This window comes from Streptomyces sp. NPDC012835 (assembly GCF_042900885.1).
Lineage (GTDB): Bacteria > Actinomycetota > Actinomycetes > Streptomycetales > Streptomycetaceae > Streptomyces.
In genome coordinates, this window is sequence record NZ_JBIBBW010000009.1 from 284,106 (window position 1) to 330,094 (window position 45,989).

Below are 45,989 nucleotides of genomic sequence, written 5' to 3' on the forward strand. Positions count from 1 at the left end.
CAGCGCGGCGAGCGCGCCCGCGTCCCACGCCTCGTCGTCCCCGCCCGCCGACGCCTCGGCCGGCTTGGTGCCGCCGGCGGCCAGGACGGTGGTGACGATGGCGTCGACCCCGCCCAGCGCCTCCAGCAGCTCGGGCTCGGGGGAACGCAGCGACGACACGAAGATCGGGACGGCGCGGCCGTTCGCCGCGTCGATGGCGTCGCACAGGACGTCCACGAAGGCGGTGTTCCCGCTGAGGTGGTGGGCGCGGTAGTAGAGGACCGCGACGAGGGGGCGCTCGGCCCCGAGATCCGACGCCCCGGCCTTGCGGTGGGTCCGGCCCCAGGTCGGCGACGCGGCCGGCGGCTCGAAGCCGTGGCCGCTGAGCAGCACGGTGTCGGAGAGGAAGCGGGCGAGCTGCCCGAGGTTCTCCGGGCCGCCGTGCGCGAGATACGCGTGTGCCTCGGCGGCGATTCCGATGGGGACGGTCGACGCCTCCATCAGCTGCGCGTCGGGGGCCTGCTCACCGGTGAGGACGACGACGGGCCTGGGGCCCGCGAGAAGCTGGTCGATCCCGTCCTGCCAGGCGCGCAGCCCGCCGAGGAGCCGTACGACGACGAGGTCGACGCCCTCCAGCAGCGCGGGCAGCTCGTCGAGCGTGAGCCGGGCGGGGTTGGCGTACCGGTACGGGACCGGGCCGCCCGCCGCGCGGGCGCTGAGCAGATCGGTGTCGGACGTCGACAGGAGCAGAAGCATGCGGCGTCTGGCCTTCCTCGGGGTCCGCGCCCCGGGCGGGGTGAGTGGACGGCGGGAGTTCCTGACTCGTCCGGCGTCGCGTCGCGTCGCGCTGCGCTACGGCTGCGCGCTGCGCCACGTCGCCGGGCTCACAGTGGCGGGACCGCGCCGGGTTCGCACCGGGCTTCCTCCCCAAGACGCCGTCGCTGGCGATGGCGGCGGGCCGTGGAACCCGCCGTCTGCATAGTAAGTGCTGAGGTCACGGGCAGGGAGGGCGCCTGTCGTGGAGAGCGGAACGGCAGGTGGGACGGGAGGGCTACGTGGGTATGCTCGCGGCCATGCCGCCCACCCCGCCAACACCCGCGAACCGGGACGAAGCCCCCGACCGGGCCGCCGGCACGGCTGCCGCCCCGGCCGCCGCGCGTACGGCGGCCGCGCCCGTGCGCGAGCGCGGGGACGCCTGCCCGGGGGCGCTGCGGCTGCACGCGGCGGACGACGGCCGGCTGGCCCGACTGCGGCTGCCCGCCGGATATCTGACGTACCGTCAGGCGCAGGCCCTGGCGACGGCGGCCGAGCGGCTGGGCGACGGCCACCTGGACATCACGTCCCGGGGGAACGTCCAGCTGCGGGGGCTGGCCGCCGACTGCGGCGGCGAGCTGGCGGAGCTGCTGCACGAGGCGGGCCTGCTGCCCTCGCAGGAGCATGAGCGGGTACGGAACATCGTGGCGTCGCCGCTGTCGGGCGTGGACGAAGTCCCCCCGGCGGACGTCTTCTTGTGGGCCCGCGAGCTGGACGCGCTGCTGTGCGCGAGCCCGGCGGCGACCGCCCTCTCGGGCCGCTTCCTGTTCGCGCTGGACGACGGCCGGGGCGATGTCGCGGGCCTCGGCGCGGATGTGACGTTGCTCGCACGACGGGACGGCACGGCGACCGTCCATACCGGCACATACCGCCCTGGGTTCTCGGTCGCCGCCGCCGACGCCCCGCGCGCCGCGCTGCTGGCGGCGGAGACATTCCTCACGGTGGCGACGGCGAGCGGCTCGGGCGCGTGGCGGGTGGCGGAGCTGCCCGCCGAACACGGCCGGGCGCTGTCCGGGGCGGTGGCGGCGCGGCTGGCGGAGGCGGGGATCGGAGCGGGCATCGCGACGGAGGCGGGGTACGGGCCGGAGGCCGCGCACAGCCGCGCCGAACCGCCCGCCGAACCTCCCGCCCCCGGCCTCGTGCACTCCCCCGACGGGACGGCGGCGGTGTCCGTGTACCCGCCGCTGGGACGGCTGAGCGCGGCACAGTGGCGACAGCTGCTTCCCGTGACCGGTACGGCGATACGGCTGACGCCCTGGCGCGGCGTGATCGTCCCCGGTCTCGACCCGGCCGCCGCGAGCCGCCTCCTCGACCGCCTCCGTACCGCCGGACTGATCACCGCCCCCGACTCCCCCTGGCACGGCGTCGGCGCCTGCACGGGCCGGCCCGGGTGCGCGAAGGCGCTGGCCGACGTACGGTCCGACGCCGCCGAGACCCTGCGGGCGGTGCGCCGCGACGCGCTCCCCGTCTACTGGTCGGGGTGCGCGCGGCGCTGCGGCCATCCGCAGGGTGACCACGTGAACGTGATCGCGACGGCCGGGGGCGACTACACCGTCTCCGTCACCGGGCCCGTACCCGTACCCGCGTCGGAACTCGCCGCGACAGTGGCGGCGGCACGCACCCCCAGAGCCGCGACGACGACAGCGACCGCAACGACAGCAGTGACGAGATGAGCGAGACCGGAGTGTCCACAGTGTTCGACTACGAGAAGGACGGCGCGGAGATATACCGCCAGTCCTTCGCCACCATCCGCGCCGAGGCGGACCTCGCCGGGCTGCCCGCCGACGTCTCCCAGGTGGCGGTGCGGATGATCCACGCCTGCGGCATGGTCGATCTCGTCCGCGATCTCGCCTTCACGCCCACCGTGGTGGCCCGCGCCCGCGAGGCGCTGCGCGCGGGCGCACCGATCCTGTGCGACGTCTCGATGGTCGCCAGCGGCGTCACCCGCAAGCGGCTGCCGGCCGGCAACGACGTCGTGTGCACCCTCTCCGACCCCGCCGTCCCCGCGCTCGCCGCCGAGATGGGCACCACGCGCAGCGCGGCCGCCATGGAGCTGTGGCGGGACCGGCTGGAGGGCTCCGTCGTGGCCGTCGGCAACGCGCCGACCTCCCTCTTCCGGCTGCTGGAGATGATCGAGGCGGGCGCCCCGCGCCCGGCGGCCGTCATCGGCGTACCGGTCGGCTTCATCGGCGCGGCCGAGTCCAAGGACGCGCTGGCCGCGCACCCCTCGGGGCTGGAACACCTGGTCGTACGGGGGCGGCGCGGCGGCAGCGCCATCGCGGCGGCGGCCATCAACGCGATCGCGAGTGAAGTGGAATGACCGAGAACAGCAGCAGCGCCGGCAGCGACAACGGGCCCGGCGCGGACGGCACAGCGCGCACGGACGGTACGACGAGCACGGACGGCACGGCACGCACGGACGGCACGACGCGTACGGACGGCACGGCACGCACACACGGCACGAGGCGTACGGACGGCACGGACCGCCCGTACGGCGAGTCCGGTGTCGGCCGCCTGTACGGGGTCGGCCTCGGCCCCGGCGATCCGTCCCTCATGACCGTACGGGCCGTCCAGGTCATCGCCGAAGCCGATGTGATCGCGTACCACAGCGCCCGCCACGGCCGTTCCATCGCGCGCTCCATAGCGGCCGGGCATCTGCGCGCGGACCACATCGAGGAGCCGCTGGTCTACCCGGTCACCACCGGTACGACCGACCACCCCGGCGGCTACCAGGGCGCGATGGACGAGTTCTACGCCGAGTCCGCCGCCCGGCTCGCCGCGCATCTCGACGCCGGGCGTACGGTCGCGGTGCTCGCCGAGGGCGATCCGCTCTTCTACGGCTCGTACATGCACATGCACAAGCGGCTCGCCGACCGCTATCCGACCGAGGTCGTCCCCGGTGTGACCTCGGTGAGCGCCGCCGCCGCGCGGCTCGGCGCCCCGCTGGTCGAGGGCGAGGAGGTGCTGACGATCCTGCCCGGCACGCTGCCCGAGGAGGAGCTGACGGCCCGGCTGGCGTCCACGGACTCGGCCGTCGTGATGAAGCTCGGCCGCACCTTCCCGACCGTGCGGCGGGCGATCGACCGGGCGGGGCGGCTGGCGGACGCGCGCTACGTCGAGCGCGCCACGATGAGCGGCGAGCGGACGGGCGCGCTGGCCGACACGGACCCGGATTCCGTGCCGTACTTCTCGGTGGCGGTGCTGCCGAGCCGGGTGGACGCGAAGCCCCCGGCCGGGCCGGACAGCGGGACGGGCGAGGTGGTGGTGGTCGGTACGGGCCCGGCCGGGCCGCTGTGGCTGACGCCCGAGACACGCGGCGCGCTGGCCGCCGCGCAGGACCTGGTGGGCTACACCACCTATCTGGACCGGGTGCCGGTCCGGCCCGGCCAGGAGCGGCACGGTTCGGACAACAAGGTGGAGTCCGAGCGCGCCGAGTTCGCCCTGGACCTGGCCCGGCGCGGCCGGCGCGTGGCCGTCGTCTCGGGCGGCGACCCGGGCGTCTTCGCCATGGCCACGGCGGTGCTGGAGGTGGCGTCGGCCGACCCGTACCGGGAGATCCCCGTACGGGTCCTCCCGGGCGTGACCGCCGCCAACGCGGCGGCCGCGCGGGCCGGGGCCCCGCTGGGCCACGACTACGCCGTGTTCTCCCTCTCCGACCGGCTCAAGCCGTGGGAGGTCATCGCGGAACGGCTGCACGCGGCTGCGGGCGCCGATCTGGTGCTGGCCCTCTACAACCCGGGCTCCGGCAGCCGCACCTGGCAGGTCGGCAAGGCCCGCGAACTGCTGCTGGAGCACCGCGCCCCGGACACCCCGGTGGTCGTCGCGCGCGATGTGGGCGGCGCGGGTGAGCGGGTACGGATCGTACGGCTGGCGGAGCTGGACCCGGCCGAGGTCGACATGCGGACGATCCTGATCGTCGGCTCCTCGCAGACGGTGACGGTACGACGGGGCGGCGAGGAGGGCGGGGGCGAGGAGATCGTCTGGACGCCGCGCCGCTACCCGGAGAGCGGCTCCGCCGAGAAGTGAGCCAGCCACTCCACCGCGTCCTCGACGGTCCCGGCGACGGCCACCCCCTCCGGCACGGGCGGCCGTCGCACGACCACGACCGGAATGCCCGCCTCGCGGGCCGCGGTGAGCTTGGGCGCGGTGGCCGCGCCGCCGCTGTCCTTGGTCACGACGACGTCGACGCGATGACGGCGCAGGATCTCGCGCTCCCCTTCGAGGGTGAAGGGCCCCTTGTCCAGCAGGACTTCCGTCCGAGCGGGACAGGGCGGCTCCGGGGCGTCCACGGACCGTACGAGGAACCAGGGCTCGTCGAGGTGCGCGAAGGCGGCCAGCCCCATGCGCCCGGTGGTGAGGAAGACCCTGCGGGCGCCGAGCGCGCGCAGCGCCCCGGCGGCCTCCTCCAGGGAGCCGACCGTACGCCAGTCGTCGCCGGCGACCGGCTCCCAGGAGGGCCGGCGCAGCGCGAGCAGCGGAACACCGGCGGAGGCGGCGGCGCGGGCCGCGTTCCGGCTGATCGTCGCGGCGAAGGGGTGGGTGGCGTCGACGAGGGCGTCCACGCGGTGCTCGCGCAGCCAGCGCTCCAGCCCGTCGGCGCCCCCGAACCCACCGACGCGCACCTCCCCGGGCGGCGGCACGGGCCGGGCGACGCGGCCCGCGAGGGACGTGGTGACGCGGAAGCGGGTGGGGCGGGCACGCCCGTGAAGGGTCTCGGCCAGTCGGCGCGACTCGGTGGTCCCCCCGAGGATCAGCAGGTGGGGCGGCTGTGCACGGGTCACAGGGAGGTCTCTCATGGCTGAAGGGGAACGGGTCACGGGCGCGCGGGACGCGGGCGGACAGGGTACGGGCGGACGCGTCGAGGGCGGACGCGGCACGGGCGGACAGGGTACGGGCGGACGCGACGCCCAACTCAAGCACACGGGTCTGCGCCACGGCTGGACGACCGGTGCGTGCGCGACGGCCGCGACGACAGCCGCCTACACAGCCCTGCTGACGGCGGAATTCCCCGATCCGGTGACCATTGAGCTGCCCAAGGGCCAGACGCCGTCCTTCGCGCTGGCGACGGAGGAACTCTCCGCCGGATCCGCCACGGCGGCCGTCGTGAAGGACGCGGGCGACGACCCCGATGTCACTCACGGCGCCCTGATCCGCGTCACCGTCCGCCCGCTGCCGCCGGGCACGGGCGTGGTCTTCCGCGCGGGCGCCGGCGTGGGTACGGTGACCCGGCCCGGCCTGCCCCTGGAGGTCGGCGAACCGGCCATCAACCCCGTACCCCGCGAGCTGATGCGCACCCACGTGGCCCGGGTCGCGGCCCGGCACGGCGGTACGGGCGACGTCGAGATCACCGTCTCCGTCGACCACGGCGAGGAGATCGCCCGCTCCACCTGGAACCCCCGCCTCGGCATCCTCGGCGGGCTGTCGATCCTCGGCACGACGGGCGTCGTCGTCCCGTACTCCTGCTCCGCGTGGATCGACTCCATCCGCCGGGGTGTGGACGTGGCCCGCGCGGCGGGCCGTACCCATGTGGCGGGCTGCACCGGCTCGACGTCCGAGAAGACGGTCCAGACGATCCACGACCTCCCCGAGGACGCGCTGCTGGACATGGGCGACTTCGCGGGCGCGGTGCTGAAGTACCTGCGCCGGCACCCGGTCGACCGGCTCACCATCTGCGGCGGCTTCGCCAAACTCTCCAAACTCGCGGCGGGCCATCTGGACCTGCACTCGGCGCGCTCCCAGGTCGACAAGGGCTTCCTGGCGGCCCTGGCGACGGAAGCGGGCGCGCCCCCGGCTCTCGCCGCTCAGGTCGCCGTGGCCAACACGGGCCTGGAGGCGCTGCGCCTGTGCGAGTCCCAGGCGGTGCGGCTGGGCGACGCGGTAGCGGCAAGGGCCCGCGACGAGGCGCTGGCGGTGCTGCGGGGGGCGCCGGTGGAGGTGGACGTGATCTGCGTCGACAGGGCGGGGGCGGTGGTGGGGCGGGGGTGAGGAACGTCAGTGGAACCAGACCCCCCGTGACCCCACGCGCCGCCCACGCCCACCGCGCGGCCCGCGCCCACCGCGCCCGCCGCGCCGCCCGCACCCGCCCTCACCGAATCCGGCATTCGGCCCGGCCCGGCCCGGACCCGCACAAGCCTCAGCGCCCCTGACCGCCGCCACACCCGTCGTCCCCGCCCCGGTCCCGCTCCGCCGAGTACAGGTGGCTGTCACGGAACTGCTCCGCGCCCAGCGTGCGGCCCACCATGATCACCGCCGTGCGGACCACGCCCGCTTCCTTCACCCGGTCCGCGATGTCGGAGAGCGTGCCGCGCAGGACGAGTTCGTCGGGGCGGCTGGCCATCACCACGACAGCCGCCGGGCAGTCGGCGCCGTAGTGCGGGAGGAGTTCGGCGACCACCCGGTCCACGTAACGGGCCGCCAGGTGCAGCACCAGCAGCGCGCCGCTCCTGCCGAGCGTGGCCAGGTCCTCCCCCGGCGGCATCGGGGTGGCCTGCTGGGCGACGCGGGTGAGGATCACCGTCTGGCCGACCGTCGGTACGGTCAGCTCACGCTTGAGCGCGGCGGCCGCCGCCGCGAACGCGGGCACCCCCGGGACCACCTCGTACGGAACGCCCGCCGCGTCCAGCCGCCGCATCTGCTCGGCGACGGCGCTGAAGACCGACGGGTCGCCGGAGTGGAGGCGGGCGACGTCGTGGCCCGCCCTGTGCGCGGCCACCAGCTCCGCCGTGATGCCGTCCAGATCCATCCGCGCGGTGTCGATCAGGCGCGCGTCCGGCGGGCATTCGGCCAGCAGCTCGCGCGGGACGAGACTGCCCGCGTACAGACAGACCCCGCACTCCGCCAGCCGTCGCGCACCGCGCACCGTGATCAGGTCGGCGGCGCCGGGGCCGGCGCCGATGAAGTACACCGTCATCGTTCTTCTCCTGAGAAAGCTGCGGAAGAGGCGGTCTTCGTCACGGCCCACTGCGTCACCGGCATCGCCTGCCGCCATCCGGTGAACCCGCCCACCGGCACCGCGTGCGCCACGGCCAGCCGTACGAGGTCCCCGCCGAAACGGCGGTACCACTCGGCCAGCAGCGCCTCGGACTCCAGCGTCACCGTATTGGCCACCAGCCGCCCGGACGCCGGCAGCGCCTCCCAGCAGGCGTCCAGCAGGCCGGGCACGGTGAGTCCGCCGCCGATGAACACCGCGTCGGGGACCGGAAGTTCCGCCAGCGCGGCGGGCGCGGAGCCGGTGACGACCCGCAGTCCTGGCACACCGAGCGCCCGCGCGTTGCGGCCGATGCGCTCGGCGCGCGCCGGATCACGTTCCACGGACACCGCACGGCAGGAGCGGTGCGTACGCAGCCACTCCACCGCGATCGAGCCGGACCCGCCGCCCACGTCCCAGAGCAGCTCCCCGGGCGCGGGCGCCAGCGCGCCCAGCGTCGCGGCGCGCACATGGCGCTTGGTGAGCTGGCCGTCGTGCTCGTAGGCGTCGTCCGGCAGTCCGGGTACGGCGCCGAGGCGCCGCGCGCCCGGCGCCCGCAGGCAGTCGAGGGCCACGATGTTCAACGGGTCGCCGGCGGGCTCCGCCCACTCCTCGGCGCGGCCTTCCACACACCGTTCGCGGTCAGCGCCGAGCTGTTCGAGCACGCGCAGACGACTGGGCCCGTACCCCCGCTCGCGCAGCAACCGCGCCACTTCGGCCGGTGTGCCCGCCCCCGCGCTGAGGACCAGCACCCGGCGCCCGTCGTGCAGCGCGGCGGCCAGCGTCTCGGTGGGGCGGCCGACGAGGGTGACGACCTCGGTGTCCTCCACCGGCCAGCCGAGCCGTGCGCAGGCGTACGAGACCGACGAAGGATGCGGCAGCACCCGCAGCGCCCCGCCGCCCACCACGGCGGAGCCCGCTTCCCCGGAGCCCGCGGCCCCGGAGCCCACGGCCCCGGAGCCCGCTTGCCCGCAGCCCACCGACTCGGTGCCCGCCGCTCCGGTGCCCAGCACCTCGGCGAGGGCCCGCCCGATCCCGTAGAACATCGGGTCCCCGCTGGCCAGCACGGCGATCCGCCGTCCCGCGTGAGCGGCCAGCAGCCCGGGAACGGCCGGGCGCAACGGTGACGGCCACGCCACGCGCTCGCCTCCGCACTCGGCGGGGAGCAGCGCCAGCTGACGCGGGCCGCCGATGACCACCTCGGCCGAACGCAACGCCTCCCGGGCCGGGGTGGCCAGCCCGCTCCAACCGTCGGCGCCGATGCCGACAACGGTCACCGGCGGCGCGGAAGACGGTACGGCGGACGGCGCAGTCGGCGGCACAGCGGAAGCCGCGGGGGCCGCGGGGACCTCGTGGGGCGGGACACTCACTTCCGTACACCTCTGAGCTGGGAGAAGACCGACCCCGAACTCTACTGGCCGCCGTCTCGCCCGCCCCTCGCCCACTGCCGCCTCGCCCGCCCGCCGCCGCGCGATGTGGCCGGGGTCGGCAACCGACCCCGGCCACAAGCGCGAACGGGCGAACGAGCGAACGAGCCAACAGGCGACGGCTCAGCGGGACGACCCGGCGACCTCCGACGCGACGCCGGCCGCGTCTTCCCCGCTCGCCGCCCGGCCGGGCCGCCCCGGCCGGAGCGCCCCGTCGGCAAGCGCGCCGAAGATCAGCCCGAAGGCCGTCCACAGCACCGCCTGCACGGCGATCGACGACAGCCTGAACTCCCAGAGCAGCGCCGCGGGGAAGGTCTCCGGGATGGCGTCGGTGTTGGCCGGAAGCACCAGACAGGCCACAGCCACGGCCACGACATAGCCGCCACCGGCGGCGAGCGACGCGTTCCAGTTGCCCAGCCTCGGCGCGAGCCGTTTCCCGACGATGATCGCGGCGACCGCCAGCAGGACACTCAAGAGGATCATCAAGAAGTACAGCGCGGTGCGTCTGCCGATGGTGTCCGGATCACCGACCGCCGGCGGGTTCGCCGGATACTTCAGGAACGGCACCAGACAGACCGTGACAAAAGCGGCCCCGGCGATCATCGCCGCTGTGGCCCTCGGCCCGAACCGGCCGACCCGGCCCAGGCTCACGGCGAGGACCAGCGAGGCGATTCCGCCCACGGCCACCCCGTACACCAGCACCCCGGTGGCCAGTCCGAACGTCGACTGCACCGGCCTGCTGACCAGCTCCTCCTCCCCGTCCCCGTGATCGTGTGCGTGTGCCTGTTCCTGCGGCTGGGCAGCGGCTGAATCCTCGTCCCCGCCGCCGTGCTGATGCGCCGGCGCGGAGTTGGCCTCCTCCTGCGCGATCGAGTCCCGTACGGAGGGCTCGCCCGCGAAATAGGCCAGCGCGAACGCGAAGAGTCCGGCCAGCACGCCCGCGATCATGCCGTGGACCAGGAGGTTTCTGACGGTGGAGGCATGCATGCGCGTGATCTCCGTCGTCGGTGTCAGTGGCAGGGGAAGCCGAGGAGGTGACGGCCGTCATGCACCCACTCGTGCACCCCCGCCCCCGAGAACACCGACGTCGCGCCCTGTTCCGCGCCGACGAAGTAGAGCAGGACCAGCATCAGGGTGCCCACGAAAACGGCCCACGGCAGCACGGCCCGCAGCGGAAGCGGGGTCACCGGGGTATCGGCGGCGGGAGAAACGACCGGGTGCGTTATGGACTGAGCCATGGCACAACCTCCTTGGGGAACTCGCGTCCCATCGAGTGGAGCCCGTACGACGGCCATCGGGTCTGACTCACCGCGCTCCCCTCGCGCGACGCGCGAGCGGATCCCGGCATACAGTGGCGCGACCGTGCCGGACTCTCACCGGACTTCCGTCTCGCCGTCGTGGATATCGACGTGAAGGTACCGCGAACCGGCAGGTGGGCCAAGAGGCCCTCTCGCATCCCCGGCCCCGAAGGGGTTGGCTTCGGCGCATGACCACAGCACACACGGCGCACCTGACGACGCGAGTCCTGCTCATCTCCCCCGCCATGAGCACCGCCCTGCGCGAAGCCCGCTTCCCCGGTCCGACCGGGGACGACGATCTGGACGCCACCGGTCTGCGCCAGGCCGAGGCCGTACGGGAGGACTTCCCGCGCGCAGCCGTCGTGCGCGTCTCCCCCACGCGCCGCTGCCGCAGCACCGCTCAGGCGCTCGGGCTGACCGCCGGCCCGCTGACAGGGCAGGCACGGAAAGGCGACCCGGCACCCGACGCACACGAACCGGTCGGCCACCTACCGGTCGGCCACCTACCGGACAGCTCGGCACCGGACGGCCCGGCTTTGGACAGCTCGACCTCGGACGGCCCGGCTTTGGACAGCTCGACCTCGGACGGCCCGGCGTCGGACGGCCTCGCACCGTGCGCCATGGGCCACTGGCAGGGCAGGACCCTGGACGAAGTGGCCGCAGCCGACCCTCAGTCGGTGGCCGCCTGGCTCTCCGACCCGGCCGCGGCGCCGCACGGCGGCGAGTCCCTGCTCGACTTCCACGTACGTGTCGCCGCGTGGCTGGAGGCAAGCGCCACCGACGAAGGGGCCTCCAGGGAATCCGGGCACTCGGCGGGCTCGGGCCGGCGCGTCATCGCCGTGGCGGAACCGGACGTCATCCGCGCCGCCGTGGTCCACGCCATCGGCGCGCCCCCGTCGGCGTTCTGGCGGATCGACGTACGCCCGCTGTCCGCCACCGAACTCAGCGGGCGGAACGGCCGCTGGAATCTCCTCAGCGGCCGTCCACTGCACACCTGATCCACTGAACGTCTGATCTGAGCTGCACACCTGATCCGACTGCACACCTGTCTGACCGCGCACCTGATCCGACTTGCACATCTGATCCATCGGTCCACCACACCCGAGGCGACCTCGCGTGCCCGCCCCGGCCGCCGCGAGGCGGCCAGGCAGCTGGGCCGCGAGCCCCCGAGAGTCAGCCCCGGCCCTTCACCCGGTCCAGCGCGGCGACACCCACCGCGGCGAGCCCGATCTGAATGATCAGCTCGATCCAGTCGAAGCCCTTGGTGTCCGCGACCCCGAACGCGGCCGCGACAGCCGTACCGATCAAAGCCGCGACGACGCCGACCAGAATGGTCAGCAGCACGCCGATGCGCTGCCGCCCGGGCACCACGAGCCGACCCAGCACACCGATGACGATGCCGACCAGAACGGCCGTGATGATGCTGGAGATCTCCATGTCCCCTCCTCCTTGCGCAACCGCTACGGACAGTGGTGCATGCCAAGACGTCTGCCCGCCCCGCACCGGTCCAGTCCCCCGTTGCGAGAGTTCGCCAAACCGGTTTAGTCGACGCCCACCGAGGCACGCCGACGATTCCGGCGGGGGTCCCGTCCGGTGAGCGCCAGTCGCTCACCGCTGATGCCCCGGACGACGGCGACGGTACGGTCGGCCGCCACCCCGCGACCCCGTTCGGAGCACTACTGGCCCCCGACCGGGACACCACTTGACTCACCGACGGCTCATCGACCGGGACCTGACCCGGCCCCACGGCGTTTACTGAGGTCACCGGCGCGGGCGCAGGCGTGGGCCTGGCACTCCGCACCCGCTTCACCGCGCCGGTCGGCGTGCCGTCGACCGCGTACGGCCGCGCGGAGGCAGGGCCTCCGGGCCCACGGTTGTCGTACCCGCGTCCTAGAGTGCCCGACATGGAGTCCACGACACCGTACGTTCGGCTCGCCCCCTGGTCGGAGGGCGATATCGGCCTGCTCCGCGCGGCCAACGCACCCGAGCTGATGCACCACCTCGGCGGCCCCGAGACCGAGGAGCAGTTACTCAAGCGGCACAAGCGGTACGTGGACCTGAGCGCCGACCGGAAGGGCAAGGGGCAGATGTTCCGCGTCGTGCTGCCGCCCGACGACGAGGCGGTGGGCACGATCGGGTTCTGGGAGCGGGTCTGGCAGGGCCGGAAGGTGTACGAGACGGGCTGGGCGGTGCTCGCCGCGTACCAGGGCCGGGGCATCGCCGCCGCTGCTGCGGCGGCGGTCGTGGACCGGGCGCGGGCCGAGGGGAAGCACCGCTATCTGCATGCCTTCCCGTCCGTCGACAACCCGTCGTCGAACAGGCTGTGCCGCAGGGCGGGGTTCACTCTCAGGGACGAGTGCGACCTCGAATACCCGGTGGGCCGCCCGATGCGCTGCAACGACTGGCGACTCGACCTGCGCGCCTGACGGGACGGCAAGGACGGCCGCCGAGCGGGACGGCCCGGGAGGGGAAGGCGCCCCAGGGGCGCAGGTGACCCCGGAGTGGGGCAGGGCCGGCGCGGACGGCGAAGGAGACGAAGACGGCGACCGGTCCGCTCCGGGCGCCCGACCCGCGTGCCCGCTCCGGGCGCCCGACCCGAAGGCCCGACCTGGGGGCCCGACCTGGGGGCCCGAAGGCCCGAACCGGCAAACCCGTGGCCCCCGGCAGGCCCCCGGTGACATCCTGGCAGCGTGAACGGACCCGAGATCCAGATCGATTTCGCCGCCGAACTGCGCCTGTTCGTCCCGGCCGAGCGGCGTCAGGGACGTACGGCCGTCCTCACCGACGGCTCGTCCACCCTCGGCCACGCGGTCGAGTCGCTCGGCATCCCGCTCACCGAGGTCGGCCCGCTGCTCGTCGACGGCCGCGAGGTACCCGTCTCGCACATCCCGGCGGCGGGCGAATCCGTCGAGGTACGCGCCGTGCGCCGGCCGCAACGAGTGCCCGGCGCTCCCCTGCGCTTCCTGCTCGACGTCCACCTCGGCACCCTCGCCCGCCGGCTGCGGCTGCTGGGCGTGGACGCGGCGTACGAGAGCGAGGACCTCGGCGACCCCGCGCTGGCCACGCTCTCCGCCGCCGAGCGCCGGGTGATGCTGTCCCGGGACCGCGGGCTGCTGCGGCGGCGCGAGATCTGGGCCGGGGCGTACATCTACAGCGACCGCCCCGACGACCAACTCCGCGACGTACTGGCCCGCTTCGCCCCCGCCCTCGCGCCCTGGACCCGCTGCACCGCCTGCAACGGCCCGCTGAGCCCGGCCGACAAGGAGACCGTCCAGGGCCGGCTGGAACACGGCACCCAGCGGGGGTACGACGTCTTCGCGCAGTGCGCGGCGTGCGAGCGGGTGTACTGGCGGGGCGCGCACCACGCGCGTCTCGCGGCCATCGTCGAGGACGCGGTACGGGAATTCGGCGACGGCGCCGCCGCCTGACCACCGGCCCGCACACCGGCCCCGCACTGCCGCACCGTGGCCTCGGAACCATGGCTCAGAACCGCAGGCTCAGAACCGCGATCTCAGAACAGGGCGCTGAGAACCGGGCGCTCAGAAGGCGTACGCGTCCCCCGTGGCCGGCACCAGCACCCGATGCCGGTGGTTCTCCGGGTTCTGGTCGCTCGCGCCGCCGTTCCAGGCGGTGTCGACCCGTACGACGACCTCGGCCGGATCGCCGTCCAGCTCCAGTTCGAGCACGGTCTCGCGGCTCCTGACGACCGGCCGGAGCTGCCCCGTACGGCAGAGCACCGTCCGGTCGCCGCCCCACAGACAGTGGGCGGGCAGCGCCTGGCCCGGCGCGGCCGGGGCGGAGAAGTCGATCCGTACGGTCGCGTCGGCCAACCGGGAAGGCCCGTGGTTCTCGGACTCCAGCCGGACGGTCAACCGGCCGCTCCACAGGGAGACATGGCCGTGGTGGGAGAGGTCGGCCTCGGCCACGGCCCCCTTCCCCGAACGGGCCTCCGCAGGGCTCCCCGCGCGGGAGGCGCCCCCACCGGGCCCGCTGGACGCGGCGGGACTCGAACCCGCACTCATCACCACCGCCGTGGCGGCGGCCACCATGACCCCCAAGGACGTGCGCATCACAGACATGGCCGGAACATACCGATCATCACACCGCGAATCCGGCCACGCACCGCTTCGGTGCGCTCCGATCACCCGAACACCGGCATGACAGGCTGTCCGCATGCTCGTCCTCCGCTCCGTCGCCCTCTTCCTCGTCGCCGCCGTCTTCGAGATCGGCGGCGCCTGGCTGGTCTGGCAGGGGGTGCGCGGCGACGGCTCGGGCGGCGGCGGGCGCGGCTGGATCTGGATCGGCGCCGGGGTCATCGCCCTGGGCGCCTACGGCTTCGTCGCCACACTCCAGCCGGACGGCGAGTTCGGCCGCATCCTGGCGGCGTACGGCGGAGTCTTCGTCGCGGGCTCGATCGCCTGGGGCATGGTGGCCGACGGCTACCGCCCGGACCGCTGGGACGTCACAGGAGCGCTGGTCTGCCTGGCCGGGATGGCGCTGATCATGTACGCGCCGCGCGGCCACTGAGGACGGCCACACCCCGGACACAGGCCACTGACCACCGGACACCGGCCACCGGACACCGGCCACCGGACACCGGCCACCGGCCACTGACCACCGGCCACCGAGGACCGCCGCGCCCGGAGCGCCTCCGTTCTCCGGACACCTCGGACCGCGCCCGGAGCGCCCGCCTATCCTGGCCATGAACGGATCAGACGTTTCTACGATCTACACACCGCTCTGCGCGAGGAGATACGCCATGACCGCCCCGGCCACCCCCGTCGCCGTCATCACCGGAGCGAGCAGCGGTATCGGCGCCGCCACCGCACGGCAGCTCGCGGGCGCCGGTTACCACGTCATCGTCACCGCCCGCCGCAAGGACCGCATCGAGGCCCTCGCCGCCGAGCTCACCGCCGCGGGCCACCGCGCCACCGCCCGGGCCCTCGATGTCACCGACCGCGCGGCCGTCGACGCCTTCGCCGCCGGGCTGAGCGACCTTCCCGCCGTGAACGTCCTGGTCAACAACGCCGGCGGCGCCCTGGGAGCCGACCCCGTGGCCACCGGCGACCCGGCCGACTGGCGCCGGATGTACGAGACGAACGTCATCGGCACCCTCAACCTCACCCAGGCCCTGCTCCCCGCCCTCACCGCGAGCGGCGACGGCACGGTCCTGGTGCTCTCCTCCACGGCGGGCCACGGCACCTACGAGGGCGGCGCGGGCTACGTGGCCGCCAAGCACGGCGCCCACGTCCTCGCCGAAACCCTCCGCCTGGAGATCGTCGGCACCCCGGTCCGCGTGATCGAGATCGCGCCCGGCATGGTCAAGACCGAGGAGTTCGCCACCACCCGCTTCAACGGCGACACCGAAAAGGCTGCCAAGGTCTACGCGGGCGTGGCCGAACCCCTCACCGCCGAGGACGTCGCCGACTCCATCACCTGGGCCGTCACCCGCCCCAGCCACGTCAACATCGACCTCATGGTGATCCGCCCCCGCGCCCAGGCGTCCAACAGCAAGGTCCACCGCGAGCTGTGACGCCGGGAGCTGTGACGCCGGGAGCGGGGCGCCGGGGCTCGCACCCCGGCGCGCGGGCCCACGGCCTCTCGGCCGGTCGCCCCACGCCCTGATCAGCCCTTGACGCACACGACCTGCCGCAGCTTCTCCACCACCTCGACCAGATCCCGCTGCTGGTCGATGACCTGCTCGATCGGCTTGTACGCGCCCGGGATCTCGTCCACGACGCCGGAGTCCTTACGGCACTCCACCCCCCGCGTCTGGTCCTCCAGATCCTTGGTCGAGAAACGGCGCTTCGCCGCGTTGCGGCTCATCCTGCGTCCCGCGCCGTGCGAGGCCGAGTTGAAGGCCGCGGTGTTCCCGAGCCCCTTGACGATGTACGTGCCGGTGGCCATCGATCCCGGAATGATCCCGTAGTCCCCCGAGCCGGCGCGGATCGCCCCCTTACGCGTGACCAGCAGATCCATTCCGTCGTAGCGCTCCTCGGCGACATAGTTGTGATGGCAGCTGATCTCCTGCTCGAACGTGACCCTGGCCTTCTTGAATTCCCGGCGGATCACATCCTTCAAAAGCCCCATCATGATCGCGCGATTGTGCTTCGCGTATTCCTGCGCCCAGAACAGATCGTTCCGGTACGCCGCCATCTGCGGAGTCTCCGAGATGAAGACGGCCAGGTCACGATCGACCAGCCCCTGGTTGTGCGACAGGCTCTGCGCCACGCCGATGTGGTACTCGGCCAGCTCCTTGCCGATGTTCCGCGAGCCCGAGTGCAGCGTGAGCCAGACACCATCACCGGAATCGACGCTCACCTCCAGATGGTGATTTCCGCCTCCGAGCGTTCCCATCTGCTTAGTGGCGCGTTCCTGACGGAATTTGACCGACTCGGCAACCCCGTCGAACCGTCCCCAGAACTCCCCCCACCCCGCCACCGGGAACCCGTGCAGCCGCCCCGGGTCCACCGCGTCGTCGTGCATGCCGCGCCCCACCGGGATCGCCTGCTCGATCCTGGAGCGCAGGCGGGACAGGTCGCCCGGGAGATCGTTCGCCGTGAGGGACGTCTTGACCGCGGACATTCCGCAGCCGATGTCCACCCCGACCGCCGCCGGGCAGACCGCGCCCTGCATCGCGATGACCGAACCGACCGTCGCACCCTTGCCGTAGTGCACGTCGGGCATGACAGCGAGGCCCTTGATCCAGGGCAGCGTGGCGACGTTCCGGAGCTGACGCATCGCGCCGTCCTCGACCGTCGCGGGGTCGGCCCACATCCGGATGGGTACCTTCGCGCCCGGTATCTCTACATACGACATAACCCCTCGATTCCCCCGAAAGTCCAGAAAGCGCAAAAACCGGAGCCAGAAGCGTCATAGAGGACGACCGACCAGCGTCAACGGCATCGCGTGCGATAGACATTGTGTCCATCAGCCGCCTCGGGGCGGCAACCAGTTTTCGCGCGGAGCCCCGCGCGTCACCCCGTACAGAAGGGAGCCCGGGACCGTGCAGCCAAAGGCGCGCCACGCTTTCGTCCCCGGCCTTGCGGCGCTTCTCGTGGTGGCCGTGGCCGGCTGCTCGGGCGGCAGTGACGGCGACGGTTCGGCCTCCGACTCCAAGCCGGGCGGGCCCACCACCGCCACCGCCGCGCAGCCCGGCAAGTACCGCACCCTCCGGGAAGCCTGCGGAACCGTGTCGCGCGCCACGATCAAGGAGATGCTCCCCGGCACCGCCGCGCTCCCCGAAGCCCAGCAGACCAAGGCTTACCGGGGCACGCCCTCCGTCACGTACGACACGGACCGCCGCGTCGGATGCAGTTGGAAGGCCGACGCCACCTACGCCTCGCACCAGTTGGTGGTCGACGTGGAACGCGTGGTGTCGTACGACCCGGCCGTGAGCGACGCCGACCGGGCGCAGGAGGTCTACGCGAAGCAGCAGACCGCCGCCGACCTGCCCCTCCCGGGACGCGATGACCGTACGGACGGCCCGGCCTCCAGGACGCCCAGCGGCTCGCCCTCCGGCAAGGGCGGCGCATCCGACTCCGGCAGGGACTCCGACTCCGGGGCCAGGACCCAGACCGCCCCTGCCACAGACGGCGCCACAGACGGCGCCTCCGACAGTGCCTCCGGCACCCCCGACGGTCTTGAGCCCCGCGTCCTGGACGACCTCGGCGACGCCGCCTTCATCGACGACGTCCTCGCCCGGTCCGGTTCGGCCGCCCAGCGCCGCACGGTGAGCGTGGTGTTCCGCACATCGAACGTGATCGTGACCGTCCGGTACAGCGAGCAGCCGGCCCGCTCCTCCGCCGTCCCGGACAGCGAAGAACTCCAGGAAAAGGCGCGGAATCTGGCCAGGAAGCTCGTCGACCAGCTCAACGCCTGACGCCCCGCGCGCGGCCTCACCGACGAGGGACCGGCTACGGATCACCGGCCCGCGAACCCCGTTCGCCGGTTACCGTGGCCGATCGGACCGTACACCCCGGCACACCCGGCGACTGAAGGAACACTGAAGGACCATGCACCGATCAGCCTCGCGACTCACCCGCATACTCGCCTGCGCAGCCGTTCCGGTGATGCTCGTCGTCGCCGGCTGCTCGTCCGACTCCGGTGACAAGAGCGACGCGGAGGGCTCCTCCACGAGCCCGACCGCCGCGCCGTCCCCGACCGTCGTCCCGGCCAAGTTCACCGGTCTCCCGGACGCGTGCAAGACGATCAGCCGCAAGACGGTCGAGTCGCTCGTCCCGAAGGCGAAGTCCAAGGGCGGCACGGCCGGGACCTCCAGCGACACCGCCACCCGGGGCAGCTGCTCCTGGAACGGTCTGGACGACAACGGTGTGAAGGGCTCGCAGTACCGCTGGCTCGATGTCTCCCTCCGGCGTTACGACTCCGACGCGACCCTCGGCAGCGGCGCCAAGCGCGCCGACGAGTACTACGCGAAGGAGATCGACGGGGCCCGGGGCACGGAGGGCGCCAAGAACGTCAAGGCGGCTCCGACGACCGGCATCGGGGACCAGGCGACCACGGTCACGTACTCGCTCAAGAAGTCCAGCGCGGACTTCTCGTACGCCACGATCGTGACCCGTACGGAGAACGTCGTCGTCACCCTCACCTACAACGGCGCCGGTCTCGCGGGCGCCAAGTCGCCCGGCATCGAGGAGCTGACGAAGGACGCGGTCAAGACGTCGAAGGAGGCCGTCGCGGCGATCGCCGCCGACTCCAAGAGCAGCGACTCCAAGGACGACGGTTCCAAGGACGACGGCGCGAAGTCGAAGGACAGCGACTCGAAGGACAGCGACAGCAAGGACAGCGACTCGAAGGACAGCGGCAGCTCCGAGGGCGTCGGAGCGAGCCCCGGGACGTCCTCCTCCAGCGGCTCCAAGACCGAGTAGTACGGCACGCGCGGGCGGGGGGCGGCTCCCCCGCGCCGCGCGCGTCCGTACACATGTGCCAGGCTGTGCCCGCCAGATGCCGAGTACGGCGTCGCACCCGGCCCTACGGGCGGGTCCGCACAGGGAGGGGATTCGCGGGTGGCCGCGATGCAGCTGACACGCACGCACCGCATACTCATCGGGGTCGTGGTCTTCGGAGCGGTGATCATCGCCGCCATCGGGTTCGCGGGGTCCTACGCCGCCGTGCGCGAACTCGCCGAGCAGAAGGGCTTCGGGGATTTCGCGCTGGTCTTCCCGATCGGCATCGACGCGGGTATCTGCGTCCTCCTCGCGCTGGATCTGCTCCTCACCTGGATGCGCATCCCGTTTCCGCTGCTGCGTCAGTCGGCCTGGCTGCTGACCGTGGCGACCATCGCGTTCAACGGCGCGGCTGCCTGGCCCGACCCGCTCGGGGTCGGGATGCACGCGGTGATCCCGCTCCTCTTCATCGTCTCCGTCGAGGCCGCGCGGCACGCGGTCGGCCGGATCGCGGACATCACCGCGGACAAGCACATGGAGGGCGTGCGCCTGACCAGGTGGCTGCTCTCGCCCGTACCCACGTTCAAGCTGTGGCGCAGGATGAAGCTGTGGGAGCTGCGGTCGTACGAGCAGGTCATCAAGCTCGAACAGGACCGCCTCATCTACCAGTCGCGCCTCCAGGCCCGCTTCGGCCGCAACTGGCGCCGGAAGGCGCCCGTCGAGGCGCTGATGCCGCTGCGCCTGGCGAAGTACGGTGTGCCGCTGGCCGATACGGCGCACTCCGGGCTGGCCGCCGCCGGTATCGAACCGATGCTGCTGCCCGCGCCGCCGCAGCCGGCGCCGCAGGCCGCGTCGCAGCAGACGCCCGTGTCGCTGCCCGTGGCCAAGGTGGCCGAACTCCCGCAGGGCCAGAGCCGGGAAGAGAGCCGGGCCGAGGGTGAAGGCGAGGGCGCGGCCCAGCACCAGGGCCGAATACCCACGGACGCCCCGGCCGGGGAACAACCGCAGCGGGAGCCCCAGGGGCAGCCGCAGGAGCAGGGACAGCAGCAGCCCCAGGGACAGCAGCAGCCCCCGGGGCAGCAGGACGGGCGGCAGGACCAAGCGCAAGGTCAGGACGCTCCACAGAATCCGCAGACTCAGCAGAATGAGCAGCAGGAGCAGGAGCAGCTCCCCGCCCAGGCCACCACTCCCGCTCCCGAGGTCAGCCCATGGTTCGCGGCGCCTCTCGTGCAGGAGGCGGCCTACGAGGGCGCGTACAACCCCGCGTACAACCCGCCGCAGAGCGAGAGCCCCGATCAGGCGCAGATCATGGTGCCCTCCGGCCCCGGCCGCAGCCGCGCGCTCGGCCGTATCCCGGGCCAGAGCCAGGGCCCGCAGCAGCCGGACCTCGTCGACGAGGGCCCGGCCTCCACGACGGGTTCCTTCGCGCTCCCCGGCCAGGACCAGCCCGAGGAACTGCCCGTTCCCGGCCTCCCCGACGGCCTCAGCCGCGAGGACGCTTACTACGGCGCCTTCCGCAAGTACGTCAACGAGAACGGCGACTTCCCCAACGGCCGCCAGTTCGGGCTGTACTTGATGGATCTGTACGGTCTCAGGGGACGCAACGGCGGCCCGCTGAGCGAGAGTTCGCTCCGGACGCATCTCAGGAACTGCAAGGACCGCTACCAGTCCGAGATGGACGAGTACATCGCGTGAGGGACAGGGGCGGAGATCCCCGTCCGCCCCCGCCCGGCCGCGGACCGTACGGACCGGACCGCGCGACCGGGCGGACCGACCCGCCCGGCCCGCCCGTCCGTAGCGCCCCCGGCCACCGGACCGCGAAGGGCCCCGCCCCGGTCGCGTCGTCCGACCGGGGCGGGGCCCTCTCCGCGGGTCGCCGGGGTCAGGCCCCGAGCAGCGTGCGCACCCGGTCAGCCCCCACAGCGAGCAGCAGAGTCGGCAGCCGGGGGCCGGTGTCACGGCTCACCAGCAGGCGGTACAGCAGCGCGAAGAAGGACCGCTGGGCCGTCTTCAGCTCAGCCGTCGGCTTGGCGTCGGGGGCCAGCCCGGCCATGACCTTCGGTACGCCGTAGACCAGGGTGCTCAGACCGTCCAGCGACCAGTGGCTGTCCAGGCCCTCCAGAAGCAGCCGCAGCGACTCCCGGCCCTGCTCGTCCAGCGAGCCGAGCAGCTCCCGGTCCGGCTCGTCGCGCACGATGGTCCTGGCCTCGGCCGGGACCTGGCTCGTGATCCAGTTCTCCGCGCGGTCGAGGCGCGGGCGCGCCTCGTCGAGCGAGGTCAGCGGATGGGCCGGGTCCAGCTCGCTGAGGATGCGCAGCGTCTGCTCCTCGGCGCCCGCCGTGATGTCCACGACCGAGGCGATGGTCCGGTACGGCAGCGGGCGCGGCGTGCTCGGCAGCTCGCCGGCCGCTGTGCCGACGGCCCGCGCGTAGGCGGCGGCGTCGGCCGGGAGGACGGAGCCGTCGGCGACCTTGCGCTCCAGCGCGTCCCACTCGTCGTACAGCCGCTGGATCTCCTGGTCGAAGGCGATCTTGAAGGACTGGTTGGGCCTGCGGCGCGCGTACAGCCAGCGCAGCAGCGGTGCTTCCATGATCTTCAGCGCGTCCGCCGGGGTGGGGACGCCGCCCTTGCTGGACGACATCTTCGCCATCCCGGAGATGCCGACGAAGGCGTACATCGGGCCGATCGGCTGCACTCCGTCGAAGATCTCGCGCACGATCTGCCCGCCGACGACGAAGGACGAGCCGGGCGAGGAGTGGTCGACGCCGGACGGCTCGAAGATCACGCCCTCGTATGCCCAGCGCATGGGCCAGTCGACCTTCCAGACCAGCTTGCCGCGGTTGAACTCGCTGAGCGCCACCGTCTCCGAGAAGCCGCAGCTGTCGCAGGTGTACGTCAGCTCCGTCGTCGCGTCGTCGTAGGCGGTGACGGTGGTGAGGTCCTTGCCGCAGCCGCCGCAGTACGGCTTGTACGGGAAGTAGCCGGCGCTGCCGCCGCTGCCGTCGTCCTCGGCGGCGGCGCCGGAGCCCTCGGCGGCCTCCAGCTCGGCTTCCTCGGCCTTCTTCTGGCTCTTGGGCTGCGTCTTCGGCTTGTCCTTCGTCCGGTAGCGGTCGAGGATCGCGTCGATGTCCGCGCGGTGGCGCATCGCGTGCAGGACCTGCTCGCGGTAGACGCCCGACGTGTACTGCTCGGTCTGGCTGATGCCGTCGTACTCGACGCCCAGCTCGGCGAGCGCCTCCGTCATCGCGGCCTTGAAGTGCTCCGCCCAGTTCGGATACGCGGAGCCCGCCGGGGCCGGCACGGAGGTCAGGGGCTTGCCGATGTGCTCGGCCCAGGACGAGTCCGTGCCGGGGACGCCCGCGGGCACCTTCCGGTAGCGGTCGTAGTCGTCCCAGGAGATCAGATGGCGCACTTCGTACCCCCGGCGGCGGATCTCGTCCGCGACCAGGTGCGGGGTCATGACCTCGCGGAGATTCCCCAGGTGGATGGGGCCCGAGGGGGACAGCCCCGACGCGACCACCACCGGTTTGCCGGGTGCACGACGCTCCGACTCGGCGATGACATCGTCCGCGAAACGGGAGACCCAGTCGGCCTCGGTGCTCGGAGCCACGATCGGCACGTCCCTCTTCTTTCTCGTACGCCCAACAAAACCGGCGAGGGCCATTCTCCCAGGTCCACGCGACAGAGCGAAAATGGCTTGTTACCGCGTGGGATACTGGACCCGATTCCCCACCACCACCGACAGGAACGGCACCAGCCCATGGCCCCGGTCACTTCCCTCGCTTCGACCGTCGATCAGCGCATCGCGGACGCCCTCTCGGCAGCCCTGCCGGAGGCCGGTTCCGCGAGTCCGCTGCTGCGCCGAAGCGACCGGGCGGACTTCCAGGCCAACGGCATCCTGGCGCTCGCCAAGCAGCTCAAGGGCAATCCGCGCGAGCTGGCGACCCGGGTCGTCGCGGAGCTGACGGCCCCCGGGCTGATCGAGGACGTCGAGGTCTCGGGCCCCGGCTTCCTCAACATCACGCTCACCGACCGGGCGATCACCGAGACCCTGGCGGCCCGGGCGGCGGACGGCGACCGGCTCGGCGTCCCGTACGCGCAGCGGCCCGGCACCACGGTCATCGACTACGCGCAGCCGAACGTGGCCAAGGAGATGCACGTCGGGCATCTGCGGTCCGCCGTGATCGGCGCTGCCATGGTCGAGATGCTGGAGTTCACGGGCGAGAAGGTGATCAGGCGCCACCACATCGGCGACTGGGGCACCCAGTTCGGCATGCTCATCCAGTACCTGATCGAGCACCCGCACGAGCTGGACCACAAGGGCGGCTCCGAGGGGACCGGCGGCCAGGACATCGACGGCGAGACCGCGATGTCCAACCTCAACCGGCTCTACAAGGCGTCACGCGCCCTCTTCGACTCCGACGAGGAGTTCAAGACGCGCTCGCGGGACCGGGTGGTGGCGCTCCAGGCGGGCGACAAGGAGACCCTCGCCCTCTGGCAGAAGTTCGTCGACGAGTCGAAGATCTACTTCTACTCGGTCTTCGACCAGCTGGACATGGAGATCCACGACCCCGACGTCGTGGGCGAGTCCGGCTACAACGACATGCTGGAGGAGACCTGCCGGCTGCTGGAGGAGTCGGGCGTCGCCGTCCGCTCCGAGGGCGCGCTGTGCGTCTTCTTCGACGACGTGAAGGGCCCGGACGGCAACCCCGTCCCGCTCATCGTGAAGAAGACCAACGGCGGCTACGGCTACGCGGCCACCGACCTCTCCGCCATCCGCGACCGGGTGGGGAGGCTGTCCGCGACCGACCTGCTGTACGTGGTCGACGCCCGGCAGTCCCTGCACTTCAAGATGGTCTTCGAGACCGCCCGCCGGGCCGGCTGGCTGAGCGAGGAGGTCCGGGCCGTCCAGCTCGCGTTCGGCACGGTGCTGGGCAAGGACGGCAAGCCGTTCAAGACCCGTGAGGGCGAGACGGTCCGGCTGGTGGATCTGCTGGACGAGGCCGTGGAGCGGGCGACGGCGGTCGTACGGGAGAAGTCCGGCAAGGCCGGCCTCAGCGAGGACGAGATCGCCGAGCGCGGCAGGCAGGTGGGCATCGGCGCGGTGAAGTACGCCGACCTGTCGACCTCGGCGGCCCGTGACTACAAGTTCGACCTGGACCAGATGGTCTCGCTGCACGGCGACACGTCGGTGTACATCCAGTACGCGTACGCCCGTATCCAGTCCATCCTGCGCAAGGCGGGCGACGCCACCCCGGCGGCCCACCCGGAGCTGGCCCTGGCCCCGGCGGAGCGGGCGCTCGGCCTGCACCTGGACCAGTTCGGCGAGGTCCTGGCGGAGGCGGCGGCGGGGTACGAGCCGCACAAGCTGGCCGCGTACATCTACCAACTGGCCTCGCTCTACACGACCTTCTACGACCAGTGCCACGTGCTGAGCGACGACAACCCGGCCGAGGTCGTCGAGAACCGCCTCTTCCTCTGCGACCTCACGGCCCGCACGCTGAAGCAGGGGCTGGCGCTGCTGGGCATCCGGGCGCCCGAGCGCCTGTAGCCCGCCGCGCGGCGCCGTCTCCGCCCCCGTGGTCGCCTGATGGGTGACCGCGGGGGCGGAGCGCTGTCCGAGCGCCCCGCCGCGCCTACTCGCCCGCCCGTTTGCCGCAACCTTTCCCGCTCCGGCGGCGACATCCGACTGACGACGGCTCCACCCCACCCCTCCCCCCATCCTCGTCAGGAGTTCCGGATGTCCCCCCTCAGCCGCAGAGGCTTCCTCGCCGGTACCACCGCCACCGCCGCCGCCTTCGGCCTCTCCGCCGCCGCGACGACGGCCGCACGCGCGGACACCCGCGCCGCCGCCACGCTGTACATCGCGAGCGACTCCACCGCGCAGACCTACAACTCCGGCTACTACCCGCAGGCCGGCTGGGGCCAGACGCTGCCGCCGTTCTTCACGTCGAGCATCACGGTCGCCAACCACGCCATCGGCGGACGCAGTTCGCGCTCGTTCATCGAGCAGGGGCGGCTGGCCGCGATCCATCAGGTGATCAGGGCGGGCGACTACCTCTTCGTGCAGTTCGGCCACAACGACGCGACGACCACCAATGCCGAGCGCTACACCCCGCCCGCCGACTACAAGGAATACCTGCGCGACGACTACATCCGCGCCACCCGCGCCCGAGGCGCGACCCCGGTGGTGGTGACTCCGGTGTCGCGGCGTTCGTACAACGCGTCCACCGGCCAGTTCAACGTCTCGTTCCCGGCGTACGTGGACGCCGCCAGGGCCGTGGCCGCCGAGGAGGGCGCCCCGCTGGTCGATCTGTCGACGCTCAGCCGCACGTACCTGAACGGGATCGGGCCCGAGGCGGCCAAGCAGATCTTCCTGTGGCTGAGCCCGGGGCAGTACCCCAACTTCCCCGACGGCGTCTCCGACGACACCCATTTCCAGCAGAACGGCGCCACCCAGATGTCCCGTCTGGTCGCCCGGGCCGTGGCGCGGCTCGGGCTGCCTCTGTCCGGGGAGGTGAGGCCCACCACGGCCTGACCCGGCGGGCCCCGCGCCCCTCCGGCCGCCCGCTCGCAGCCGACCGCTCCCGGTCGCTCCCGGTCGCACACCGCCGCTCCCGATGATTTCGGGCCGTGTCGGAGGTCTTCCTTTCGACCGCGTCCCGGAGAAGGTGGACCGTATGACCGACAAGAGCCTGATCGACGTCCTCGATCCCCATGTCAACAGCGGATCCGTACCGGGAGCGGTCGCCCTCGTGGCGCGCGGTGACGGGCGCGAACCGGAAGTGGCGGTGGTCGGTTCCGTCGATACGGCCGGGGGCGTTCCGATGGCCCGCGATTCGATCTTCCGTATCGCCTCGGTCACCAAGCCCGTCACCGCCGCCGCTCTCCTGATGCTGATCGAGGACGGGCTGATCGGGCTGCACGACCCGGTCGCCCCGTGGCTGCCGGAGCTGGCCGCGCCGCATGTGGTCCGTACGCCGGGGAGCCCGGTGGACGACGTGGTACCGGCCACGGCGCCGATCACCGTCTTCGACCTGCTCACCTTCCGCGCCGGGTACGGCTTCCCCTCCGACTTCTCGCTCCCCGCGGTCACGCTCCTCGCCGAGGAGCTGGCCCAGGGGGCGCCGGAGCCGCAGCACGCGGTGGCGCCCGACACGTGGATGGCCAGGCTGTCCCGGATTCCGATGCTGCACCAGCCGGGCGAGATGTGGCTCTACAACACGTGCTCCGACATCCAGGGGGTGCTGATCGCCCGGGTCGCGGACCGTCCGCTGCCGGAGTTCCTGGCGGAGCGGGTGTTCGAACCGCTCGCCATGACGGATACCGGCTTCGCCGTGCCGGCCACGGAACTCGACCGCTTCACCGGCTTCTACAAGCGCGGCGACGACGGTCTCGACCTGCTCGACGCCCCGGACGGGCAGTGGAGCAGTCCGCCGTCGTTCCCGTCCGGCGCGGGCGGGCTGGTGTCGACCGCCGACGACCTGTACGCCTTCGCGCGGATGCTGCTCGCCGGGGGCCGCGCCGGCGGCCGTACGCTGCTGACGCCCGAGTCGGTCGCCCGGATGACCACCGACCACCTCACCCCGGCGCAGCGCGAGGCGAGCGGGCTGTTCACGGAGGGGCAGGGGTGGGGCTTCGGCGGCTCGGTGGACGTGGCGGAGACCTCGCCCTGGAACGTACGCGGGCGCTACGGCTGGGTCGGCGGCACGGGGACCGCCCTGCACCTCACCCCGTCCACCGGCGCGGTCACGATCCTGCTGAGCCAGGTGGCCATGACCGGCCCGAAGCCGCCCGCCCTGATGCGGGACGTGTGGCGGTACGGGGCGGGCGCGGCCGGTGGCGCGCGGTGACCCGAACGCGGTGACCGGCCCGGGTGGACGCCGCCGTCCACGAGGGGCCCGCACGCGGGCCAACTGCCGTTACGGAGGCCCGAGGTGACGGGACAGAACCCGGACATTCGCGAGATCATTCCATGAACTGCCCGACCGTAAGGTTGCTGATGTCAGCACGACACACCGTAACCAACGAGTCGACGGAGATTCCCATGCGTTCGCGTCTTGCCGCCCGTTCCACCCGCGTCATCCTGGCTGTCGCCGCCACGACGGCACTCGCCGCCGGCCTCACCGCCTGTGACGACGACGACCTCGCGGCCGGGGGCAGCACGAACCCCTCGACCTCGGCCACGGGTGGCTCCGGCAGCTCCGACGGCTCCTCCGACAAGGGCACCGGCACCGGCACCGGCAAGGAGGAGGGCGTCGGGCAGACCTGCGGGACCAACGACCTGGACTTCGCGATCACCAAGTCGGACGCCGCCGGCTACCTCCTCGTCACCGCCAAGGCGCAGTCGGGCATCACCTGCCAGCTGGCCGGCAGCGCGCCCCTGGTCCTCTTCAGCTCCGCCGAGAAGACCACGCCCTACCCGGCGGACCTGATGAAGACGCCGGCCGACGAGTTCATCGAGCTGTCCGGCTCCACCGTCGCCTACGCCACCCTCATCCCCAACACCACCAGGGCCGAAGGCGGCCCGGCGTTCAAGCAGGTGGACCTCACCGTGGACGCCAAGGACTCCCACACCGCCGCCCTCGACCTCCCCGGGTCCTACGAGGTCGACGAGGCCGCCGTCACCAGCTGGTACACGACCGCTGCCGCGGCCACCCCCGACGCCAACTGATCTGACGGACACATGAGATCTCACCGAGCAGCCCGCTCTCAGGGTGTCCTTGCCCCGACGGACACGGCGACCGGCCGGGGCAAGGAACGGCTCGGAGATTCCCGTGGACCCCGCAGATCCGCACAGATCCCCGCAGATCCCCGCAGTGTCCGTAGAGGTCCCCGGAGTTTCGAACGCCCCGAGCACTCCGGCGGCTCCGGCACTCCGCCTCGTCCGGCAGCCGGACGCCCGGCTCACAGCCGCCTCACAGCCGCCGCGCGGCCTCCGTCGCCCAGTACGTGAGGATCATGTTCGCGCCCGCGCGCTTGATGCCCGTCAGGGTCTCCAGGATCGCCGCGTCCCGGTCGATCCAGCCCTTCTCGGCCGCCGCCTCGACCATCGCGTACTCGCCGGAGATCTGGTACGCCGCCACCGGCACGTCCGTCTCGGCGGCGATGCGCGCCAGGATGTCGAGGTAGGGCAGCGCCGGCTTGACCATCACCATGTCGGCGCCCTCCGCCAGGTCGAGCGCCAGCTCGCGCAGCGACTCGCGGACGTTCGCCGGGTCCTGCTGGTACGTCTTGCGGTCGCCCCTGAGCGAGGATCCGACGGCCTCACGGAAGGGGCCGTAGAAGGCGGACGAGTACTTCGCGGTGTACGCGAGGATCGACACGTCCTCCTTGCCGATCGTGTCGAGCGCGTCGCGGACCACACCGACCTGGCCGTCCATCATGCCGCTGGGGCCGACCACATGGGCGCCCGCGTCGGCCTGGACCTGGGCCATCTCCGCGTACCGCTCCAGCGTCGCGTCGTTGTCGACCCGGCCCCCGGCATCCAGCACACCGCAGTGGCCGTGGTCGGTGAACTCGTCCAGGCACAGGTCGGACATGACGAGCAGCTCGTCGCCGACCTCTTCCCGCACCGCGCGGATACCGGCCTGGAGGATGCCCTCCGGGTCCGTGCCGGCCGACCCCGTCGCGTCCTTCTTGTCCTCCTCGGGAACGCCGAAGAGCATGATCCCGGACACCCCGGCCGCGACCGCCTCCGCCGCCGCCTTGCGCAGTGTGTCCAGGGTGTGCTGGACGACGCCGGGCATCGAGGAGATCGGGACGGGCGCGCTGATCCCCTCCCGTACGAAGGCGGGGAGGATGAGATCCGCCGGGTGCAGCCGGGTCTCGGCCACCATGCGTCGCATCACCGGGTTGACCCGCAGCCGCCGGGGGCGCGCGCCGGGGAAGGATCCGTACACAGTCATCCTTCGACGATAGCCCCGGCCGCACCCTGCGCTTGCCGACACCGGGACCGGCAAACGCGAGAGGGGCCCCGCCGCTTTCCTCACGGCAGAACCCCTCTCGGCACCTCTGGTCACCTCACGTAACCGACTGCGGCCGTTCAGGTCGTCGTCCGCCGTCTCCTGCTGCCGGGGCGCCGCTCGCTCGGGCGAGTGACCGTTTCCCCGGCCTCCTTCGCCGCCTCCCGGCGCTGCGCGCCGAATTCCGCCAGCGCCTCCGTCAGCTTGTGCACGGACGGCTCGGGCGACAGGACATCGACCCGCAGGCCGTGTTCCTCGGCGGTCTTCGCCGTCGCCGGGCCGATACACGCGATCACCGTGACATTGTGCGGCTTGCCCGCGATACCGACCAGGTTGCGCACGGTCGAGGACGAGGTGAAGAGGACCGCGTCGAACCCGCCGCCCTTGATCGCCTCACGGGTCTCGGCGGGCGGCGGCGAGGCGCGCACGGTGCGGTAGGCGGTGACGTCGTCGACCTCCCAGCCCAGCTCGATCAGGCCCGCCACCAGTGTCTCGGTGGCGATGTCGGCACGCGGCAGGAACACCCGGTCGATCGGGTCGAAGACCGGGTCGTAGGGCGGCCAGTCCTCCAGCAGCCCGGCGGCGGACTGCTCGCCCGACGGTACGAGGTCGGGCTTGACCCCGAAGTCGACGAGCGAGGCGGCGGTCTGCTCGCCCACGGCGGCGACCTTGATCCCGGCGAAGGCGCGCGCGTCGAGCCCGTACTCCTCGAACTTCTCCCGCACCGCCTTCACCGCGTTGACCGAGGTGAAGGCGATCCACTCGTAGCGCCCGGTGACCAGGCCCTTGACCGCGCGCTCCATCTGCTGGGGCGTGCGCGGCGGCTCGACCGCGATCGTCGGCACCTCCTGCGGGACCGCGCCGTACGACCTGAGCTGGTCGGAGAGCGACGCGGCCTGCTCCTTGGTGCGCGGTACGAGAACCTTCCAGCCGAACAGCGGCTTGGACTCGAACCACGCGAGCTGGTCGCGCTGTGCGGCCGCGCTGCGCTCACCGACCACGGCTATCACCGGCCGGTGCCCCTCAGGGGAGGGCAGGACCTTCGTCTGCTTGAAGATCTGCGCGATGGTGCCGAGTGTCGCGTTCCACGTGCGCTGGCGGGTGGTGGTGCCGGCGACGGTGACGGTCATCGGGGTGTCCGGCTTGCGGCCGGCCGCGACCAGCTCACCGGCGGCGGCGGCGACCGTCTCCAGCGTGGCGGAGACCACCACCGTGCCGTCACTGACGCCCAGCTCGGACCAGCAGCGCTCGCCGGCCGTCCTGGCGTCGACGAACCGTACGTCCGCGCCCCGCGCATCGCGCAGCGGCACCCCGGCGTAGGCCGGTACACCGACCGCGGCGGCGATGCCGGGGACGACCTCGAAGGGAATGCCGGCGGTGGCGCAGGCGAGCATCTCCGTGCCCGCGTCACCGTCGAGGCCCGGATCGCCCGCGACCGCACGGACCACCCGCCTGCCGCCCCGCGCGGCCTCCATGACAATATTGGCCGCATCCCGGATCGCGGGGATCCCGGCGGCTGCTGACACATCGTCAACAACCGTCAGCGCAGGGGTGCTTACTCCCGCCCTCGCATGGCTGCGTACGACGTCGAGCACATCCGGCTCGGCGATCAGTACGTCAGCCCCCGCGAGCGCCTCGACGGCGCGGAGTGTCAGCAGACCCGGATCTCCGGGTCCGGCACCCAGGAAGGTGACATGCCCCGATGCGGAGCAGGCCGGAAGGTCAGAGGTGGTGGGGCTCAAAGTGCTCGCTCCCCCATAAGACCGGCCGCACCCTTGGCGAGCATCTCGGACGCGAGTTCGCGACCGAGCGCGGACGCGTCGCTGTGCGACGTGGGTACGGGACCGGTGGTGGACAGCTGCACCAGCGTCGAGCCGTCGGTCGTGCCGACGACGCCACGCAGGCGCATTTCGTTGACAACCTGTCCGTCGGCCAGCAGGTCGGCCAGCGCACCCACAGGTGCGCTGCAACCGGCCTCCAGGGCGGCGAGCAGGGAACGCTCGGCGGTCACGGCGGCCCGGGTGTACGGGTCGTCGAGTTCCGCGAGCACAGCGGCGAGGTCCACGTTGACCGCGGCGCACTCGACAGCCAGCGCCCCCTGGCCGGGGGCGGGCAGCACGGCGTCGACCGACAGGAACTCGGTCACCTCGTCCGTCCTGCCGATGCGGTGGAGCCCGGCGGCGGCGAGCACGACGGCGTCGAGTTCCCCGCTGCGGACGTAGCCGATGCGCGTGTCGATGTTCCCGCGGATCGGTACGGTTTCGATGGTCAGCCCGCGGTTGCGGGCGTACGCGTTGAGCTGCGCCATCCGGCGCGGCGACCCCGTACCGACGCGGGCGCCGGCGGGCAGCGCCTCGAAGGTCAGCCCGTCGCGCGCGACCAGCGCGTCCCGGGGGTCCTCGCGCGGCGGTACGGCGGCCAGCGTCAGATCGTCGGGCTGCGTGGTCGGCAGGTCCTTCAGGGAGTGCACCGCGAAGTCGACCTCCCCGCCGAGCAGCGCGTCGCGCAGCGCGGTCACGAAGACCCCGGTGCCACCGATCCGCGCGAGATGCTCGCGGGAGGTGTCTCCGTACGTGGTGATCTCGATCAGCTCGACGGGGCGGCCGGTCAGCTCACTCACCGCACGCGCCACCTGCCCGGACTGGGCCATGGCCAGCTTGCTGCGCCTGGTGCCGAGCCTCAGTGGCCCCAGTGCCTTCTCGGTCATACTCGCCCTCTGCCTACACCGTCGGTGTCATTCAGGTCGGCCCGGCTGACGGCGGCGACCGTCTGCGGGTCGAGGTCGAAGAGTTCACGCAGCGCGTCCGCGTATCCGGCGCCGCCGGGTTCGCTGGCCAGCTGCTTGACCCGCACGGTGGGCGCGTGCAGGAGCTTGTCGACGACGCGGCGCACGGTCCTGGTGACCTCCGCGCGCTGCTTCTCGTCGAGATCGGGGAGCCTGCCTTCGAGGCGCGCGACCTCGCTGCTGACCACCTCGGCGGCCATGGCGCGCAGCGCGACCACGGTCGGGGTGATGTGAGCGGCGCGCTGGGCGGCACCGAAGGCCGCCACCTCGTCGGAGACGATGGTGCGGACCTGGTCGACGTCGGTGGCCATCGGCGCGTCGGCGGACGCCTCGGCCAGCGACTCGATGTCCACGAACCGGACCCCGCCCAGCCGGTGCACGGCGGCGTCGATGTCGCGCGGCATGGCCAGGTCGAGCAGGGCCTGCGGGGTCCTGCGGCCGTGCAGCCCCGCCTCGACGGCGGCGGCGCTCAGCACCAGGCCGGTCGAGCCGGTACAGGACACGACGATGTCCGCGTGGGTCAGCTCGGCGCCGAGGTCGCTCATGCCGACGGCACGCGCGCTCACCCGGGCCGGTCCCGGCTGGTTCAGGATCTGTACGAGCCGGTCGGCGCGCGCGGGCGTGCGGTTGGCGACGACGATCTCCTCGACGCCGATCCGCGCGAGCGTGGCGGCGGCCAGCGAGGACATCGAGCCGGCGCCGATGACCAGCGCGCTCCTGCCCTTGGCCCAGGCTTCGACGGCGGTGCCGGCGGCGAGCTGCTCCAGCCCGAAGGTGACCAGGGACTGTCCGGCGCGGTCGATGCCGGTCTCGCTGTGGGCGCGCTTGCCGACGCGCAGCGCCTGCTGGAAGAGGTCGTTGAGCAGCCGGCCCGCGGTGTGCAGCTCCTGGCCGAGCGCCAGCGCGTCCTTGATCTGTCCGAGGATCTGCCCCTCGCCGACGACCATCGAGTCCAGCCCGCAGGCCACCGAGAAGAGGTGGTGGACGGCCCGGTCCTCGTAGTGCACATAGAGATAGGGGGTCAGCTCGTCCAGGCCGACGCCACTGTGCAGGGCGAGGAGGGTGGACAGCTCGGCGACCCCGGCGTGGAACTTGTCGACGTCGGCGTACAGCTCTGTGCGGTTGCACGTCGCCAGGACCGCCGCCTCGGTGGCGGGTTCGGCGGCGAGCGTGTCCCGCAACAGCTTGATCTGCGAGTCGGTGGGCAGCGACACGCGCTCCAGCACGCTCACGGGCGCGCTGCGGTGGCTCACTCCGACGACCAGGAGGCTCATGCCGGCATCACCGCGGGGACGTCCCCTTCGGGTCCCTTCCGGTCGGCGGGCGTGGTGTTCGCCGAGGTGGTGTTCACCGCACCGGCCGAGGTCCCCGAAGCGGTGCTCGTACCGTCCGCCGCGCTCTCGCGCGCCGCGGGCGGCAGCGCAGCCTCGGCCGCGGCGGCTCCCTCGCCGGCCTTGCGCTGCTCGTGGAAGGCGAGGATCTGGAGTTCGATGGAGAGATCGACCTTGCGCACGTCCACGCCCTCGGGCACGGACAGTACGGTCGGCGCGAAGTTGAGGATCGAGGTGACCCCGGCGGCGACCAGCCGCTCGCACACCTGCTGGGCGGCGCCTGCGGGGGTGGTGATGACCCCGATCGAGACGCCGTTGTCGCTGATGATCCGCTCCAGGTCGTCCATGTGCTGGACGGGCATGCCGGCGACGGGCCGCCCGGCCATCGCGGGGTCGGCGTCGATCAGCGCGGCGACCCGGAAGCCACGGGAGGCGAACCCTCCGTAGTTGGAGAGCGCGGCGCCGAGATTACCGATACCGACGATCACGACCGGCCAGTCCTGCGTCAGGCCCAGCTCACGGGAGATCTGGTAGACGAGGTACTCGACGTCGTAGCCCACCCCGCGGGTCCCGTAGGAGCCGAGATAGGAGAAGTCCTTGCGCAGCTTCGCGGAGTTGACTCCGGCGGCCGTCGCGAGTTCCTCGGAGGAAACCGTGGGCACGGAACGCTCGGACAGAGCGGTCAGCGCCCGCAGATACAGCGGAAGCCGGGCGACGGTGGCCTCGGGGATTCCTCGGCTACGGGTCGCCGGTCGGTGAGTTCGGCCAGTTGCCACGGTGCTCCTGCGGGACGAGCGGGGCTGTAGGCGGCCGTATGTCCCAGGACCGCCCCGTCGAATGCAGGCTATGTCTTTGTGAACGCGTGCACAAAGATGGTGTCCGCTTTGTCCGAGCAAAGTGACCGGGGTCACGCGTTCTGATCCGGCCATCACGGAACCGCCGACCGCTTCAGTCCGTTGCACACACGAAGGGGGCAAAACCGTACACACTCCTCACGACTACGCCCCCGGGACCGCTCCGCGCGCCCTGCCCGGGACCGACCCCGGCCCACCGGCGACGACCCTCGCGCCGCGTTCGCGACGGGGAGCTTGATCACCGGAGAAAACCCGGCAAAGCGCCCACGATGGTAACCGTCTTTCCCGTCAGCCCCCCAGTTCCCCACGGAGCCGATCGGCGTCCACGCGCCAGAACGTGTGCTGCTCACCGTCGATCAGGACCACCGGAATCTGCTCCCAGTACGCCCGGTGCAGCGCCTCGTCCTGAGAAATATCCTTTTCCTCCCAAGATGCTCCGGTCTGTTCGCACACTTCCGCGACCACCGCCCGCGCGTCGTCGCACAGATGACACCCCGGCTTCGAGACAAGTGTCACCACCCGCTCGCCCGCCTTCTTCTTCGTACGCCGCAGCAAAGGACTCATGCGGGCCATTCTCCGCCCGCGCGCCCCGGCGGGCCGCCGGTTGTCCACAGCGGGACCCCATCCGCATGATCGCCGGATTTACACATCGGCCGCTGAGCGTTCACCCCGCCGCGGCCCCACACGTCCGTGGACGTTGAACGAACTGGCTATGCTCGCCATATGGCCGCACTGGGATGGCTCACCCCTCGTAGGCGCCCCGCCACAGCACGGAGCGTGCTCGCGGGCGAGGCCGCAGCCGAGGCGGGACTGAAGTCCACGCAGGAATCACCGGAATCGCCCGACCCGCACGGGAACGCCGCTACGGGCGCCCACGAGGTGCCGGACTTCCCCGTCCTCGGGGACGACCGCGCCGCCGCGTTCTTCGATCTCGACAACACCGTGATGCAGGGCGCCTCGATCTTCCACTTCGGCCGGGGTCTGTACAAGCGGAAGTTCTTCCAGCGGCGGGAGCTGGCCCGGTTCGCCTGGCAGCAGGCGTGGTTCCGGCTGGCCGGGGTCGAGGACCCCGAGCACATGCAGGACGCCCGCGACAGCGCCCTGTCCATCGTCAAGGGCCACCGCGTCTCCGAGCTGATGTCCATCGGCGAGGAGATCTACGACGAATACATGGCCGACCGCATCTGGCCGGGCACCCGTGCCCTCGCCCAGGCCCACCTGGACGCCGGCCAGCAGGTCTGGCTGGTGACGGCCGCCCCCATCGAGACCGCCACGATCATCGCCCGCAGGCTCGGCCTGACCGGCGCCCTCGGGACCGTCGCCGAGTCGGTCGACGGCGTCTACACGGGCAAACTCGTCGGCGAACCGCTGCACGGCCCCGCGAAGGCCGAGGCCGTCCGCGCCCTGGCCGCCACCGAGGGCTTCGACCTGGACCGCTGCGCGGCCTACAGCGACTCGCACAACGACATCCCGATGCTCTCGCTCGTGGGACACCCGTACGCCATCAACCCCGACACCAAGCTGCGCAAGCACGCCCGCCGGCTGGAATGGCGACTGCGCGACTACCGGACCGGCCGCAAGGCCGCCAAGGTCGGCATCCCCGCCGCCGCGGGAGTCGGCGCCATCGCGGGCGGCACGGCCGCCGCGGTCGCCCTGCACCGCCGCCGCCGCTGACCCCACCGCGCGCCCGGCACACCTTTCCGACCCCGCCCGAAACGCTCTCCGGAGCGCTCCCCGGGGGCGCGCCACGCCGAAGCCGGCACTCCCTTCCCGCGGCTCCGTCCACCCCGGACGGGGCCGCGCCCGGTCGCGCCAGGACAGACCGGGCGTGTCGGGCGTGTCGCCCCCTCGCGCGGCGCCAGAAAAAGCCCCGTAAGGCGACAAGCCGCACATATGCGCGTACGCACATATGCCCGTGACCAAGCCCGGCGTTCTAGCCGCGGAGGCCGCGCCGTCGTCACTCAGACACAACCCATCACGAGAGCAAGCAGATCTTGACTCAATCCGATCATTAATCGGTCACGAAGTGCGACTAGATACGCCGCATAGGCGTCACGGAAGCGACGTAATCGATGATTTGAGCAACTGGGTGTAGCGCTGCCTGTACGAAGCGTTATTCTCCTCAGACGCATACCGGACCCCACCCGTCGCTACGACGGGTGAACGGTCCCGCACTGCACGTGATGGAAGCTCTGCCTCTGGGAGTCCCGTGTACCCACACGTCGGGGTTGACGCCTCGGGCCTGGCTACGCTGCGCGCAACGGTCCTCGACCACTTGCGCGGCTTCGTCCCCACCGCGTACGCCGTCCCCGCCCTCGCCGCACCGGCCCCTGCCGTGAGCGGCCCTATCGGTCCTTGTTATGCCCTGGCGAACGGTGGTGCGGCAGTCGGCAGACGGGGAAGCCGCAGCAGCACCACCGCCTCGACCACCGCCCGCCGGCCGGCCGCCGACAGCGACAGCGCCCGCATGATGGAACTCGTCGAGCGCGCCCAAGCCGGTGAGGCCGAAGCCTTCGGCCGGCTGTACGACCAGTACAGCGACACCGTCTACCGCTACATCTACTACCGCGTCGGCGGGAAGGCGACCGCGGAGGACCTCACCAGCGAGACATTCCTGCGCGCCCTGCGCCGGATCTCCACGTTCACCTATCAGGGCCGTGATTTCGGCGCCTGGCTGGTCACCATCGCCCGGAACCTGGTCGCCGACCACTTCAAGTCGAGCCGGTTCCGTCTCGAAGTGACCACGGGCGAAATGCTCGACGCCAACGAGGTCGAGCGCAGCCCGGAGGACTCCGTCCTGGAGTCCCTCTCCAACGCGGCGCTGCTCGAAGCCGTACGGAAACTCAACCCCCAGCAGCAGGAGTGCGTCACACTGCGCTTCCTCCAGGGCCTCTCGGTCGCCGAGACCGCCCGGGTCATGGGCAAGAACGAAGGAGCGATCAAGACCTTGCAGTACCGGGCCGTACGCACCCTGGCCCGGCTGCTCCCGGAGGACGCCCGCTGACCGGTGGCGTCCCTCAGCGCCACCGGACGCCGTGCCCCCGACGCCGCGTCATCGAGCCCCCGCGGACACCGTGGATGCCGCCGAACCCACCGGCGCTCCCACGGCCCGTCCGCTCCACCCGCCCCACCAGGAACCCAACTCACAGTCGGTGACGCCTCGATGACGCCCTGGTCCGATCATCCTCCGTGCGTAACCCATGTGCCGCGCCGCTCGTTGTGCGGGATGCAGGCTCCCTGCGGTCACGCCATGCCCGCGGCCACTCACTCGTTCGTGTGGAGGCGCTCAAGGCGTGCAACCTTCCGGACCCCCAGGGGAGTCGATCGTCATGACGAGAGGAGGTGCCGCCAGTGATCGCGAACGTTTCGGGGCACCGGCGGGCGAACGCCTTCGCCCAGTCCCTGGAAGACCAGACGGTCCAGGGAGCGGCGGGGGACCAGCCCGCCGAGTCGGCCGAACCGGCTGAACAGGGGCGGCTGTTGGCCCTGGCACAAGGTCTCGGCGAACTGCCGAGACCCACGCTTGATCCCGAGGTCAAAGTGGTGCAGCGAGCACAGCTCGTGGCAGCCATGGAGGCCATGCTGCAAGAGGGCACGGCCACCGGGGAGGTGTCCCCGGGACCCACGGTGCCCGAGCAGCGGACCTCCGGGCGGGGCGCGCACCGGGCCTCCCGGCTCCGCAAGCTGCGCCCGAGATCCCGATGGACCAAGGGCCTCGCGGCCGGCGGTCTCACGGTGGGTGTGGCGGCGGGAGCCTTCGGCGGGGTGGCCGCTGCCAGTTCCGACGCCCTGCCCGGTGATTCGCTGTACGGGCTGAAGCGCGGCATGGAAGACATCAAGCTCAACATGGCGGGCGACGAGTCCGCCCGCGGCGAGCTGTATCTCGACCACGCCTCGACCCGGCTGAGCGAAGCGCGCCGGCTCATGGAGCGCGGCCGTTCCGGGCCGCTCGACCACGAGTCGCTCGCCGAGATCAGGCGCACGCTGAGCGGGATGAAACACGACGCGGCCGAGGGCCACCGCCTGCTCCATCAGGCGTACGAACGGGACGGCTCCATCGGCCCGATCGCGACCCTCTCCTCGTTCTCCGCCTCGCACCGCCAGGCGTGGAACGGGCTGCGCGAGCGGCTGCCCGTCCAGCTCACGGACATGGGCGACGAGGTCAGCTCGGTGTTCGACGCCATAGACGAAGAGGTCGCGCCACTCAAATCACTGCTGCCCAAAGCCCCCGAGAAACGCCCGGGCACCACCCGTCCGGGCTCCCCGGGGAACACCGGCGGCTCCAGCCGTACCGAGAAGCCCCCGGCCGCGCCGTCGGCCCCGGCCCACAGCAACGAGGAGGACGGCGACCAGGGCTCGCGCACCGGCGACAAACCCCACCCGTCGGGCCAGGACTCCGGCAGCCCGTCCGAGGAAGGGCTGCTCGGCGGCAGTACGGGCGGCCTGCTCGACCCGCCGCCCAACAACGCCACCCCGGACCCGTCGGAGAACGGCAGGGAGAACAACGAGCGTCCGGCGCCCAATGTCACCATCCCCCCGCTGCTGCCGGATCTCCTGCCGGGACTGGGCATCAAGGCGGAAGACACGGACTGATCGCGGACCGAGCCACCTCGATGATCGCCGGACGGGTCCGCCACATCCCCGTCCGGCGATCACGCACGCGCGCGTACGCGAGGTCCCGCCTCGCGACGTACCCGCACCTCGCCGGAGGAGCGCCGAGCGTCAGAAGAACACCGACCGCCGCTGGACGAGCAGCTTGTACAGCGTGTGCTGGATCTGCTCCCGCACCTGATCCGTCAGGTTGAACATCAGCATCGGATCCTCCGCCGCCTCCGGCGGATACCCGTCCGTCGGAATCGGCTCCCCGAACTGGATCGTCCACTTCGTCGGCAGCGGCACCATGCCCAGCGGCCCCAGCCAGGGAAACGTCGGCGTGAGCGGGAAGTACGGCACACCCAGCAGCCGCGCCAGCGTCCGCGCGTCGCCGACCATCGGATAGATCTCCTCGGCGCCCACGATCGAGCAGGGCACGATCGGCACCCCCGCCTGCAACGCCGTCGACACGAAACCGCCCCGGCCGAAGCGCTGGAGCTTGTAGCGCTCGCCGAACGGCTTGCCCAGCCCCTTGAAGCCCTCCGGCATCACCCCGACGACCTCCCCACGCCGCAGCAGCCGCTCCGCGTCCTCCGCGCACGCCAGGGTGTGCCCGGCCTTCCGCGCCAGTTCATTGATCACCGGCAGCATGAACACCAGATCGGCGGCCAGCAGCCGCAGATGCCGGTCCGCCGGATGGTTGTCGTGCACGGCGACCTGCATCATCAGCCCGTCCAGCGGCAGCGTCCCCGAGTGGTTGGCCACGACGAGCGCCCCGCCGTCCGACGGGATGTTCTCGATGCCCTTCACCTCGACCCGGAAGTACTTCTCGTACAGCGGTCGCAGCAGCGACATCAGGACCTGATCGGTCAGCTCCTTGTCGTAGCCGAACTCGTCGACCGGATAGTCGCCCGTGACCCGCCGGCGCAAAAACGCCAGCCCGCCCGCGATCCGCCGCTCCCACTCGCCGCCGCCGGGCCGCTCGGGCGCCGCGCCCGCCGCTCCCTCGGCCTCCTCCGCCGCGTCCAGCGCCTCCGCGGTCCCGGGCTCCGGTACGGGCGCCAGCGGGGCCCCCTGCCGCCCGGGCGACCGCTTGGCGGCGACCGCCGCGTCCTTGGCGTGCTGCCGGCGTCCCGCGCCGCCGGTGGCGGAGCGACGGGGCCTCGGATCGTCACCGAAGGGGAGGACCTTGGCGTCAGCCATGTCGGATGCGCTCCTTGCTGGCGAGGGTGGCGAGACGGGAGAGCCGGTCGACGGTGCGCGCCGCGGTCTCGGGCGGTACGAGGCCGGCGCCCCGGCCGCGCGCGAAGTCCGCGAACGCCTCGGCGGTCGAGTACGAGGGCGTGAAGCCCAGCGTCTCGCGCATCTGATCCGTACTGACCACCCGGCCGTGGGTCAGCAGCCTGATCTGCTCCGGCGCGAAGTCCGTCACGCCCACCGCCCGGAGCGCCGAACCGACCCAGGTGACGGCGGGCAGCACGACGGGCACCGTGGGCCGCCCCAGCCGCCGTGCGCACTGCGAGAGCAGCAGCACCCCGTCACCGGCGATATTGAACGTGCCGCTGTTGAGCGTGCCCCGCCTCGGCCCGTCCGAGGCGATCCTCAGCACGTCGAGGACATCGTCCTCGTGGACGAACTGGAGCCTGGGGTCGTAGCCGAGCACCGTCGGCAGCACGGACAGCGAGAAGTAGTCGGCGAGCGGGGTGTCCGCCGCGGGGCCGAGGATATTGGCGAAGCGCAGCACACAGACCGCGACATCGGGCCTGCGCCGCGCGAATCCGCGTACGTACCCCTCGACCTCCACCGCGTCCTTGGCGAAGCCGCCGCTCGGCAGTGATTTGGGCGGGGTGTTCTCGGTGAAGACCGCCGGGTCGCGGGGCGCGGCGCCGTAGACGCTCGTGGTGGACTTCACCACCAGCCGTCCGACCGTCGGCGACTTCTGGCACGCGCCGAGCAGCTGCATGGTGCCGATGACGTTGGTCTCCTTGACCGCGGCCCGGCCACCGGAGCCCAGCGGCATCCCGGTGACGTCCAGGTGCACGACCGTGTCGACACCGAACTCGGCCAGCACCCGCGCGATGGCGGGCCGGCGGATGTCCGCGCGGACGAATTCCGCGTCGTCCAGCGGATGCCCGGGAGGGACAGCGTCCACCGCGATCACCCGGTCCACCCCGGGTTCGCGCTGGACGCGCCGTACGAAACGGCCTCCGAGCTGCCGGGCCGCTCCGGTCACGAGCACGACCTTGCCCAAGATCAGCGCCTTCCTCTGGCTCCCGAAAAGGACTCCGTACGCGTCACCGTAGCGCTTCGGGTACGACAGCACTGAGGCCCTCCCACCGGAATCGGTGGAAGGGCCTCTGATGCACGAACAGCTGCCGCCTACTTCTTGTTGCGACGCTGAACGCGGGTGCGCTTGAGCAGCTTGCGGTGCTTCTTCTTGGCCATCCGCTTACGCCGCTTCTTGATAACAGAGCCCACGACTACCCTCGCTCACTTCTCTTCACTCGGTGCGGGGCGTCTGGGCCCACACGACCTACGTCGGCCTAGCCTACCCGCCGCCGAGTGAGGGACGTAATCCGAGGGAACTCCTAGGCCGACTCGACCCCCACAAAGGACTCGCGGAGGTACTCGTGAACCGCTTGCTCCGGGACCCGGAATGACCTGCCCACCCGGATCGCCGGCAGATGACCGCTGTGCACCAAGCGGTACACGGTCATCTTCGACACTCGCATCACCGAGGCGACTTCCGCCACGGTAAGGAACTTGACCTCGTTGAGAGGCCTCTCGCCAGCAACCATGATCCACCTGTACCTTCCGCACCCGACGGTCACCGGCTTCCCCTCCGGTAACTCTTCGTCGCTGTGCGCTCACAACCCAGACTAGGGGCGGGTGGTACGAGTGGGGAAGAGGAGCAGCCTCCGGCCGTTTACTGTGACAGACACGCCCGATTGAGTACATAGCGCGTGAGCGGCAGGTAGGAGTCGGAGCGCGCGGCATCGTCGAGCGGCACGGCCACGGACACCCGGCCCTCGGCCTCGCCGACGAACAGCGCGGGGTCGTCCGTATCGGCCGGACCGATGGCCTCAATGCCCAGCTGACCAGCCCCGCAGACCCATCCGTGGTCCCCGACGACCAGCTCGGGGAGGGGCCCGCCGGCCTGTGCCAGAGCGTCCAGAACCACCCGGACCGGCAGCGGCGAGTGGGTGTGTGCGCCGGTGCCACTCCACTGGTCCCGTGCGCCGGGTTCCCGCACCAGCGCGACTCCCCGTACGTAGTCAAGCTGGCACGTACGTACCCCGAACCGGGTCGTTATGTCGATACATCGGCCCTGCGCGGGAGTGAGGACGAGGCACCCCGCCGCCGACAAAGCGTCTGCCAGCCCCGCGTAGAACCCGAGCAGCCGGTGCGGATGCCCCGTCCCGAACAGCACCGGAGCACGGTGCGCGGCCGCCGCCCGCAGCCGTTCGGCGAAGGCGTCCAGCGCGGTCAGCGTCCGCTCGGGATCGATGGTGTCGGGCCCGGACACCTGACCGGAATCGTCGGAAACCCCGCACTTGTCGGCCATGAGACGGAGCAAGTCCTGCTCGTTCCATGCCCATTCTGGATCGATTCCGAGCGTCACGCGGGGATCGCGCACGGCGAAAAGACGGTAACTGCGCAGACTCCGCTCGCGCGAAGTGGCCACGGAACCGGCCAGCCCGGCCGCCAGGAGATGCGCCCGCAGGGCTTCTTTGCTCAACACCCCGCCGATGCTGCCCTTCGGGCCCCGGCGCGGGGCGGGAACACCGGACGGACCGCACAGTTGGCGTAATGAACGTGACGGAACGCGGAGTGCCCCGGAAGGCACGGACGGTGCCGGGCGGATACGGAACTACGCGAGCAGCCCGCGCAGCGGAAACACGGCCTTCCGCGTCGCCAGCACCGCCTGGTCCAGCCGGTCCGCCGGATCGTAACCGGCCTCCCACGGCTCCCAGCCGGGCGTCCGCCCGTCCGTCATCCGCCCGGGCCCCAACTGCCGCGTCCGCGCGTACACCTCGTCCCGCCAGTCGGCCGGCACCAGCGACTCGGGGTCGACCGGCGCGTGCGCCGCGATCCCCACCAGATGCGTCCAGGAGCGCGGCACCACGTCCACCACCGCGTACCCGCCCCCGCCGAGCGCGACCCACCGCCCGCCGTCCACGTACGCGTGGGCCAGGTCGTGGCAGGCGTTCTGCGCGGCGCGCTGCGCGTCGAGCGATACCGCCAGGTGCGCCAGCGGGTCCTCGAAATGGGTGTCCGCCCCATGCTGCGACACCAGCACCTGCGGCCGGAAGTCCGCCAGCAGTTCGGGCACCACCGCGTGGAACGCCCGGAGCCACCCCTCGTCCCCGGTCCCGGCCGGCAGCGCCACATTCACCGCGCTGCCCTCGCCCGCACCGGCGCCGGTCTCCTCGGGCCGGCCGGTCCCCGGGAAGAGCGTGCGGGGGTGTTCGTGCAGCGAGACCGTCAGTACGCGCGGATCCTCCCAGAACGCCGCCTGGACGCCGTCCCCGTGGTGCACGTCCACGTCGACGTAGGCGACGCGCTCCGCGCCCAGCTCCAGCAGCCGGGCGACGGCGAGAGCCGCGTCGTTGTAGACGCAGAAGCCGGAGGCGGCGCCCGGCATGGCGTGGTGCAGTCCGCCCGCGAAGTTCACCGCGTGGGCGCACTCCCCGCGCCACACGGCCTCGGCCGCGCCGACCGACTGCCCGGCGATCAGCGCCGACGCCTCGTGCATCCCCGCGAAGGCCGGATCGTCCACTGTGCCCAGCCCGTACGATGTGTCGGCGCCACGCGGATCGAGCGACGCGCGGCGCACCGCGTCCACATAGTCCTGATGGTGCACCAGCCGCAGCGTCGAGTCCCCGGCGGGCGGCGCCGCGACCACGTCGACCGCCGCGTCGAGCCCGCAGGCCCGTACCAGCGATCTGGTCAGCGACAGCCGCACCGGGTCCATCGGATGGTCCGGGCCGAAGTCGTATCCCGTGACCGCTTCATCCCACATCAACCGCGCGTGGCCGCTCATGCCCGCCACCGTATCGGTCGGACTCCGCCCCGAACGAGCGGGCGTACACGAGGGTCACCAGGACCATCGCCATCGGTACGAGCATGGCGCCCCGGTAGCTCCAGGCGTCCCCGAGCGCCCCCACGAGCGGCGATCCGACCAGGAATCCCACGTAGTTGAAGACATTGAGCCGGGCCACCGAGGCGTCGCTGCCGCCGGGGCTGTTCCGTTCCTCCGCGAGCCGCCCGGCGGCGGCGAAGGTCTGCGGCACCATCACACACAACCCGAGCCCCAGCATGGTGAACCCGAGGATGCCCACCCAGGGTCCCGAGGCCGCCGCCACCACGGCGAACCCCGCCCCGGCCAGCACCGACCCGCATCGCACCACCGCCACGGGCCCGAAGCGCCGCACCCCGAGGTCCCCGACCGCGCGCCCCAGCAGCGTGGTCACCATGTAGGCGTTGTACGGGACGGTCGCCAGCTCCTCGGAGCCGCCGAGGACGTCCTGAAGATATTTGGCGCTCCAGTTCGAGACCGTGGAGTCACCTATATAGGCGAAGGCCATGACGAGACAGAGCGGCAGCAGCAGCCGGAAGGCCACCGGGGTGCCCGCGCTCGCGGCCCCGCCCCTGCCCGCCTGCTGCCCCGCACCGCCGCCGCCCCGCCGCGCGGAGTCCGCGTACCAGCGGCTGCCCAGCAGTGCGGCCGGCAACAGCACGGCCACCACGGGGAGATACGCCATCAGCAGCGGCAGCCGCCAGTGCGCGCCGGCCCAGGCGAGCGAGGCTCCGACGATTCCGCCGAGGCTGTACACCGCGTGGAACCCCAGGATGATGCTGCGTCCGTACGCGCGCTGGAGACTCACCCCGAGCATGTTCATGGACGCGTCGAGCACCCCGACGGCCAGCCCGAACGCGGCCAGCGAGACTCCGAGCTGCCCGACCTCGTCGCCGGCTCCGACGCCCAGGAGGGCCAGCAGGACGACGGGTTGGGCCCAGCGCAGCAGCGTCCCCGGCCGTACCCGCGCGACCAGCTTCTCGGTGGCGACACTGCCGACGCCTGCCAGGACCGGTACGGCGGCGAGGAACGCGGGGAGCAGTCCGTCGGATATCCCGTAACGGGCCTGGATGGCGGGGATACGGGTGACCAGCAGGGCGAATGTCACCCCCTGGACGAAGAAGGCGAGCGCCAGTGAGATCCGGCCGTGCCGCAACCGCGCATCCGTCATGGCGGCACAGCGTAGGGCGCCGCGCTACCCATGGGTAGACGGATCAGGTAACGGATCGGCCGAGCAGCCCGGGGAGTTCGGCCATGCCGGCGAAGTATCCGGTGGCGCCGGGCAGTTTCCCGGCGGGCGTCATCGCCGTGAACGCGTACACGTCCATGCCGGCGGCCCTGGCGGCGGTGACCCCGTGCGGGCTGTCCTCCACCACGGCACAGCGCTCGGGGGCGACGCCCATCTTCTCGGCGGCGTGCAGGAAAAGGTCCGGCGCCGGCTTGCCCCGGCCGACGTCCTGGGCGCTGAAGATGATCCGGTCCCCGAACAGCCGGTCCAGCCCGGTCTTTCGGTGTCCCACCCGGATGCGCTCATGGCTCCCGGACGAGGCGACGCAGTACGGCACGCCGTCGGCGGCCAGCTGCTCCACGACGGCGATAGCGCCGTCCACCGGGCGCAACTCCCGCTCGAAAGCGGCGAACACGCGGGCGTGCAGCACATCGTCGAAGTCCGCGGGCAGAGTCCGCCCGGTCCGCTCCCGCACCAGGTCGTGCACCCGGTGCACTGCGGCGCCCATGTAGTCCCGCAGGGAGTCCTCGTAGGAGGTGGGATGGCCCAGCTCGGTGAGGTAGGCGGCAAGAATGGTGTTGGAGATCGGTTCGCTGTCGACGAGTACGCCGTCGTTGTCGAAGATGATCAGTTCGTAACGCATGCCTTGAGCCTCATCTGCCTATCTGCCCCTGAACGCAGAAATGCCCCGCACCAGATACCTGGTGCGGGGCATTCCCACAATGATTGTTCGGCGGCGTCCTACTCTCCCACAGGGTCCCCC

At 72.0% G+C, this 45,989-nt stretch carries 43 protein-coding genes and 1 riboswitch (1 of these 44 only partly in view); of the genes, 19 read left to right on the plus strand and 24 right to left on the minus strand.

All coding sequences use genetic code 11. The features are described from left to right. Positions 1–735: the 5' portion of a cobaltochelatase subunit CobN gene (cobN, locus tag ACFY6S_RS30145; RefSeq protein WP_388828433.1), read on the minus strand. The gene continues 2,904 nt to the left of window position 1, outside the view; the window shows 735 of its 3,639 coding nt (coding positions 1–735); it begins with the start codon at positions 733–735; its stop codon lies off the left edge, out of view. A gap of 317 nt (positions 736–1,052) precedes the next feature. Between cobN and cobG the strand changes: the two genes are divergently transcribed. From cobG to ACFY6S_RS30160, 3 genes are read left to right on the plus strand one after another with little or no spacing between them, the layout of a single operon-like run. Beyond that, positions 1,053–2,465 carry a precorrin-3B synthase gene (cobG, locus tag ACFY6S_RS30150; protein ID WP_388828436.1) on the plus strand — a complete coding sequence of 471 codons (1,413 nt, stop codon included), beginning with the start codon at positions 1,053–1,055 and terminating at the stop codon, positions 2,463–2,465. Beyond that, positions 2,462–3,112 (plus strand): precorrin-8X methylmutase, encoded by a 651-nt coding sequence (locus tag ACFY6S_RS30155; protein WP_388828439.1) that lies wholly within the window; start codon positions 2,462–2,464, stop codon positions 3,110–3,112. Before cobG ends, ACFY6S_RS30155 begins: the two co-directional genes overlap by 4 nt. Then, the gene (locus ACFY6S_RS30160) at positions 3,109–4,818 is read left to right on the plus strand and encodes a precorrin-2 C(20)-methyltransferase (RefSeq protein ID WP_388828442.1); all 1,710 of its coding nucleotides are present in this window, start codon (positions 3,109–3,111) and stop codon (positions 4,816–4,818) included. Before ACFY6S_RS30155 ends, ACFY6S_RS30160 begins: the two co-directional genes overlap by 4 nt. Here ACFY6S_RS30160 and ACFY6S_RS30165 read toward each other — a convergent pair. Then, positions 4,788–5,588 (minus strand): cobalt-precorrin-6A reductase, encoded by an 801-nt coding sequence (locus tag ACFY6S_RS30165; RefSeq protein ID WP_388828445.1) that lies wholly within the window; start codon positions 5,586–5,588, stop codon positions 4,788–4,790. The two genes, ACFY6S_RS30160 and ACFY6S_RS30165, sit on opposite strands and share 31 nt — an antisense overlap. Here ACFY6S_RS30165 and ACFY6S_RS30170 point away from each other — a divergent pair. Then, positions 5,587–6,777: a cobalt-precorrin-5B (C(1))-methyltransferase gene (locus ACFY6S_RS30170; protein WP_388828447.1), complete on the plus strand. Its 1,191-nt coding sequence runs from the start codon at positions 5,587–5,589 to the stop codon at positions 6,775–6,777. The genes ACFY6S_RS30165 and ACFY6S_RS30170 overlap by 2 nt on opposite strands. A 148-nt stretch (positions 6,778–6,925) precedes the next feature. Here the strand turns inward: ACFY6S_RS30170 and cobM are convergent, their stop codons facing one another. The 4 genes from cobM to ACFY6S_RS30190 form a co-directional block, all read right to left on the minus strand. Then, positions 6,926–7,702: a precorrin-4 C(11)-methyltransferase gene (gene cobM / locus ACFY6S_RS30175; RefSeq protein WP_388828450.1), complete on the minus strand. Its 777-nt coding sequence runs from the start codon at positions 7,700–7,702 to the stop codon at positions 6,926–6,928. Further along, positions 7,699–9,081, minus strand: a complete 1,383-nt coding sequence (gene cbiT / locus ACFY6S_RS30180) for a precorrin-6Y C5,15-methyltransferase (decarboxylating) subunit CbiT (protein ID WP_388828453.1) — start codon at positions 9,079–9,081, stop codon at positions 7,699–7,701. The genes cobM and cbiT overlap by 4 nt, the downstream gene beginning before the upstream one ends. A gap of 228 nt (positions 9,082–9,309) precedes the next feature. Beyond that, entirely contained in the window at positions 9,310–10,173 is an 864-nt protein-coding gene (locus ACFY6S_RS30185) for a CbtA family protein (RefSeq protein WP_388828455.1), read from the minus strand. A gap of 23 nt (positions 10,174–10,196) precedes the next feature. After that, entirely contained in the window at positions 10,197–10,424 is a 228-nt protein-coding gene (locus ACFY6S_RS30190; RefSeq protein ID WP_388828458.1) for a CbtB-domain containing protein, read from the minus strand. A 60-nt stretch (positions 10,425–10,484) separates the two neighbouring features. Next, positions 10,485–10,572, minus strand: a riboswitch (cobalamin riboswitch). Between the two features lie 100 nt (positions 10,573–10,672). Between ACFY6S_RS30190 and ACFY6S_RS30195 the strand changes: the two genes are divergently transcribed. Further along, complete coding sequence (locus tag ACFY6S_RS30195; protein ID WP_388828461.1) at positions 10,673–11,482, plus strand: histidine phosphatase family protein; 810 nt, start codon at positions 10,673–10,675, stop codon at positions 11,480–11,482. A gap of 175 nt (positions 11,483–11,657) precedes the next feature. Here the strand turns inward: ACFY6S_RS30195 and ACFY6S_RS30200 are convergent, their stop codons facing one another. Further along, positions 11,658–11,921: a GlsB/YeaQ/YmgE family stress response membrane protein gene (locus tag ACFY6S_RS30200; RefSeq protein ID WP_388828464.1), complete on the minus strand. Its 264-nt coding sequence runs from the start codon at positions 11,919–11,921 to the stop codon at positions 11,658–11,660. Positions 11,922–12,388: 467 nt separating this feature from the next. Here ACFY6S_RS30200 and ACFY6S_RS30205 point away from each other — a divergent pair, with 467 nt between their 5' ends. Further along, entirely contained in the window at positions 12,389–12,910 is a 522-nt protein-coding gene (locus ACFY6S_RS30205; protein ID WP_388828467.1) for a GNAT family N-acetyltransferase, read from the plus strand. 264 nt (positions 12,911–13,174) lie between these two features. After that, entirely contained in the window at positions 13,175–13,912 is a 738-nt protein-coding gene (locus tag ACFY6S_RS30210; RefSeq protein WP_388828470.1) for a Mut7-C RNAse domain-containing protein, read from the plus strand. Between the two features lie 111 nt (positions 13,913–14,023). Here the strand turns inward: ACFY6S_RS30210 and ACFY6S_RS30215 are convergent, their stop codons facing one another. Continuing rightward, a complete protein-coding gene (locus ACFY6S_RS30215) occupies positions 14,024–14,563 on the minus strand; it encodes a hypothetical protein (protein WP_388828473.1) in 540 nt (179 codons plus the stop codon). Positions 14,564–14,657: 94 nt separating this feature from the next. Here ACFY6S_RS30215 and ACFY6S_RS30220 point away from each other — a divergent pair, with 94 nt between their 5' ends. Continuing rightward, positions 14,658–15,011 (plus strand): YnfA family protein, encoded by a 354-nt coding sequence (locus ACFY6S_RS30220; RefSeq protein WP_388828476.1) that lies wholly within the window; start codon positions 14,658–14,660, stop codon positions 15,009–15,011. A 232-nt stretch (positions 15,012–15,243) separates the two neighbouring features. Continuing rightward, positions 15,244–16,017, plus strand: a complete 774-nt coding sequence (locus tag ACFY6S_RS30225) for an SDR family NAD(P)-dependent oxidoreductase (protein ID WP_388828479.1) — start codon at positions 15,244–15,246, stop codon at positions 16,015–16,017. A gap of 92 nt (positions 16,018–16,109) precedes the next feature. Here ACFY6S_RS30225 and ACFY6S_RS30230 read toward each other — a convergent pair whose 3' ends face one another. Continuing rightward, complete coding sequence (locus ACFY6S_RS30230; protein WP_388828482.1) at positions 16,110–17,303, minus strand: RtcB family protein; 1,194 nt, start codon at positions 17,301–17,303, stop codon at positions 16,110–16,112. A 187-nt stretch (positions 17,304–17,490) separates the two neighbouring features. On the opposite strand from ACFY6S_RS30230, the gene ACFY6S_RS30235 reads away from it, so the two are divergent. The 3 genes from ACFY6S_RS30235 (at position 17,491) to ACFY6S_RS30245 (ending at position 21,085) form a co-directional block, all read left to right on the plus strand. Further along, the gene (locus ACFY6S_RS30235; RefSeq protein WP_388828485.1) at positions 17,491–18,366 is read left to right on the plus strand and encodes a DUF3558 domain-containing protein; all 876 of its coding nucleotides are present in this window, start codon (positions 17,491–17,493) and stop codon (positions 18,364–18,366) included. Between the two features lie 133 nt (positions 18,367–18,499). Further along, entirely contained in the window at positions 18,500–19,372 is an 873-nt protein-coding gene (locus ACFY6S_RS30240) for a DUF3558 domain-containing protein (protein ID WP_388828488.1), read from the plus strand. A gap of 138 nt (positions 19,373–19,510) precedes the next feature. Continuing rightward, entirely contained in the window at positions 19,511–21,085 is a 1,575-nt protein-coding gene (locus ACFY6S_RS30245) for a DUF2637 domain-containing protein (RefSeq protein ID WP_388828491.1), read from the plus strand. A 187-nt stretch (positions 21,086–21,272) separates the two neighbouring features. Here the strand turns inward: ACFY6S_RS30245 and lysS are convergent, their stop codons facing one another. Next, on the minus strand, positions 21,273–23,054 hold the full coding sequence (lysS, locus tag ACFY6S_RS30250) for a lysine--tRNA ligase (RefSeq protein WP_388828494.1): 1,782 nt from the start codon (positions 23,052–23,054) through the stop codon (positions 21,273–21,275). 96 nt (positions 23,055–23,150) lie between these two features. On the opposite strand from lysS, the gene argS reads away from it, so the two are divergent. From argS to ACFY6S_RS30270, 4 genes are all read left to right on the plus strand, one after another. Further along, positions 23,151–24,941, plus strand: a complete 1,791-nt coding sequence (argS, locus tag ACFY6S_RS30255; RefSeq protein WP_388828497.1) for an arginine--tRNA ligase — start codon at positions 23,151–23,153, stop codon at positions 24,939–24,941. Positions 24,942–25,130: 189 nt separating this feature from the next. Next, positions 25,131–25,928 carry a rhamnogalacturonan acetylesterase gene (locus ACFY6S_RS30260; RefSeq protein WP_388828499.1) on the plus strand — a complete coding sequence of 266 codons (798 nt, stop codon included), beginning with the start codon at positions 25,131–25,133 and terminating at the stop codon, positions 25,926–25,928. 142 nt (positions 25,929–26,070) lie between these two features. Further along, positions 26,071–27,243 carry a serine hydrolase domain-containing protein gene (locus tag ACFY6S_RS30265; RefSeq protein WP_388828502.1) on the plus strand — a complete coding sequence of 391 codons (1,173 nt, stop codon included), beginning with the start codon at positions 26,071–26,073 and terminating at the stop codon, positions 27,241–27,243. 194 nt (positions 27,244–27,437) lie between these two features. Further along, a complete protein-coding gene (locus ACFY6S_RS30270) occupies positions 27,438–28,064 on the plus strand; it encodes a DUF4232 domain-containing protein (RefSeq protein ID WP_388828505.1) in 627 nt (208 codons plus the stop codon). 244 nt (positions 28,065–28,308) lie between these two features. Here ACFY6S_RS30270 and hemB read toward each other — a convergent pair whose 3' ends face one another. The 6 genes from hemB to ACFY6S_RS30300 all read right to left on the minus strand — a co-directional run bounded on the left by hemB (position 28,309) and on the right by ACFY6S_RS30300 (position 34,889). Beyond that, on the minus strand, positions 28,309–29,298 hold the full coding sequence (hemB, locus tag ACFY6S_RS30275) for a porphobilinogen synthase (RefSeq protein ID WP_388828508.1): 990 nt from the start codon (positions 29,296–29,298) through the stop codon (positions 28,309–28,311). A gap of 137 nt (positions 29,299–29,435) precedes the next feature. Further along, positions 29,436–31,097, minus strand: coding sequence for a uroporphyrinogen-III synthase (locus ACFY6S_RS30280; protein ID WP_388828511.1), 1,662 nt, complete (start codon positions 31,095–31,097; stop codon positions 29,436–29,438). Continuing rightward, positions 31,094–32,062, minus strand: a complete 969-nt coding sequence (gene hemC / locus ACFY6S_RS30285; protein ID WP_388828514.1) for a hydroxymethylbilane synthase — start codon at positions 32,060–32,062, stop codon at positions 31,094–31,096. Before hemC ends, ACFY6S_RS30280 begins: the two co-directional genes overlap by 4 nt. Then, positions 32,059–33,414, minus strand: a complete 1,356-nt coding sequence (locus tag ACFY6S_RS30290) for a glutamyl-tRNA reductase (RefSeq protein WP_388828517.1) — start codon at positions 33,412–33,414, stop codon at positions 32,059–32,061. The genes hemC and ACFY6S_RS30290 overlap by 4 nt, the downstream gene beginning before the upstream one ends. Further along, positions 33,411–34,247 (minus strand): redox-sensing transcriptional repressor Rex, encoded by an 837-nt coding sequence (locus tag ACFY6S_RS30295; protein ID WP_388828520.1) that lies wholly within the window; start codon positions 34,245–34,247, stop codon positions 33,411–33,413. The genes ACFY6S_RS30290 and ACFY6S_RS30295 overlap by 4 nt, the downstream gene beginning before the upstream one ends. A gap of 366 nt (positions 34,248–34,613) precedes the next feature. Further along, positions 34,614–34,889, minus strand: coding sequence for a glutaredoxin family protein (locus tag ACFY6S_RS30300; RefSeq protein WP_388828523.1), 276 nt, complete (start codon positions 34,887–34,889; stop codon positions 34,614–34,616). A gap of 159 nt (positions 34,890–35,048) precedes the next feature. On the opposite strand from ACFY6S_RS30300, the gene ACFY6S_RS30305 reads away from it, so the two are divergent. The 3 genes from ACFY6S_RS30305 (at position 35,049) to ACFY6S_RS30315 (ending at position 38,918) form a co-directional block, all read left to right on the plus strand. Further along, complete coding sequence (locus ACFY6S_RS30305) at positions 35,049–35,999, plus strand: HAD family hydrolase (protein WP_388828525.1); 951 nt, start codon at positions 35,049–35,051, stop codon at positions 35,997–35,999. A 535-nt stretch (positions 36,000–36,534) separates the two neighbouring features. Further along, positions 36,535–37,329 (plus strand): ECF subfamily RNA polymerase sigma factor, BldN family, encoded by a 795-nt coding sequence (locus ACFY6S_RS30310; protein WP_388828528.1) that lies wholly within the window; start codon positions 36,535–36,537, stop codon positions 37,327–37,329. 347 nt (positions 37,330–37,676) lie between these two features. After that, complete coding sequence (locus ACFY6S_RS30315) at positions 37,677–38,918, plus strand: DUF5667 domain-containing protein (protein ID WP_388828531.1); 1,242 nt, start codon at positions 37,677–37,679, stop codon at positions 38,916–38,918. Between the two features lie 129 nt (positions 38,919–39,047). Here the strand turns inward: ACFY6S_RS30315 and ACFY6S_RS30320 are convergent, their stop codons facing one another. The 8 genes from ACFY6S_RS30320 to ACFY6S_RS30355 all read right to left on the minus strand — a co-directional run bounded on the left by ACFY6S_RS30320 (position 39,048) and on the right by ACFY6S_RS30355 (position 45,869). Beyond that, positions 39,048–40,121: a lysophospholipid acyltransferase family protein gene (locus ACFY6S_RS30320; RefSeq protein ID WP_388828534.1), complete on the minus strand. Its 1,074-nt coding sequence runs from the start codon at positions 40,119–40,121 to the stop codon at positions 39,048–39,050. Beyond that, positions 40,114–41,169 carry an NAD-dependent epimerase/dehydratase family protein gene (locus ACFY6S_RS30325; protein ID WP_388828601.1) on the minus strand — a complete coding sequence of 352 codons (1,056 nt, stop codon included), beginning with the start codon at positions 41,167–41,169 and terminating at the stop codon, positions 40,114–40,116. Before ACFY6S_RS30325 ends, ACFY6S_RS30320 begins: the two co-directional genes overlap by 8 nt. Positions 41,170–41,297: 128 nt before the next feature. After that, on the minus strand, positions 41,298–41,396 hold the full coding sequence (locus ACFY6S_RS30330) for a 30S ribosomal protein bS22 (protein ID WP_003948845.1): 99 nt from the start codon (positions 41,394–41,396) through the stop codon (positions 41,298–41,300). A gap of 110 nt (positions 41,397–41,506) precedes the next feature. After that, entirely contained in the window at positions 41,507–41,716 is a 210-nt protein-coding gene (locus tag ACFY6S_RS30335) for a helix-turn-helix domain-containing protein (protein ID WP_158575903.1), read from the minus strand. Between the two features lie 128 nt (positions 41,717–41,844). Then, positions 41,845–42,660 carry a phosphatase gene (locus ACFY6S_RS30340; RefSeq protein ID WP_388828537.1) on the minus strand — a complete coding sequence of 272 codons (816 nt, stop codon included), beginning with the start codon at positions 42,658–42,660 and terminating at the stop codon, positions 41,845–41,847. A 129-nt stretch (positions 42,661–42,789) separates the two neighbouring features. Next, positions 42,790–43,962: an acetoin utilization protein AcuC gene (locus ACFY6S_RS30345; protein WP_388828540.1), complete on the minus strand. Its 1,173-nt coding sequence runs from the start codon at positions 43,960–43,962 to the stop codon at positions 42,790–42,792. After that, positions 43,931–45,169: an MFS transporter gene (locus ACFY6S_RS30350; RefSeq protein ID WP_388828543.1), complete on the minus strand. Its 1,239-nt coding sequence runs from the start codon at positions 45,167–45,169 to the stop codon at positions 43,931–43,933. Before ACFY6S_RS30350 ends, ACFY6S_RS30345 begins: the two co-directional genes overlap by 32 nt. Positions 45,170–45,212: 43 nt before the next feature. Then, positions 45,213–45,869: an HAD family hydrolase gene (locus tag ACFY6S_RS30355; RefSeq protein ID WP_388828546.1), complete on the minus strand. Its 657-nt coding sequence runs from the start codon at positions 45,867–45,869 to the stop codon at positions 45,213–45,215. Positions 45,870–45,989: the final 120 nt, after the last annotated feature.

Bases quoted from the DNA above. Each gene is read 5' to 3' on its own strand.
- cobG (WP_388828436.1), top strand. From the start codon at position 1,053: ATGCCGCCCACCCCGCCAACACCCGCGAACCGGGACGAAGCCCCCGAC.
- ACFY6S_RS30155 (WP_388828439.1), top strand. From the start codon at position 2,462: ATGAGCGAGACCGGAGTGTCCACAGTGTTCGACTACGAGAAGGACGGC.
- ACFY6S_RS30160 (WP_388828442.1), top strand. From the start codon at position 3,109: ATGACCGAGAACAGCAGCAGCGCCGGCAGCGACAACGGGCCCGGCGCG.
- ACFY6S_RS30170 (WP_388828447.1), top strand. From the start codon at position 5,587: ATGGCTGAAGGGGAACGGGTCACGGGCGCGCGGGACGCGGGCGGACAG.
- ACFY6S_RS30165 (WP_388828445.1), bottom strand. From the start codon at position 5,588: ATGAGAGACCTCCCTGTGACCCGTGCACAGCCGCCCCACCTGCTGATC.
- cobM (WP_388828450.1), bottom strand. From the start codon at position 7,702: ATGACGGTGTACTTCATCGGCGCCGGCCCCGGCGCCGCCGACCTGATC.
- ACFY6S_RS30185 (WP_388828455.1), bottom strand. From the start codon at position 10,173: ATGCATGCCTCCACCGTCAGAAACCTCCTGGTCCACGGCATGATCGCG.
- ACFY6S_RS30190 (WP_388828458.1), bottom strand. From the start codon at position 10,424: ATGGCTCAGTCCATAACGCACCCGGTCGTTTCTCCCGCCGCCGATACC.
- ACFY6S_RS30195 (WP_388828461.1), top strand. From the start codon at position 10,673: ATGACCACAGCACACACGGCGCACCTGACGACGCGAGTCCTGCTCATC.
- ACFY6S_RS30200 (WP_388828464.1), bottom strand. From the start codon at position 11,921: ATGGAGATCTCCAGCATCATCACGGCCGTTCTGGTCGGCATCGTCATC.
- ACFY6S_RS30205 (WP_388828467.1), top strand. From the start codon at position 12,389: ATGGAGTCCACGACACCGTACGTTCGGCTCGCCCCCTGGTCGGAGGGC.
- ACFY6S_RS30215 (WP_388828473.1), bottom strand. From the start codon at position 14,563: ATGTCTGTGATGCGCACGTCCTTGGGGGTCATGGTGGCCGCCGCCACG.
- ACFY6S_RS30220 (WP_388828476.1), top strand. From the start codon at position 14,658: ATGCTCGTCCTCCGCTCCGTCGCCCTCTTCCTCGTCGCCGCCGTCTTC.
- ACFY6S_RS30225 (WP_388828479.1), top strand. From the start codon at position 15,244: ATGACCGCCCCGGCCACCCCCGTCGCCGTCATCACCGGAGCGAGCAGC.
- ACFY6S_RS30230 (WP_388828482.1), bottom strand. From the start codon at position 17,303: ATGTCGTATGTAGAGATACCGGGCGCGAAGGTACCCATCCGGATGTGG.
- ACFY6S_RS30240 (WP_388828488.1), top strand. From the start codon at position 18,500: ATGCACCGATCAGCCTCGCGACTCACCCGCATACTCGCCTGCGCAGCC.
- lysS (WP_388828494.1), bottom strand. From the start codon at position 23,054: ATGGCCCTCGCCGGTTTTGTTGGGCGTACGAGAAAGAAGAGGGACGTG.
- argS (WP_388828497.1), top strand. From the start codon at position 23,151: ATGGCCCCGGTCACTTCCCTCGCTTCGACCGTCGATCAGCGCATCGCG.
- ACFY6S_RS30260 (WP_388828499.1), top strand. From the start codon at position 25,131: ATGTCCCCCCTCAGCCGCAGAGGCTTCCTCGCCGGTACCACCGCCACC.
- ACFY6S_RS30265 (WP_388828502.1), top strand. From the start codon at position 26,071: ATGACCGACAAGAGCCTGATCGACGTCCTCGATCCCCATGTCAACAGC.
- ACFY6S_RS30270 (WP_388828505.1), top strand. From the start codon at position 27,438: ATGCGTTCGCGTCTTGCCGCCCGTTCCACCCGCGTCATCCTGGCTGTC.
- hemB (WP_388828508.1), bottom strand. From the start codon at position 29,298: ATGACTGTGTACGGATCCTTCCCCGGCGCGCGCCCCCGGCGGCTGCGG.
- hemC (WP_388828514.1), bottom strand. From the start codon at position 32,062: ATGACCGAGAAGGCACTGGGGCCACTGAGGCTCGGCACCAGGCGCAGC.
- ACFY6S_RS30290 (WP_388828517.1), bottom strand. From the start codon at position 33,414: ATGAGCCTCCTGGTCGTCGGAGTGAGCCACCGCAGCGCGCCCGTGAGC.
- ACFY6S_RS30300 (WP_388828523.1), bottom strand. From the start codon at position 34,889: ATGAGTCCTTTGCTGCGGCGTACGAAGAAGAAGGCGGGCGAGCGGGTG.
- ACFY6S_RS30305 (WP_388828525.1), top strand. From the start codon at position 35,049: ATGGCCGCACTGGGATGGCTCACCCCTCGTAGGCGCCCCGCCACAGCA.
- ACFY6S_RS30320 (WP_388828534.1), bottom strand. From the start codon at position 40,121: ATGGCTGACGCCAAGGTCCTCCCCTTCGGTGACGATCCGAGGCCCCGT.
- ACFY6S_RS30335 (WP_158575903.1), bottom strand. From the start codon at position 41,716: ATGGTTGCTGGCGAGAGGCCTCTCAACGAGGTCAAGTTCCTTACCGTG.
- ACFY6S_RS30345 (WP_388828540.1), bottom strand. From the start codon at position 43,962: ATGAGCGGCCACGCGCGGTTGATGTGGGATGAAGCGGTCACGGGATAC.
- ACFY6S_RS30350 (WP_388828543.1), bottom strand. From the start codon at position 45,169: ATGACGGATGCGCGGTTGCGGCACGGCCGGATCTCACTGGCGCTCGCC.
- ACFY6S_RS30355 (WP_388828546.1), bottom strand. From the start codon at position 45,869: ATGCGTTACGAACTGATCATCTTCGACAACGACGGCGTACTCGTCGAC.